Genomic DNA, 57671 nt, shown 5'->3' with positions numbered 1-57671 from the left:
GCCGCACAGCAGCGAATTGGGCCAGAATACCAGGGGCCTTTTGGGTTGCTGGTACCTGTAGCGGATGGTTTGAAGTTGGTATTTAAAGAAGATATAGTACCAGCCAAATCTGACCCTTGGCTGTTTACCCTTGGCCCAATTATTGTTGTGATTCCGGTGTTTCTGTCATTCCTGATCGTCCCCTTTGGGCAGAACATCGTAATTAGCAATGTCGGCATGGGCGTATTCTTGTGGATTGCCTTGTCAAGCATTCAACCCATTGGTTTGTTAATGGCTGGCTACGCATCTAATAATAAATACTCCCTCTTAGGGGGCTTGCGAGCAGCAGCGCAATCTATTAGTTACGAAATTCCTTTGGCGTTAGCGGTGTTAGCGATCGCTATGATGTCTAATAGCCTCGACACCGTTGATATTGTCAATCAACAGTCTGGCTACGGCATTCTGGGCTGGAACATTTGGCGGCAACCAATCGGTTTCATAATCTTTTGGATAGCCGCCCTAGCTGAATGCGAACGATTACCTTTTGACTTACCCGAAGCAGAAGAAGAAATCGTCGCAGGTTATCAGACTGAATACTCAGGTATGAAATTCGGTCTTTTCTACCTGGGTTCATACGTTAACTTGATCCTTTCTTCCTTACTAGTAGCAATTCTTTACCTGGGCGGTTGGGACTTTCCTATTCCCCTCAACCTCATCGCTGGTTGGCTGGGAGTCAGTGAACTAAATCCTGTGTTCCAGATAGTAACTGCTGCTTTGGGGATTACGATGACCGTGTTCAAAGCCTATTTACTAGTGTTTGTCGCTATCCTGTTGCGCTGGACAGTGCCACGGGTACGGATTGACCAACTATTAGATTTAGGATGGAAGTTTTTGTTACCAGTTGGCTTGGTTAATCTCCTATTAACCGCCGCTCTAAAACTAGCCTTTCCCTTCGCCTTCGGCGGGTAAACCAATTTTAGATTTTAGATTTTGGATTGAATCTGAAATCTAAAATCCAAAATCCAAAAGAGAGAATGAAACACAATGCTAAAGTTCCTGAAACAAGTTGGTGATTACGCCAAAGAAACAGTACAAGCTGCGCGTTACATTGGTCAGGGGCTTTCTGTCACCTTCGATCACATGCGGCGGCGTCCGATTACCGTACAGTATCCTTACGAGAAACTGATTCCTGGCGAACGGTTTCGCGGTAGAATTCACTTTGAATTTGATAAGTGCATCGCTTGCGAAGTCTGTGTTCGCGTTTGTCCAATTAACCTGCCTGTAGTAGATTGGGAATTCGACAAAGCTAGCAAAAAGAAAAAACTCAACCACTACAGCATTGACTTTGGAGTTTGTATCTTTTGCGGTAATTGTGTGGAATTTTGCCCGACTAACTGTCTATCCATGACAGAAGAGTATGAGCTTTCCACTTACGATCGCCATGAATTGAACTATGACAGCGTAGCACTAGGTCGTCTGCCCTACAAGGTAACAGATGATCCAATGGTTACACCACTACGCGAACTAGTTTACCTACCCAAAGGCGTCCTCGAACCACATGGACTACCCGCAGATGCACCGCGTCCTGGTGCGCGTCCAGAAGAACTGGTAGAACAAACGGAAAAATAATGTCATTTGTCCTTTGTTATTTAACTAATGACTAATGACCAATGACTAATGACCATCCAAATTTGTGATTTGTAATTTTGGATTGAAACAAAAATCTAAAATCTAAAATCCAAAATCCAAAATTGATTGACTAAGGACAAAAAACAGTGAATCTAGCGGAAGGAGTACAGTTTGTATCGCTTGGCATATTAGGCGTGATGATGATTGGGGCGGCCATTGGTGTGGTGCTGTTTTCCAACATCGTCTATTCTGCCTTTTTGCTGGGGGGTGTGTTCATTAGCATAGCGGGAATCTACCTGTTGCTAAATGCTGATTTTGTTGCAGCGGCACAAATACTGATTTACGTTGGGGCGGTTAACGTGTTGATTTTGTTTGCCATTATGTTGGTGAACAAGCGGGAGAATTTTGTAGCATTTCCTAACTCCTGGGTGCGGAAAGTATTAACAGGTTTAGTCAGTATAGGATTGTTCGGTCTTTTAAGTACGATGGTGCTGGCTACTCCTTGGGCTTACTCAGCTGCTCCTGTGGCGGGTGGCGAAAGTTCTATAGTTTTAATTGGAGAACATTTCTTTACTGACTTTCTACTGCCTTTTGAATTGGCTTCCATTTTACTGCTGATAGCAATGGTAGGAGCGATTATTTTGGCACGCCGCGAGTATTTGCCAGACTTGTTGACACCATCCAAACTGGGGCAAACTGTTTTGACTTTGCAAGAACGCCCCAGAGAACTAGTATCAACAACCAGCGAAACAAAAGAGTAATATTTGCGACCTGAGTCGTAGATAAATAGCCAGATTTTTCAGGAGGGATATTCAGATTCATGCAACTCCAGTACTTTCTATTACTAGCAGCAGCTTTGTTCTGTATCGGCATTTACGGTTTAATTACTAGCCGCAACGCTGTGCGGGTGCTGATGTCAATTGAGTTACTGCTCAACGCTGTTAATCTGAATTTAATGGCATTTTCCAACTTCCTCGACTCAACATTAATTAAGGGTCAGGTTTTCACAGTATTTGTGATTACCGTGGCCGCAGCCGAGGCGGCGGTGGGTTTAGCGATCGTGCTTGCCATTTATCGCAACCGTGATACCGTCGATATGGAGCAGTTTAATCTCCTGAAATGGTAATTGTGCGTGCAACTCAAGCAGGTAATCATTGCTTATAAAGCGCGGGATGCCCGGAGTAAACAATGGGCAGAAATCTGTGCTAAACAACTAGAAAGCCGCGAGTGCCAGGTGTTGATGGGGCCTAGCGGGCCGAAAGACAACCCCTATCCTGTCTTTTTGGCTTCGGCGGCTCAACCAATCGATCTCGCCTTGGTACTCGGTGGCGATGGTACTGTTTTAACTGGTGCCAGACATTTAGCCCCAGCTGGCATCCCGATTCTGGGAGTGAATGTGGGAGGTCATCTGGGGTTTTTAACTGAGTCGGTGGAAGAGTTTCAGGATACTGAGAAAGTTTGGGATCGACTGTTTGAGGATCGCTATGCTATCCAACGACGGATGATGTTACAAGCTGCTGTGTATGAGGGTCACGGGGCTAATTTAGAACCAGTTAGTGAGCATTATCTGGCTCTGAATGAGTTTTGTGTCAAACCCGCCTCCGCAGATCGGATGATTACTTCAATTCTGGAAATGGAAATTGACGGTGAGGTAGTCGATCAGTACGTCGGGGACGGGTTGATTATTTCCACCCCTACAGGTTCCACTGGTTACACCGTTTCTGCTAATGGGCCAATTATGCATGATGGTATGGAGGCGCTTACCATCACTCCTATTTGTGCAATGAGCCTTTCTAGTCGCCCCCTTGTTTTACCCCCTGGTTCTGTGGTGAGTATTTGGCCTTTGGGGGATTATGATTTGAGTACCAAGCTGTGGACAGATGGGGTTTTGGGGACTTCAATTTGGCCAGGACACCGCGTTGATGTGCGGATGGCAGATTGTCGGGCTAAATTTATTATTTTGCGCGAGAACAATTCCTACTATCAAACGCTGCGGGAGAAGTTGCTTTGGGCTGGTACAAGGGTTCACTACAGCAATAATCACCGTAATTAAGTATTTTAGAGTGCATTTACCGCAGATTGCGATGGCGTAGGCGATCGCATATCGCAATTAGATCACCGCAAGCATCGCAACCAAAATCATCCCAAGCCCCTGGATTCATCCGGGGGCTTTCTGCCCTAATTTGGACTTTGTTTTCTGACATGTATTTATAGCGTACATCAAAGGAAGATTTTGTATCTTATTGCCAGATTTTTTCGGAATTAATGTCGATAATAAAAGCACTCTACCTCTAATCCAAGAGCGTAAAAAAGTTGTCTAGAGGTTTTTTTATCAAAAACCGTCTCAATCACACTTCGACACATTAATGCATAATGTGAGCTATTTATATAGTACCTAAATCCTAGTAGAATATTTTCGCAAATCTAAGTAGGAAGATAGATGGAAGGTTCTGGACGCAACATCAATTACCCACTTAATCCTCCTGCCGCTCTTGAAGATTTTCCCGTCCTTCAAACTGAAAAATATACCCTACGGCTGGCGTCAACCAAAGAAGAATTAGAATCAATTTTTCGGTTGCGCTTTGAAGTTTTTAATCTTGAACTAGGCTTGGGATTTTCTGCTTCTAACTTTACCCGAATGGATATAGATAAGTTTGATGCGGTTTGCCATCATTTAATCCTAATCTCCAAAAAAACGGGTAAAACCATTGGAACTTATCGGATGCAAACCTATACAATGGCTTCTCAAAGATTAGGCTTTGATGCTGCCGATATATTTAATCTTAATGCGATTCCAAATTCTGTGCTTCAGGCATCAGTTGAAGTTGGGCGTACATGTATAGCTAAAGAATATCGCAATAGTCAGGCACTTTTACTACTCTGGGAAGGATTGGCAAATTATCTCATTTGGAGTCAAAACCAATATTTCTTTGGTTGTGCATCATTACTAACACAATGTCCTTGGCAAGCTGCTTGTGCTTATGATTATTTTCGGCAAAATGGTTTGATGCATCCAAGTATTTTGGTTAATCCAAATTCACAATTTTGTCTAGAACTGCCTCCAAATTGTCCAGATTTATGTAATATTGAGATTCCTAAAATTTTGCAGGCATACTTAAACATTGGAGCTAAAATATGCAGTCTTCCCGCTATTGATCGGCAGTTTAAGACTATTGATTTTTTAACTATATCTAATGTTGCAGAGTTTGCCAGATGGCGTTATCCAAATCCTTTCAAAAAACCCTTACCATTGAGCGTTTGTCACGATTAATGCCACTGCTGCGGTGTTATCCAACGGATGTGAGAAAAAATATCCTTGTCCACATTCACAGTTCAACTTTCTCAGAAATGCTAGCTGCTCTTTTGTCTCCACCCCTTCGGCGGTTACATCCATACCTAATTTGTGTGCCAGTGTGATAATTGTCTCAATAATTTCTAAATTCTTGCCATTAGCATCTATCGGGCTGACAAAGGAACGGTCAATTTTCAACACACTAATGGGAAAGTTATGGATACGGCTTAAGGAAGAATAGCCTGTACCGAAATCATCATTCGCGCCCCTTCTACAGACTGTCCTGGATTGTAGGCAAAGAACAATCCTTCGTTTGCCATTAAGTAATGCTCTTTTCACAGGGTAGAGAATTGAGAATTATAACCGACAAAGCGATCGCTCAATGCACGGTAGCTGTAGATTTGGCTTACCACAGATGTGGCCACACTTAGTGTATTTTACACTCCATTGACATCTCGGTTTTAAAACCAAGTTCAGTTTTGCGAGATTTGATACAACCTTGTCCAATTCTTTTCGTAATTAATAAAGAAGAGGTGTTGATTGTCAATCTTCCCAATCAAATAAAAATACGGTTGGCGATGTTTAACAAATAGGCTTTGCTTAAAGTCTTAGCGATGTCTAAGACGGAGCTAGGTACGACACCTTATCTAGTACGCTTAATTAGATGATTTGAGAAAACTTTTTAGGAAACCTACTTATGCGCCATCTCAAATTTACTCCGAGTTGGTTGCGATTTTTAATTATTTTCTTACTGACGATGGGTATATTGTTTCGCTTTTTTAACCTTGACAACAAAGTTTACTGCCATGATGAAACTTATACTTCATTGCGGATTTCTGGTTACAGAACAACTGAAGTAAAACAAGAAATTTTTAATAATCGTGTCATTACTAGAGAAAGCTTTGCCCAGTTTCAAGGTGCAAATCAACAAAAAAGCTTAAATGACACAATCATGAATTTGGCAAAAGAAGATCCTTATCATCCACCGCTTTATTACATAATAGCCAGATTATGGATGCAAACCTTTGGTAATTCGGTGACGGCGATTAGAAGTTTATCTGCCTGCATCAGTTTGCTGGTTTTTCCTTGTGTTTATTGGCTATGCCGAGAATTATTTAATGTGCCATTATCGGTTCCAGGTGTAGCGATCGCACTTATCGCAATTTCTCCAATTCAACTAGTTTATGCCCAAGAAGCACAAGAATATATTCTCTGGTTAGTGACCATATTACTATCTAGCGCGTCTCTGCTGCGAGTAATGCGGCTGGAATCACAAGATAAAGATGAGCCAGTAAAAGAACAAAAAAGACCAGATTTATTCGCTATCTGGAGCATTTATGCAGTAACTTTAGCTATCAGTCTCTATACATGTCTTTGGAGTGCATTTGTAGCACTTGCTCATGGAATTTATGTAATTATCGCTGCCAAATTTAAGTTGACTGAAACTGTCAGAACTTATCTGTTAGTATCACTGGTAAGTTTTTTAGCTTTCATGCCTTGGATAACAATTGTGATGGGTGACTTTTTTCAATTTTTGATTTCAGCAGATAAAACAATAATCCAGCCACCTTTGATACCTACATTTCCATTTTTAATGATGCAGTTAAGCCGAATTTTTTTTGATATAGACCTTAAGCTAGATAATCCTATAAACTATTTAATTACATCAATATTTTTAATTTTGATAGGATATTCAATTTGTTTTCTTTGTCTAACAACTAACTATAAAGTCTGGTTTTTCCTCATCACATTGATTGTAGTCCCAGCACTACCCTTAATATTGTCAAGTGCAGGTAGCATTCAATTATCTACTGAACCATATTTTATACCATCTTATTTAGGAATCCAAGTAACTGTTGCTTACCTATTAGCTACGCAAATATATAATGGAAGCAGATCACGCCGGAGCATTTGGCAGATAATCATAGCATTAGTGATTATTTGTGGACTGATTTCTTCTAAGGTGAGTTCCCAGGCAGAAACTTGGTGGAATAAGGGTATGAGTTATGGCAATCCACAAGTTGCCCAAATCATCAATCAGACGAGTAGTCCACTTTTGGTTAGTGATGCTTTGGGCAATAATTATGGAAATGTTTTTTCTCTAAGCTATCTTTTGGAACCAAAAGTGCGATTTTTGTTGGTGAACAAACAACAAATTCCTAAAATACCTGATGGGTTTGCTGATGTATTTTTACTCAATCCTTCAGAGAATTGGCGCGAAACAATCGAAGAAAATTATAAATTAAAGACAGATATTGTTTACAGTGATCAATATTATTCGGTCTGGAAATTGGCCAAATCTCCTAAATTGCGCCGACGTAATATCTTAATTAAGAATAAATTAGTTAGCAGTTTATAGTGTTGGCTATTTCATTCTCATCTAGCCCGCCTCAGAATAAATTCACCAGTCTAATAACCCAAGTTGCTGGTTATCGACTGATATGCACTTGTTATCACTCAATTCATGCGATCGCGTACAACAAAGTTGGTGCCTAGCGCCAACGTGCCGATGCCATTGTTGCCAGCATTCAGCTACTTAAATGCCTATTAGTTGTATAAATTACTTATTCAATAAAAGCTTGTTGAAGAGTAAAAGAAAAAATGAATGCTTGTAGCTTAAGTAAAAACCCTTGATAAGTGACTGCATGTATTGATTTTGGAAAAACACAAGTGATACTACTAAACACAGTTTCGATATAATGCCGAGTATGTTGTTTAATATATTGATTCCAAGGCTGGTCTTGACGCTTGGAGTTCTTTTTCCTCATGACTTTTAAAGAAATGTGACTTGTTTGTTCCAAGTCATCCTCAATCGTGTAGTCGGTGTAAGCTGAATCACCATAAATTTCACTACCAGGTGGTAGATTCAAGGGTAAGGCATTTAAAGCACGTACATCGTTGGCACTACCAGGCATAAACACAAATTCGACAGGAATACCATTTTTGGTTGTTAATAACTGAACTCGAACCCCGTAAAAATATCGTTTTTTCGATGCGATGTAACCTCTATACTGCGCCGACTGTATTATTTTTACATTAAAGATACGGATGTTATCGCAGATGGGCACTGGGAACGAGTCTAAAAGATATTCAGTGGAATCACTAATTTCCTTCAGTGCCATTCCCACTTGATGAAACAAGTCGTTGATTAACATTGAGACACTGTGTAATCTCCGGTTAAATCGTGACTTTTCTAACATATTAGATATCAACTTATGTTCTTTCATATAGGTACAAGCCTTACTATGATTACCATTAAAGAACATCGCCGATGTTATTGCCGTTGTAATAATTTCTGCGTCATTCATCTCTCGACGACAATCTTCATTATGCCCAATCGCCTTTAACAGGTCGTCTATGATAGCATATATGGAAATTATTTCGTTTAGCATTTAGCCCTCCTAATTTTCTCTTCTTGGAGGGCATTTTATTGCTTTACTGTCCCAAAGCGATCGCCCATAAGAGTAACTAGCAACTTGGGTTAATAGCGAAAGTCGTCTAAAGACGACTGAGAAAATGCAAGATTGTCTATAAGCGATCGCTAATTATTTTAAGTTGCTCTTGAGTATTAATTGGCTCTCGCGGTGCTGGTAATTCAGTATTAGGCCAGCTAGGTAAATCATTACAGGGGCATAACAACGCCGGCATCCCGACGTTTCGCGCAGCTACTGGCATACTGCAACGACTGCAAGGTAGCATTTCCCAGGCTGGTGTCAACAGTTCAGCAATGGTTTCATGTGTACCTTCTAGGTAACAATCACCCGATTCTGGTGAGAGAATTTTTTGCCAGCACTCTTCAAATTCTTCACTATAGCGATCGCCATTTAGCACCGATTGGGGCAAAAAGCTTGCCTTACCGTTGCTCGTAATCACTTTCTTACCTAACTGAAACCAGTAGGCAAGGTATCCTCTAACTTCTTGTTTGGTTGCCATATTACAATTTTAGATTTTAAATTTTAGATTTTGGATTAATTTGAATTAATAGTTAAGAATCTTGACTCCTCACTTCTCCTCTATTTGGCAATGGGTAACCAAGCCTGCTGAGATTGAGAACATGACCACCTGTAACTAAATAAACAGTATTGCTAAGTACACCTAGCTGGCGGACTAAAGAACCCAGGCGATCGCGGAACGCCCTCCCAAGGGGATAAGCTGGTATTACACCCCAACCTACCTCTTCTGCTACAAACACCAGATCAGCAGCCACCAGATCCACTGTCTCTAACAACTCTGCAACGATGTTTTCCCAGCTAAATTCGTCCTCTTCTAAAAGATTCGCAACCCAAGTTCCTAAAGAATCAACTAAAAGACAGGTATAAGGTTTGGCATCAGCGAGGGTAGCAGACAGTTCCACAGGTACAGATAAAGTTAGCCAGTCTTGGGGACGACGTTGTTGATGTTCTAAAATGCGTTGATGCCATTCTTCGTCATCTGGGTTATCAGTGGCTGTTGCTACGTAAACAACTGCTTTTCCTGACTGCATAGCCAGAGTTTCCGCCCATTCACTTTTACCAGATCGTGCTGGCCCTGTTACTAAAATGATTTTACCCAAAGTTGTTTCCTGAATATTTTAACAATATGCCTACGGTTGCAATTTATCACCACAGTTTTTTACTTTATCGGCAAAATTTTTAGTTTCAAATAACTTTTAAGAGATAAAATTAGCACCAGCATCATTGATGTGACAATTGGCAAAAGCCGAAAATCCCAACAACCCCATTCTTAATTATCCAACACCATCGGGGACAGCAAACCTTAGGATGTCTTTATGAACGCAGGCTTAAAACGCATAGAAGCAACTCTACATGATTTAGGGAATCGCGGCACTGCCTCTGCCGCCGAAGCTGGTGATTCAACCACAAAACGGCCTTTCTCCTTTAGAATCAGTGTCGGAGCCAACGAATCCACAGAAAGTACACAAACTCCATCCTCTCAGGAAGAACAAACAGTTGACACTAAGAGAGATTATCCTGCTGAACAAGATTTCTTTCCTCACCATGAGTCTGTGCAGACCTTTCAAGCACAAGAGGATGGTAGCAAAACACCCAGCCTACCCAAGTTGAAAACTCCGAGCTTTAGTAGCCATCGCCACGGAGCAAATCCAGGATTGGCGATGAATTTATTGCAAGAAATTCAAGAAACTGTCGCCGGGTGGCAAATAGAACTACAAAATATTTTGAAGCAAATTCAGGATATTTACTTAGAAGGGCCAATTGTCAATGGCTGGTTAGAATCTAATCCCAAGGAACCAGAAGCAGGAGGAACTGCAACACTGCGCCATGCAGAAGTTGACCGCCTGATGAACTACGTAGAAGAAATTTGCGCCACTGGTGGGAAAGTATCTTATCAATCATCTATTACTGGCTACCGTCTCTGTGGTATAGACGATACTGGTAAAGTCTGGTCACGCCCATGTCCAGCAGATCAGATTCCCAATGTTAGCATGGCGATCGCGCGTTACCAAAAGTTACGTCAACTGTTAGGACGCAAGCAATCTTTGGAAACCCGCCTGAGTCAACTGGCCCAAACACTTGTTGTTTTACACGGTCATATTCAACAAACGTAAAGTTTTAAAGATTATTTCCGAAGAAACTCGGTTGGTGGGTCGGTAATTTTTAGTTTAGATTAACTCTCAGCAGGTGTGCCTTGGATTTCAGATTTTTATCTAAAATCCCAAATCTAAAATCCAAAATAAAAGCTATGCCAGACACCCAAATCTCTGCCATTATCTGTACCCACAATCGAGATACCTATTTAGGGGCTGCAATTGATAGTCTTCTAGCGCAGGATTTTGCTGCTGACTTTGAAATTGTGGTAGTTGATAATGGATCTAGCGATCGCACTCGTGAGGTGGTAGAACAAAGGGCCCACAATCCGCGCCTGAAGTATGTATTTGAACCTACCATTGGTTTATCTGTCGCCCGCAACACGGGTGCAAAAGTAGCTAGTGGTGATATTCTTGCTTATCTGGATGACGATGCCGTTGCTAGCAAGGGCTGGCTACAGGTTTTATATTTTGCCTATTACAATAATTCTAAACTGGCGATCGCAGGTGGCAAAGTCACTCTCATTTGGCCTCCAGGAATTCAACAACCACGGTGGCTATCTCCAGGATTAGCTGCAAATCTCGGTGCATACGATTTGGGTGACAATATCATCTACATCGAGCAACCTGGCTTAACACCCAGAGGCTTGAATTACTCCATCCGCCGCAGTTTCCTAGAAGAAATTGGCGGTTTTGATCCTCATCTTGGTCGAGTAGGAAAAAATTTATTATCAAATGAAGAACTGCAAATGACCGAATTTGCCCTACAGCGTAATTGGCAAGTTGCTTATCTTCCTGAAGCGCTGGTTGCTCACAATGTTGCTCCAGAACGCCTCCAACCCTCCTGGTTTTTAAACCGGGGCTGGTGGCAAGGTATCAGTGAATGCTATCGAGAACAACTCGCTGGTAAAGCTGGAATTGCTCAATTACAGCGAGGTAGCGAACGCTTTCTGCGCGGCTTGTATAAGGCATTGCAATATTTTTCTGACCCAGCAGAACGGTTTGACAAACTTGTATATGCTTACGGTCAGATTGGTTACTTAAATGCTGCTATTCAAGGTCTTTTATCCACATCAAATAAGAAATAAAGAAGAATTCAGAATTCTGAATGCTTTACTCCTAACTCCTGTACAGACGCGATTAATCGCGTCTCTACTCCTAACTCCTAACTCCTAAATATATGTCATCTAAAATACCAGTTTCTGTATTAATTCCGGCAAAAAACGAACAAGCAAACTTACCTGCTTGCCTTGCTAGCCTCAGCAGAGCAGATGAAATATTTGTAGTAGATTCTCAAAGTACTGATAAAAGCATTGAAATTGCTAACAGTCACGGCGTAAATGTCGTACAATTCAACTTCAATGGACGCTGGCCCAAAAAGAAAAATTGGTCTTTAGATAATCTACCTTTTCGTAACGAATGGGTATTAATTGTAGATTGCGATGAGCGCATTCCCCCTGAACTTTGGGAAGAAATTGATCAAGCAATTCAAAACAAAGAATATACAGGTTATTATCTCAACCGCCGCGTATTTTTCTTAGGAAAATGGATTCGTTATGGCGGAAAATATCCTGATTGGAATCTGCGTTTATTTCAACACAAAAAAGGTCGCTACGAAAACCTACATACAGAAGATATTCCCAATACTGGTGATAACGAAGTTCACGAACATGTGATTTTACAGGGCAAAGTTGGGTATCTCAAAAATGATATGCTCCACGAAGACTTCCGCGACCTTTATCACTGGTTAGAACGACACAACCGCTATTCTAACTGGGAAGCCAGCGTTTATTTTAATATTCTCACAGGTAAAGATGATAGCGGCACTATCGGCGCGAATCTATTTGGTGATGCAGTGCAACGCAAGCGCTTTTTGAAAAAAGTCTGGGTACACCTGCCATTTAAACCCATTTTACGATTTGTTTTATTTTATATTATTCAACGCGGTTTTTTGGATGGCAAAGCCGGATATATCTATGCACGCTTGCTGAGTCAATATGAATATCAAATTGGTGTTAAACTCTACGAATTACGCAACTGTGGTGGTCACTTAAATACTGCAACTACCGCCAATGGAGCAGGCGAACAGGAGAACAGGGGAGCAGAGGGAGAGCTATTGACCATTGATTCCTAACTAATGACCAATGACTAATGACTAATGACTAATGACTAATGACCCTTTCGTAGATTTACGCAAATATGACCAATCTTGGTTTGATCGGGGGCGTCCAGGTTGGTATATTTTATTATGGTGGCTTGTGCAAGCGATCGCCTTTCCCCTGACTCCTCAACCGTTAAATATTCTGCGTTGTGCTTTGCTAAGACTATTTGGCGCTCGTATTGGTAAAGGCGTATTAATTCGACCCACCGCCCGCTTCACCTACCCTTGGAAAGTTACCATTGGCAACCACAGTTGGATTGGCGATAACGTAGTTTTATACAGCCTCGATCAGATCCGCATCGGTGAACACTGTGTAATTTCACAAAAAAGCTACCTATGTACTGGTAGCCATGACATCCAAGACCCTGCCTTTGGGTTGAAAACAGCGAGTATCACCATTGACAATGGTGCATGGGTAGCAGCAGATTGTTTCATTGCCCCAGGAGTGCAAATCGGCGCTAATGCTGTGATTGGCGCTCGTAGTAGTGTTTTTACTAATATGCCTGCTGGGCAGGTTTGTTGGGGAAGCCCCTGTCGTCCTAAAACAGTCCGAATAAAACTTGATCCCTCTACAAACCCTTGATTTGAGTGCGTAAATGAGCAATCGTACAGAAAGTTCCGCACTTGGCTGAAAACTTTACTAAATATACTTTCTATTAATAAATGCTAGGTTAACTAAGTATCGTTTTTACCGTATTGATAGTTTATCTGACAGTATGATTTTTTTGAGCTATTTGCAGTCTACAACAATAAGTGGCTTTTTTGGCTTTTTGGCAAAAAACTGTCCTGAGTATTAATCAATAATTAATTTATGAAAACAAAATAAATCGTGATTTATAGCTTGAAATAACTCTAAAAAAGTTTAATTAATTCATAACCAAAACTTAATAGTAATCTAACTCACACTTGTTGAATTTTATGATTAACTATAGAGCGTAGGTAGAATTGCAGTTTTAAATTTCTTACCAAGAAGACTGTAGTTCCCTGTTATAGCAACTAATGCTAATACTGGCATTTGTAGGGCAGTTTAGATATTGAGAACGTTTTTAGAGCTTTAGAAATTTCAATAAGTAGAGAATTGCCATGACTCTTTACGGCTCTTAACGTCTTATTACATAGTTTCAAGTTTTGCCTTGAATTTGCTATAGCTCTACATTTTTAAGCGTTTTGTGCAAACTTTTGATTTATCAATAACCTTTATTCATGCCAGTTTTTTGAGGTTAAATCAGGTTATTTATAATCACCAGTTTGACACTTGATTTGAATTTGATATGTTGTTGAACCGGAAATTAATTTTAAGGAGTAAGACATGGGTTTATATCCCGTTCGCTTGAATAATTTGACAAATTCAATTTCTGTACTTGCCATCACAATTGGTTTAGTAGTAGGCCAATCCGCTACTCAGAAATCTCTAGCTCAGAACATAGGTAATGGTGTAGGTGCAAGCACTGTAAATACTTTGTTTACAGGTATAAAAACAGTCGCTCCGAGCATCACATTGACATATTCCCCAGTTGGTAGTGGCGCAGGGTTAACAGCTTTTTTTACTCAAACCCCACCAACTGGTACTCCTGGCCCAATCACTTTTGCAGCTAGTGACGACCCCGTAGCAGGAACAGAAACAGTTACTGGCGGTCGTGGTTATGTCCAAGTGCCTGTGATCGGTGTTGGAATCACGTTAGCTTATAACGCTAGTGGTCTTACTGTACCAGCAGGTGGAATTAAACTTTCACGAGCTAGTTACTGTGGTATTTTGAACGGTAGCATCACAAATTGGAACGATGCGAGCATTAGTGCAGATAACGGCCGCCAAATAGCACTCAATCTACCCATCAAAGTTGTACGTCGTAGTGACTCAAGTGGTAGCACTTTTGTTGTAAGCAGTCATCTCAATACTGCATGTAAGCCTGCTGCGACTCCAGGTATTCCAGCAGCTAATGTATGGAATAGAGGAGTGGGTACAACTGTTAGCTGGCCAAGCACTTTCATTGGTGCAACTGGTGGCGGAGGTGTAGCCAGTGCGATCGCAAGTACTCCTGGTGCAATTGGTTATGTGGATAGTGCTACCCGTTTAGCTAGAAATCTACCAGCCGCACTCTTACGTAACAAGGCAGGTAATTACATTGCTCCCTCAACAGACGCAATTACAGACGCTCTTTTAGGTGGGACTCTCGTAAAATATGGTACAAATCCCGCTAACAGGCTGATTAGAATCGATAATTTGAACGATCCAACCCGTCCAAATGCCTATCCCATTTCTACAGCAACTTATTTGCTGTTTTATGACATATACTCAGATGCTGCCATAATAAATGGTATCAAAACCTTGAGCAGCTTGGCTTTAGGATCAGCTGCGGATACTTTCGTTGCATCTCTAGGATATGCTCCTCTTCCCCCTTCCATTAAAACTGTGTCTACAGGTGTTGTGAATACTTGCGTAAATACTGTTTTAGGCCCTTCTCCCTGCAATTAGGTTATAAATTGACCTAGCAGCCAGTCGGACAATAGCTGTTAATTCTCTTTTAGGACTTACGCACACTCTACGAATTCTCGGCGCTCTTGGCGTCTTGGCGGTTCGAGAAATTAAGCTTTTTAGCAATTTTTGCGTAAGTCCTATCTTTGCAGACTTTAACAGCTATCGCTAGCCTTGCTGAATTTAAGTAGGACTTACCCACTCAAGCCTGAAAACCTAGATCCCTCCTAATAAAAAGGGAAGAACTCTAAAGCCCCATTTTGGTACTCTTAAGCTGTTCCACATCTAGTTTGCATATCTAAATTTAATCAAAGTCTTGTGGGGTGGGCATCTTGCCCGCCATAATTATGCAAGTTAAATGCATTTCAGCTTAGTAGTGTTTTTACTAATATGCCTTCTGGACAAGTTTGTTGGGGAAGTCCCTGTCCTCCAAAGATGGCTCGGATAAAACTTGATCTCCCGAAAAACCCGTAATTTTAATTTTATAGATAAACATAAAATCAAAGTTTCCTTAAGCAAGACGGTAAGCAGCAATGATAGTATATTTTCATGGCTGCTCTAATCCTTGCTATTGATGAACAAACTATTGGATGAAACGCTGTCAATCAAAATTGCTGAAAGTATAAACAGCAGAGCTAGCACTCCGTTTGATAATGCTTATAAAGCAGCATTATCCACTGAGGGAGCAAAATATATTCAGGGATTTTTAGCTTTTGCAGGGAAACCATACAGACCGATTGAACACGGTTGGATTGAGGTAGGTGACGCTTCCGATGTCCGTATTGTCGATCCCACATTACCGCACCTAAACAAAAATCCCCAAGAACTCTGGTATTTTGCAGCACAAAGGCTGACCGTTAAAAAACTGAAAGCCATCATTGAAGAATCGAAAGAAGATTATCCAGAAGATGATCCATTGCCAATTTATGGCGATCCACCTTATGAATATTACGGTGATGTGATGTTGGGTGGTCAAGACTATTTGGCAGCATATCAAGCCGCAGAGGCTAAATGCCGAGAAATCAGCGAACTCAACCCTGAGAGTAACTAAGAAGAGTGGATTAAATAATTCGTACTTCATAATTCGTAATTACGAATTATTTAATTCGATTTTCCATCGCTGCCAAAGTATTCCCTATAGCTGCAAATTTTGTCTCCACGCACATCAAAAGAAACTGCTACCCGATTTTTGTAAGGCTGTCCGAACAAAAGCCCCTCATCCTGAAACTCAAAGACAGCCGTCGTTTCATTACTAGTAATACGGTCTAGACTAGTCAGGTTCAAACCAGGACTGAATGATTCAGAAACGTACTGGAAAAATTCTCTAGCTCGCTCTTTTCCCACATTCAAACCGTGGAATTTTCCCATTGGGAACCAAAGGGTAAAATCTTCTGTGAGCATATCTAACAATGGTTCCCACTCTCCTGTTGCCATACCATGCGTTAGATTTTCAAATGCCCGTTGAGCAACTTTTAAAGTATTTTCTGAATCTTGTGTCATTTTCACCCCTAACCGGATATAAACTAATAACCCAAGTTGCTGGTTATCGACTGATATGCACTTGTTATCACTCAATTCATGCGATCGCGTACAACAAAGTTGGTGCCTAGCGCCAACGTGCCGATGCCATTGTTGCCAGCATTCAGCTACTTAAATGCCTATTAGTTGTATAAATTACTTATTCAATAAAAGCTTGTTGAAGAGTAAAAGAAAAAATGAATGCTTGTAGCTTAAGTAAAAACCCTTGATAAGTGACTGCATGTATTGATTTTGGAAAAACACAAGTGATACTACTAAACACAGTTTCGATATAATGCCGAGTATGTTGTTTAATATATTGATTCCAAGGCTGGTCTTGACGCTTGGAGTTCTTTTTCCTCATGACTTTTAAAGAAATGTGACTTGTTTGTTCCAAGTCATCCTCAATCGTGTAGTCGGTGTAAGCTGAATCACCATAAATTTCACTACCAGGTGGTAGATTCAAGGGTAAGGCATTTAAAGCACGTACATCGTTGGCACTACCAGGCATAAACACAAATTCGACAGGAATACCATTTTTGGTTGTTAATAACTGAACTCGAACCCCGTAAAAATATCGTTTTTTCGATGCGATGTAACCTCTATACTGCGCCGACTGTATTATTTTTACATTAAAGATACGGATGTTATCGCAGATGGGCACTGGGAACGAGTCTAAAAGATATTCAGTGGAATCACTAATTTCCTTCAGTGCCATTCCCACTTGATGAAACAAGTCGTTGATTAACATTGAGACACTGTGTAATCTCCGGTTAAATCGTGACTTTTCTAACATATTAGATATCAACTTATGTTCTTTCATATAGGTACAAGCCTTACTATGATTACCATTAAAGAACATCGCCGATGTTATTGCCGTTGTAATAATTTCTGCGTCATTCATCTCTCGACGACAATCTTCATTATGCCCAATCGCCTTTAACAGGTCGTCTATGATAGCATATATGGAAATTATTTCGTTTAGCATTTAGCCCTCCTAATTTTCTCTTCTTGGAGGGCATTTTATTGCTTTACTGTCCCAAAGCGATCGCCCATAAGAGTAACTAGCAACTTGGGTTAATACCAATTTAATGTGAAGCTGCACTAAATAAGTAACTCTCTATTCTTGGCGTTCTTGGCGTTCTTGGCGGTTCGTTTAATATTCTATGCATCTTCATAGAGAATTGGTATAACTTTAAACAACTCCTACCTTTTGCCAAGCATTCTGTACAGCTTTTTGCTCATTACTGTCATTACCGTAGACTTCGCCTGCAACTTGAATGGTAACGTCAGCAGCTTTTTTAAAATCTGCTTTAGCATTCAAGCGATCGCGTAAAGCAATATACCAGATTTTGCCAACTGTTTCCCAAGCATAACCACCAATCTCAACAGCCGCTAGATAAAAGGCATGGTTAGGAATTCCTGAGTTGATATGCACACCGCCGTTATCATCAGTACCAGTATATTTATCTTTTATATGGGCTGGTTGCGGATCTTTACCCAATATTGGGTCATTGTATGCTGTTCCTGGTGCTTTTAGCGATCGCAGGGCAACACCTTTGATAGTCGATAGCAAAAGACCTTCGCCGATGAGCCAATCTGCTTCTTGTGCAGTCTGATTTTTGGACTTTTGTTTCACTAAGGAACCGAAGACATCAGAAAACGATTCATTCAGTGCCCCAGGTTCGCCATAATACTGTAAACCCGCTTCATATTGGGTTATACCATGAACTAGTTCATGCCCAATAACATCGATTGATTTCGTAAAGCATTGAAACATTTCTCCATCGCCATCACCATAAACCATTTGGTCACCATTCCAAAAGGCGTTGTCATATTTAGCGCCATAATGCACGGTGGAGTCTAAACGTAGTCCTTTGTCATCAATGGAATTGCGATCGAACATTTCATGAAACAAGTCATAAGTAGCACCAGCAGCATCGTAGGCTTCATTCACTGCTTCATCACTGCTGGGAGGATCTCCCTCACCACGCACTAGTGTACCAGGAAGTTGCTGGCCATATTTTGCATCGTAGATAGTGCGCCGCTTTTCACCTGGAGAAGGTGCAAAGGAGACATTACCTATAACATCTCTCCGTCCACGAAGCTGTGCTGAAATATTTAATGTATGAAAAGCCCAACTACGCTGCTGGGGGTTGCCATTTACAACCACATTTTCCAAGATATGGGGCGGGATAATACAACAAATAGGGCATCTATTAAGTGGATGCTCAGACTTGAACCCGGCTGATTTTTTTTTATTTCGAGCCATCCAAGATATTCTCCTTTTCAAACAGGTATATGGTACATCGGTGGGAGGAACATTTAGTATTAAAATATATGGACTAAAATATACTTTTTCAAAAACAACGTACAATGTTATTGAGAGGCTTTCTAAATTCGTCATAGTGAGGGTAATTCTGTGGGATTGGGGTTTGAATGACATGAAAAAAAAGCCAAAGAAAACCTCAAGAAGCATGGAATTAGCTTTGAGGAAGCAAAAACTGTATTCAATGACCCGTTTTCGATTACTATAGGAATCCGGTTTGATTTCTGAAAATATACGTAGGATGTGTTAGCGACAGCGTAACGCATAAAACTCGTGTTCATAGTGCGTTACGAACTCCGTTCTAACACACTCTACAATACTTAATCTTTGTATTGATCTAAAATCCATTCTAAAGCACAACGGTTGCCAAGGCGATATTCCCAAGCAATTTTGGGGACACCTTCTAAAGTTGTGACATCATCTAAAATAATGGTTCCATTGGCTGCATTGGCTTTAATTCACGCGCAATATTATTTTCTCGATGAAACTGAGATTCATTGAAGATGCTGATAAAGATATCTTCAAGCATTTAAAACAGTCGGTAAGTCTTCTTTAAAGGTTAAGCGATCGCTCTCGCATTTATGCTTAAATAAACTAAAGTAATTAGTTCAGCAATCAGAAGTCTTTTCACTAACCTCCATCTTCCATCAGTTGCCAGCTTGACATCAAATGCACTAAGCTAGCTCTTGCGCAAAGGGCTTGGCGCTGACTCTGTTTGGTTAGGCAAAAGATGGATTTTAGTCAGACTTTAATTGCAAAAAGTGATGCCATTCTTGATCAATGGGTAGAAGCGGTTTACCAAGATGAACAAATTGAAGCTACTAATGAACTTACTTTCAAAGCTGTACGGGATAGCTTACCGCGCGTTTTGAAAGCATTAGCAACAGTACTTTCTGAATCTGAAACGAGCGATTTGCAAACAGTAGTAGATGCAAGTTTAGAACACGGTACACTCCGCGCTCAACAGGGATTTGAACCAGCAGAAATTGCGCGAGAGTATCGTTTACTGCGGTTTGTAATTTTTTCCTTTTTAGAAGAAGATTTATTACAAGGATCTGCACAAGAGGTACTAAGGGCTGTTCGCCTGATTGATACAGTAATTGATGAAGCGATCGCGCGTTGCTTTAACAGTTATACTCAAGGACGATTACAAGAGCTTAAACAACTCCAAAGTCAATTGCGGTTGACTAACCAAGAACTAACTCGTTTGGTTCGCGCTAATAAAGATAGCATCTCTCATTTAGCTCATGAACTGAAAACCCCCCTCACCTCAATTATTGGTTACGCAGACTTATTTCTGCGTCAGCAGCGTCAGCAATCAGAACTCAAAGACAGCTATGCAAATCTTGAAAGTATCGAGCGAGTTCTTAAGAGTGGTAGACTGCTTGTCCGGTTAATCAACGATACTTTGGAAATTTCGCGCTATGATGCCGGACAGATGAAATTGCAGCCTACTCTAACCGATGTGCTTAGTTTAATCAACTTTGTTTTAGAGATGATTGAGCCATTAGCGCGTACTAAAGAATTATCCTTGGTTGTTGAATGCGATCGCGCTCCAAGTCAAGTTATCACAGATCCGCTTCGGCTTCAGCAAATTTTGACAAATCTGCTGAGTAACGCAATTCGCTACACAGAATCTGGTTCAATTCATTTGGAGTGTTGGACGGTATCTCAACAGCAGTGGGCTATCTCTGTTACTGATAGTGGTATTGGTATTTCTTTAGATGCTCAAACACAAATCTTCAATCCTTATTTTCGGGAAGTAACTGCTCCCCAAGTGCAAAGTTCTGATGGTACAGGATTAGGTTTAGCAATAGTCTCTCGATTGGTTCAGTTAATGGATGGTGAAATTAAAGTAGATTCACAGCTAGGAAAAGGATCTACATTTACAGTAATTTTGCCATTAGAAACCATCGCCTATGATCGGGGCTAATTATTCCAAGGAAATTTGAAAGTGAAATGATAACTTAAATTGGTGCGTTACACTGCGTTAACGCACCCTACCAATTGGGACACCTACTCGTCAATTTGACCAATGCGGCGAATATTCAAAATATCGCTCATTTTCTTAATTTGGACAAACACTTGCTCTAATTGCGAGCGATCGCGTATATCTATTCCTAAGTCTATCAATGCAGGTTGACCAGCACAGGTTTTCACCTGAGCATGGCGGACATTAATTCCTTGGTCACTCAAGCGTGACAAAATATCCTTTAGCACCCCTACGCGGTCAAGGGCTTCAATTTGAACATCTACAGGATATGTGTGCGGACGACCACTATTTTCGGCGGCTGGGTTCCATCTAACTGGTACTAAGCGCTCATACTCCACAGTTTCCAGATTATTGCAGCCTTGGCGATGAATCGAAATCCCCCTACCTCGCGTCACCACACCAATAATTGGTTCGCCAGGAATCGGGGTACAACACCCAGCTAAATAATACACCAGCCCCTCTACCCCAATAATTGGCGAATCACTGGCGCGGGAAATAGTTGTAGGTGCATCCCGCAAAGCTTTTGATGTAGTTGGTTCTTTGGGGATGAATGGCGACACGGTGGAAATTGGTTGTTGTGCCTTCGCCACTTCTCGCCAACGATTTAGTACTAAGTTTAATGTCACTTCTCCGTAACCTAAACCAGCGAGTAAATCGTCCACACTGTGGTAGTTACACTTTTGGGCGACAGTCTCCATTGCATCTGACTTTAGCAGGCTATCAAAACCAGTTTTACCGAGTTCCTTTTCTAACAATTCCCGCCCACGGGCGACATTTTCTTCCCGGCGCGATCGCTTGTACCATTGTTTTATTCGATATTTTGCCGCCGAACTTCTGACAAAGTTCAACCAATCCAAACTCGGATGGCAGTTCTTTTGGGTGAGAACTTCTACAATATCGCCATTGTGTAGCCGCGTTGACAAAGATACCATTCGCCCATTCACCCGCGCCCCTGAACAATGGTTTCCTACTTCGGTATGAATACGATATGCAAAATCTACAGTGGTGGAACCTGGGCTTAAAGGAACAACATCCCCCTTAGGGGTGAAGACATAGACATCATCTTCAAATAGATTATCTTTGATGCTATCAAGATATTCTTGGGCATCCTTGAGATCAGTTTGCCATTCGAGCAGTTGTCGCAGCCAAGTAAACTTGTCATCTGTGCCTGTTAAATGGCTAATACCAGAACCTCCTGTTTCTTTGTACTTCCAATGGGCGGCAATCCCATATTCGGCGATATGATGCATTTCGATTGTCCGAATTTGCACCTCTAAAGGCCGGCCAGTTAGTCCAATCACCCCAGTATGTAACGACTGGTAACGGTTAGGCTTTGGCAGCCCAATGTAGTCTTTAAATCTCCCAGGAATTGGGCGAAAAGCATCATGAACCACCGCCAACGCCCGATAGCATTCCTCATTAGTTTGAACAATAATTCGCAGCGCCGCCAAATCGTAAATTTCATGAAATTCCTTTTGTTGGCGGTGCATTTTTTGGTAAATGCTATAAAGGTGCTTGGGACGACCGCTAATATCCTGAAAGCGGATTCCAGCTTGCTGCAAACGCTCTTGCAACATTTTCGTAGCTTTAGCCAATTTCTCTTCTCGCGCCGTCCGTTTCTCGGAAACAAGCTCCTGCATTTGACGGAAAGCTTCCGGTTCCAAATATTTAAAAGCCAAATCTTCCAGTTCCCATTTAATTCGCCAAATTCCCAAGCGATTGGCTAAAGGCGCGAATATATCTCGCGTTTCTTGGGCACTGCGGCGGCGGCTAGCCTCTGACATGTATTGTAAAGTTCGCATATTATGCAAACGATCTGCCAATTTCACCACAATTACCCGAATATCTTGCGCCATTGCCAAAAACATCCGCCGGAAGTTTTCGGCTTGGCTTTCGGTTTTGCTGGTGAAATTGATTTTAGAAAGCTTGGTGACACCTTCAACCAATTGCCGCACTTCTGCGCCAAAGCGTTCTTCTATTTCTTGACTTGTTACTTCTGTATCTTCAACGACATCATGAAGAAATCCAGCTGCTATCATAGCAGCACTGCCTCCCAAGTCATGCAGCAAGTCAGCTACAGCAACAGGATGAGCGATGTATGGTTCTCCCGATTTGCGGTATTGACCTTGATGCAGTTGGTAAGCAAATTCAAATGCGCGACCAATTAAGACTGCATCACTATGCCTTCGTTCATCTTCCGGTGCGCCGCTAGTTGCGGATGACTCCTTCAAACATTTCTTTAACCATTCCGGAATGGTTATATCAATTGATGAATTTATAGCTAGACTGCTCATACAATTGGGTTTGGATAGGATCGGTAGATTAAGTGAATGATAAATAAAACTGGCAGCATCATAGAAGATGCTGTTGCCCAAAGAGGGGTAGAAAAAACAGTGTAAGAATTATTCTCGAATTGCCGACGGTAGTCATCCAGTTTGAGTTTCAAGGATCATAAAGAAAGAAAATCCATTGATGGCAAACAAAGCCTCAAATGCTGATTTGAGGCTTTTGGTGCTGAGAAGTCTTTAAGAAAGTTTATTGTAGAAGAAAAATTACTTGACATTAATACTATCTTAACTAGCACTGGATGTCTTTAAACCGTGAGAAATATTTGGCACTCGTAACCTTACTAGAGCAATTACGCTCCGATGCCACAACTACCCCAATGATTCCCTCCGAACTGCGGCAGCGTGTAGCCTCGTTGCAGCAATTCTTTGGACAGGAAATTGTACCTTTGGCTGATGAGAACTGGCGAGTGCAGTCTTATCAGACAGAAATGAGCAAGCAACTGCGCTTGTTGGCAGTAGATGTGATGTTTTTGCAAGGAGCGCGGCAAGCATCTACTGCACAAACGAGACTTCAAACGATTAGCGATCGCTTGACAACCCTCATTCAATACTGTAATGCCATCTTGCAACCAGAAGCGGAAGGAGAAAAATAACAATTGTTCACCTTTTTCTCTAATTTCTCCATCATCTCATTTATGAACTGTAGTGGAAAGTTATTTTGGTAACAAGTTGGGAATGGGGAATGGGGAATGGGGAATGGGGAATGAGGAATGAGGAATGGGGAATTAAGAGTTAGGAATAAAAATTTTTCTCCCACTCCCTACTCCCTACTCCCCACTCCCTTCATAAGAAGATTTATTGTGCGGCGCATATATGCTTCTACTGGCTCGGTTGTGGGTTTGAATATCAGTGCATAATATAGTGACCCACTCACAAGGTCAATAATTAAGTCTACGTCTGCATCCTGGTGAATTTCGTCTCTAGACTTGGCACGCTCAAGTACTTTAGAAAAGGCTTCACGCCGGAGTTTAGTATATTTTGTCCAGTAAACCTCTGCAAACTGAGGATTGCTAGACGCTGTACTAATTATCAAAGCGAGTGTCTGACGACCAAGGGGACTATCTATTTTTTTGGCAGCATTATTGATCAAAATATCCATGTCTCCCCAAAACCTGCCAGTATCGGGGATCACTAAATCATCTCTCAAACTTTCTATTGCGTCTGCAACTAGTTCTTCTTTGGAAGTGTAACGCCGATAGATGGTCGTTTTACCAACTCCAGCACGAGAAGCGATCGCTTCTATACTCATGCTTTCATATCCTACCTCTGCAAGCAAATCCAAAGTCGCTTGCACAATAGCCTGATTGGCGTGGATGCTGCGTGGTCGTCCAGAGGGGCTGTTGATTTCCTTACTCATAAAATATCATCCCCAAGCAATATCTTCTTGGCCATTTGCTTCTAGCTTTGGGCATAGAACATAGCCTATAGGAAACAAATAAGCCCCATAACCCAATTCTCATGCATGAAAACAGCAGCAGTAACCATCCATCCTTAGCATAGATATTTTTGCCACTTCTCATTAAATTCTCCCTTGACCGTTTTAATATGATACGCTACCGTAGCGTATGTATACAAAATTTAATTTTACCTTTGGCGTCAGTGTCCCAACCAAGGCATTGCTTGATATTTCTCAAACATTATTTATATAACAATGGCTACCAGTATTAAAAGTTCTAGTTTTGACGAATTTGGCTATGTCCACGGGCCATTGAAGTGGGCGATCGCTTTTACGGCTTCCCTTGGTGCAATCTTAGAAGTAATTGATACTAGTATCGTTAACGTAGCTCTCACCGATATCCAAGCGACTTTGGGTGCAACTGTCAGCGAAGTGGGTTGGGTAGTTAGCGGATATGCGATCGCTAACGTGGTATTAATTCCCTTATCTGCATGGTTGGGAGATTACTTTGGGCGTAAAACCTACTTTATCTTCTCACTGATTGGTTTTACGATTTCCTCCGTTTTATGTGGGCTGTCCTTCAATCTACCGATGTTGATTGTTGCCCGAATTCTCCAAGGTTTATGCGGTGGAGGGTTGTTAGCAAAAGCCCAGGCGATTTTATTCGAGACTTTTCCCCCGGCCGAACAAGGTTTAGCCCAAGCAGTTTTTGGTGTAGGTGTAATTGCTGGCCCGGCAATTGGCCCAACCTTGGGAGGATTCTTAGTAGATGGTTTAGGCTGGCGCTGGATTTTCTTTGTTAACATTCCCTTTGGGATCATTGCAGTAGCCATGTCTTTAGCGTTTTTGCCAAAGAATAAAGACAGGAAGGAGGCTCAAAACCAAGCTGTTGATTGGTGGGGAATTGGATTTTTAATCGTGGCTGTGGGTAGCTTACAAACTGTATTAGAGGAAGGGGAGCAAGATGACTGGTTTTCCTCTAGTTTTATTGTCACTCTGGCGATTGTCGGTATTATCGGTTTAGGGTTGTTTATTTGGCGAGAACTGAAAACAGATCATCCGGCTGTAGATTTGAGAGTTTTACGTCACCGTTCTTTAGCTGCGGGAAGCGTTCTCTCAGCAGTGGTGGGTATGGGGCTTTATGGCGCACTTTTTGCTGTGCCAATATTTGCTCAGAGCGTGCTGCAATTTACGGCAACACAAACAGGATTATTATTAGCACCTGGGGCTTTAGCGTCTGCGATCGTTATGGTTTTATTAGGCAAACTGTCTAGTATAGTTGATGCTCGATTTTTAATTGCAATGGGCGCTGTCGGATCATCTGGAGTTATGTTTCAATTGGCGACAATTACTCCACAAAGCGGAACAGACGATTTATTTTGGCCATTGGTATGGCGCGGAGCTTTTACTGTGTTGATGTTTCTCCCTTTGAGTTTGGCAGTTTTAGGGCCGCTACCCAAAAAAGATGTTTCTGCCGGTTCTGGTTTTTACAACCTGACTCGACAATTAGGCGGCAGTATCGGCATTGCCCTACTTACTACTCTGCTTGACCAAAGACAGGCTTTTCATCGAGCCATCCTGTTAACTCAACTTAGCCCCTATGACCCAGAAACCAATCAGCGTCTCGACTTGCTCAATGGGGCACTCCAAAGCCAAGGTATGGATGCGGCAACAGCGCAACAACAAGCACTAGCTTTATTAAGTCAAACAGTAGATATCCAAGCTGCTGTTTTATCTTACGCAGATTGCTTTCGAGTCGTAGGGGTAGGGTTCCTTTGCTCATTACCTCTGTTATTATTCCTGGGTAAAGGCGGTGCAGGAGCGAAAGCGCCAATCGGTCACTAGTACCGCAAGGCGGAAATCAACCCCTACGGGGATGTCAAAAGCCAAAAGTTACGCATAATTTATTCCGAGCTTCTTGCGCCATTTGAAATGGTGAACCAGCGCTGCGAGAGGGAAACCCTTCCGCAGGCGACTGGTGAACCCGAAGGGTATGTTTATTTCCACGCGTGCTGTATTATGGGTAAATAGCGATCGCACCCCAATTTTAAATTCTTTTTGATTCAACTTGGTACTTGTCGTGGTAGCACACAGGGTCAGATATGCCGACTTCTTCTCAGTACCAAATATTTATTCTATTAAATCTTTTATAAATTTTTTATTAAAGTTGTTGACATAACTTAAGGTTGCTGAATGTAGATTAATCATAGTAAAATCCGTAGCGTTTTGACTACCAAATAGTTTTTTGAATGGTGATATTGCGATTGTCAATTTTACCAAATTTCGGATTTTAAATTTTGGATAAAAAAATTGAAGATTCAAAATCTAAAATTCAATGACAGAGCCAGTGGCTTGATTGCTGGGGTCAATCTAAAATCCGAAATCTAAAATCCAAAATTGCCTTACTTGATTAGGTTTGCAAATTATTTGTAAATATCAGCTTTTCAGGCGCTTTTCAAACAATACAAAGTAAATTGAAGGAGACCTTATTAATGGCTTTGACACAAGGCGATATTGCTTTTATCTCTTTCAATGCCGATGAAGATGGTTGGTCTATTGTCACCTTTGTAGACATAGATCCGAATACAACTATTTATTTTAGTGACGGCACAGCTGCGAGTCCGACCGCTATTGGTAGCAGTGAATCCTCGTTTGTATGGAATACGGGATCTCAGAAAATTGTCGGTGGTACTGTAGTTCGCTTTAGTGCAATTGATAGCACTAGTCGCGCATCATCTATTGGTACATTTACAGTTGTTAACTCAAGCGACTTGGGACTCAATACAACTGATGAGACTGTTTATGCCTTTCTGGGAAATAGTGCCACTGCCCCAACCACAATTCTAACTGCTGTCTCAACTGAGGCGAATAATAACAGTCTGACTACTGTTGGACTAACTGATGGAGTTAATGCGATCAAACTCACCAGTAGCACTGACTATGGTCAGTATACTGGTTCCCGTACTGGACAAACCAGTTTTATAGGCTATAAGGCGCTTGTTAACAACAGTGCTAATTGGACAATTGATACCGGAGGTGACGGAGCTGCGATAGTTCCTAACACCACGAACTTAGCCATCACCAGTGGAAATCCCATAGTCAACCTATCTCTCAACACTAACTCAGGAACTGAAGCAGGAACAACCCAAATTATTGTCACCGCTACTGCATCCAGTGCCGTATCTAGTAATCAAACAGTCAATTTAGGTGTAACAGGAACAGGCATCACCACCAGTGATTACAACCTTAGCAACAGTATCATCACCATTCCTAGCGGACAAACCGCAGGTTCTGTCATCTTCAGCGTTATAGATGATGCTGTGGTTGAAGGCACAGAAACCGCGACATTGACCATCAGTAATCCTTCCTCAGGTATTACACTAGGCACTACTTCCCAAAACATCACCATCGCTGATAATGATATTGCTGCCTTTCCAACCGTTAACTTATCCCTCAGCACTACTGCTGGCTTGGAAGCAAACACAACTGCTATCATTGTCACCGCTACTGCATCCAGTGCCGTATCTAGTAATCAAACAGTCAATTTAGGTGTAACAGGAACAGGCATCACCACCAGTGATTACAACCTTAGCAACAGTATCATCACCATTCCTAGCGGACAAACCGCAGGTTCTGTCATCTTCAGCGTTGTAGATGATGCTGTGGTTGAAGGCACAGAAACCGCGACATTGACCATCAGTAATCCTTCCTCAGGTATTACACTAGGCACTACTTCCCAAAACATCACCATCGCTGATAATGATATTGCTGCCTTTCCAACCGTTAACTTATCCCTCAGCACTACTGCTGGCTTGGAAGCAAACACAACTGCTATCATTGTTACCGCTACTGCATCCAGTGCCGTATCTAGTAATCAAACAGTCAATTTAGGTGTAACAGGAACAGGCATCACCACCAGTGATTACAACCTTAGCAACAATATCATCACCATTCCTAGCGGACAAACCACAGGTTCTGTCATCTTCAGCGTTGTAGATGATGCTGTGGTTGAAGGCACAGAAACCGCGACATTGACCATCAGTAATCCTTCCTCAGGTATTACACTAGGCACTACTTCTCAAAACATCACCATTGCTGATAATGATATTGCTGCCTTTCCAATTATCACGGTTTCTAGTAACAATAGCCAACCCGTTACTACAATCTTTGATAATAGTGGCGGAACTACCCCGATAACGGTACTTGATAACAACACTATCAGTAATTTAATATCGACTCCCACAATAGTACAGAATAATACTATTAGTTCTAACACTGGGCAATCGACGATCCCTACCAACAACGTCGAAAACTTTAACCTAGTTAACGATCTAACCAAGTTTAACAACTCCATCGTAGTCAATTCCCTAACTGGGAGCAATCTCGTGGTCGGCACTGACGCCAATGAAAATATCAATGGTAGCGCAGGCAATGACTACCTTGATGGCAAGGGAAACAATGACACCATCCGTGGAGGCGATGGCAATGACACAATTTTAGGCGGACTTGGCAGTGACAGCCTTTTTGGAGGCAAGGGCAATGACCGCCTCATTGGTTGGGGGGGTGGTTCAGGCGAAATTGATCTACTCAACGGTAATCAAGGTGCAGATACTTACGTCTTGGGTGATGCCAGTTCAGTTTTCTATGCCAGTTCCGGTAACGGTGACTATGCCGATATTGCCAGCTTTAAGGCTAAGGATCAAATTGAACTCAAGGGACTTGCTAATAATTACTCACTAGGGTCTGCATCAGCGGTGTCTGACAACGAGTCTGCTGTCGGCATCTTTACCAGCAATGGAACAGAATTAATTGCTGTTGTTAAAGATGGGTTAAGGCTCAATACAAATTTGGCAACTGATACTGGCTTTGTATTTGTTTAACCTGTTTGCGTTCCCATCCTTCTGTAGGGTGGGGATGTAAGCGAGTCAAAAACGAAACGTCCTCAAAGTATTTTTCAGAGTAGCTGGAACAATCTTGAGGACAGTTGAGTTTTTGACACATATTATTAAGTCCTGGTTAAATTCCAACGAGCGAGGTCACGTTAAAAGCAAAAGCCCCACTCAGTTTTGAGCAGGGCTATGTAAAGTTTTATTGCTAAAATTAGAAATGTTTATCTTAGAAAAAGTTCATTATTGTAATAACGCTAACGCTGGTCAACATCATTAAAGCGCCCATGATTATAGATTCACCTAAGCGATTGGGGGATTTTGAAGTGTTCATTTAAGTAAAATCCTTTTTATTAATTGTTCCTTAACCATATCAGAATCAGTATAAATATCTATAAAAGCATTGTAAAACTTAAATTACCGCAAAGTTTCTTAGTAAATACTTAATTTATACTTACGTATTCGTTTTGACTGAATCCTAAAAATAAGACAATGCCCCATTCCCCATGCCAATAATGTAGTAATTTCCGAACAGAATAATTACCTTATCTCCGAGCGGAATATGGCCCTTTGTGGAGTAAAATAAATTTTAGTCAAGGTAAAAATATTTGAACAGAAGATTATCATGACAGTATCCACGGCATCTAGAAACCAAGCGATCGCTTTTGACTTAGAAAAATTAAATCAGCAATTTGAAACTGCCACTCCCAAAGAAATACTGGCATGGTCTATAGAGAATATCCCAACCGGACTGGTGCAAACAAGCGCCTTTAACGTGGATGATATGATAATTACCCATATTCTTTACACTGAACTGAAGCATCCAGTTCCTGTGATCTTTCTCGATACCTTGCACCACTTCCCTGAAAGCCTAGAATTAGTAGCCAAAGCCAAACAAATCTACAACCTAGATTTGCAAACTTTCAAAACTCCAGACGTAGACACCCGCGAAGCCTTTGAAGCCAAATATGGCGACAAACTCTGGGACAAAGATATTGCCAAATTCCACCACATTACAAAAATTGAACCACTGCTACGGGGTCTAGACGAACTTAACAGCGTCGCTTGGATTACTGGCCGCCGCCGTGACCAAGCAGTAACCCGTGCGAATATGCCTATATTTGAATTCGACGGTAAAGGTCGGCTGAAAGTAAATCCTATCGCTACCTGGACACGCAAAGACAGCTGGATTTACGTGGCTGAACACGGAGTCATCTATAATCCCCTCCACGACAAAGGTTATCCCAGCATCGGCGACGAACCAATTACCACCAAAGTAGGCGAAGGCGAAGACGAACGCGCCGGACGCTGGCGGGGAAGTGATAAAACAGAATGCGGAATTCATATTTAGTCATTGGTCAGTAGAGACGCGATTAATCGCGTCTGTACAATGGTGATTAGTCATTAGTATTAAACAAAGGGCAAATGACTAAGGACTAAGGAAAAATATGATTAAAATCCTCCATCTCTCCGACATCCACATGGGAAGCGGCTTCTCTCATGGAAGAATTAATCCCACGACTGGATTAAATACACGATTGGAGGATTTTGTCAATACTTTATCTATATGTATTGACCGAGCGCTGACAGATGTTGTTGATATGGTGATATTTGGTGGCGATGCTTTCCCGGATGCTACACCACCGCCTTATGTACAACAAGCTTTTGCCAGCCAATTTCGCCGTCTCATGGATGCCAATATTCCAACAGTGCTGTTGGTAGGCAACCACGACCAACACTCCCAAGGGCAGGGAGGGGCGAGTTTAAATATTTACCGCACTTTGGGAGTGCCAGGATTTGTTGTCGGTGACACAGTAACTACTCACGGCATCGAAACCCGTAATGGCAAAGTGCAAGTAATCACCCTTCCTTGGCTCACCCGTTCAACTCTGATGACTCGCCAAGAGACTGAAGGTTCGTCTTTGGCAGAAGTCAACCAACTGTTAACGGAACGTCTACGAGTTGTTCTAGAAGGGGAAATTCGCCGTCTTGACCCCGATGTGCCAACTGTCCTTTTGGCTCACTTGATGTCTGACAATGCGACCTTGGGCGCAGAACGCTTTTTGGCAGTAGGTAAAGGCTTTACTCTGCCCTTATCTTTGCTGACGCGACCTTGTTTTGATTATGTAGCCTTGGGACACGTCCACCGCCACCAAAATCTGAATAAATCCAACAACCCACCGGTGATTTATCCAGGGAGCATTGAGCGGGTAGATTTTAGTGAAGAAAAAGAAGACAAAGGCTATGTGATGATAGAACTGGAGCGGGGGAAGGCTGAATGGGAATTTTGTCCGTTAACAGTTCGGACTTTTCGCACCATTGAGGTGGATGTCTCAAAAGCAGATGATCCGCAAGCGGTGTTAATGAAAGCGATCGCTAAGTATGATATTCAAGATGCTGTAGTGCGGCTAATTTACAAACTCCGCTCTGAGCAGATGGATTTAATTGACAGTTCTTCTCTACATACTGCTTTAAGTCCCGCTCACACCTACACCATTCAAGCAGAATTAGTGAGTCAATTAGCTCGTCCTCGCATTCCTGAATTGACTGCAAGTAGCAGCATCGACCCAATGGAAGCCTTGAAAACTTACTTGAACAACCGCGAAGACCTCAAAGACATAGCAGCATCAATGCTGGATGCAGCACATAAGTTGCTAGCAGATGATGTAGAAGTTTGGCTAGAAGCAGCAACTAATGAATAGGATAGATGCCAATTATATATTCATGTTTAACTGAGTCATCCCGATAAAATAAAGTAAAAATTTAAAGTGCCACAGCATATCTCACTTTTTCCATTTTGTGAAAAGTATGACGCAAACACTCCAAGCAAAAGAGATCAATTTACGTTACTTAATCGATAATTTTGGTATTCAGTTAGTTTTCGATGACCAATTTTTCCGCGAATGGCAAGAAGATTTATTAGAAATTAGTGATTTAGATAAACAACTTTTAGATAAAGTAAAAACAGGTTATTTTAATCTTCTTAATTACCCACCTTTACTAGAAGATGTTGTGAGAATGGCAATTATAGACCCAATACTTTTTATTGGGGATTTTTATTTAGTACCCTTATATATCAAAGCTGAGGAACCAATAGAGATTACTGATGAAGATGAAGAAATTATCATCAAAGGCAAAATAGATACATTAGTTCTAAAAGACCAATTCTGGGTAATGGTTATTGAGTCGAAACAAGCAGAATATTCCATTGAAAGAGGACTTGCACAAATTTTAGCTTATATGTTAGGTAATCCTCATCCAAATCAGCCTAGTTTTGGGATGATTAGCAGCGGTGGAGAATTTATTTTTGTCAAATTAGTTAAAGGAAATCCAACTTATTATGCTTTATCAAAGGGGTTTTTAATCCGAAACCCTGGAAATGAATTGTATGACGTACTACGAATCCTGAAACGCTTGGCTCAGTTGGTGAGTGTTTAAAGCTTATCGCTTGATTATATATTCTTCTAGAGGAGCGATATCTGACACCAGCCGATAGGCATCTACGCTACATCAGTTAGCATTAAGTAATGAGAAAATGTCTAATATTTTAATAGCATAACAGGACTTACGCAAAAAAGCAGTGAAAGCCTTGATTTACCGTAGGGGCAATTCATGAATTGCCCCTACATTTCGTACCTGATGCGTAAGTCCTGTTTAATTTCAGTGCGTTTCAACGCAGTTTAGCTATTAGCCCGCAATTTATTGCAGGGCGGGAAAGCAACGCAAAACCAGGATTTTCGGAATGGGGGGTTTAACCCGAAAGTAAATTGACCAATAGTATCCTTTTAGGAGAGAGATTTAGAGAGGTTTTCCAGATGACCTGAATTTTCATCTTCTAAATGGCGTTCTCCAACAAGATGCTAAAACCCTTTGATGGATTGTCCGATATCGGTTAGGATAATCCATCAATTAGAGGAAAAACTTCAAGTACGCTTAATCGCGCTGCAACAAGAAAATCACCCAAATATAAATCTGGACATATTTTCTAGGAGTTTGCTACTCTACTATCAATTGTTGTTTTTCTTCTAGCCAGAGGAAATTTTGGACTCAGTATATAAAGTTATCGAGCCTTGAATAAGCTATTTTTTACACGTAAATCTTTTCATTTTATGGTTTTTGCCCTACCGCTAATCAGCTGGTTGGGATACAAAGAAGTACAAAGCCAAATTGTACAACCGCAAGCAGTTGTAGTGTTGGGTGGTTCAACGAGACGTTTAGAGCGAGAGAAGTTTACGGCAGAATTTGTTCGCCAGCATCCAAATATACCAATTTGGATTACTGGGGGCAGTCCAGCTAGATTCACCCAACAAGTGTTTACCAAAGCTGGTGTTGATCCCAAACGTTTACACTTGGACTATGAAGCTGTAGATACTGTTACTAATTTTACTACGTTGGTAGATGATTTGCAATCTCGCGGCATCAAGAGCGTTTATTTGATTACTTCAGATTTCCACATGCGCCGGGCTTGTGTTATCGGCGAAATTATTTTGGGAAGTCGAGGTATTTATTTAAAACCAGTGCCCGTTCCTTCAGAAAAACCCCCTGAATCTATCGAAAAATCTGTTCGTGATGGAGCTAGAGCCATACTTTGGTTAGCAACTGGTTACACTGGTGTGAATGTAGTTAAAAATAAACGGTAAATCAAACCAATTTTGGATTTTGGATTTTGGAATTGAAAATCTTCAGATTCAGAAAGTTTATTGATTTGAAACGATACAAACTATTCCAAGTTGGTATCATTTATGAGATATGAGAATTTGCCTGATCTTGACCTAAGCGAATATAAGAAAACTAATGCCAATAATATTGACATTAACTCAGTAATAATAGACACTAAGCTGTTACGCATTTAATTTTTACATTTAGCTGATGACTGAGAACCCGTTAACAGTCAACAGTCAACAGTCAACAGTTAACGACATCAAAAGTGTATATCATATATAGTTTAGACGCGCATCAGCTTATCATTGTCCAATTGCCAAAAACTAGCGCATCACCAACCCTCAAAGAAGACAATATAAAAACCAATTAACAATTTTGCTCATTTGGTTTCCTGGTAAATACTTTGCGTCCATCAAAGTTTTGAGCGGCGGCTTGAGTAACTCGAATTTATCTGTGTAATTCAGGGAAAAAAACGCCCCAACTTATCTCACAATTTGATACCCTAGCTTAAACAGATTTGAGAAAAATTAAAGCGTGGAAATTCAACTTGGGCGGGGAAAAACAGCTCGCAGAGCTTACGGAATAGATGAAATTGCTCTAGTCCCTGGTAACAGAACACTAGACCCCAGTTTGGCAGATACTAAGTGGCGTATTGGTAATATTGAGCGAGAAATCCCGATAATTGCTAGTGCAATGGATGGTGTAGTAGATGTTCGCATGGCTGTACGTTTGTCACAGTTAGGAGCATTGGGTGTCCTGAATTTAGAGGGTATTCACACTCGCTATGCTGACCCAGACCCAATATTAGATCGGATTGCCTCTGTGGGGAAAGATGAATTTGTTGCCCTGATGCAAGAACTCTATGCCGAACCAATAAAGCCAGAATTAATTGAACAACGGATTCAGGAAATTAAACAACAAGGTGGCATTGCTGCCGTAAGTGCGACTCCAGCCGGTGCAAGTAAATACGGTGAGGCGGTAGCAAAGGCTGGGGCAGATTTATTTTTTGTACAGGCTACGGTAGTTTCTACTGCACATCTGTCACCAGAGTCTTTAGTACCACTTGATTTAGCAGAATTTTGTCGTTCCATGCCCATCCCCGTAGTGTTGGGGAATTGTGTAACTTACGAAGTCACTTTGAATTTGTTGAAAGCTGGGGCGGCTGGGGTACTGGTAGGAATTGGGCCTGGTGCTGCTTGTACGTCCCGTGGGGTGTTGGGGGTGGGTGTACCACAGGCGACTGCGATCGCAGATTGTGCCGCAGCACGAGATGATTACTACAAGGAAACTGGTAACTATATTCCCATCATCGCTGATGGTGGTTTAATCACCGGTGGCGATATTTGTAAATGCATCGCCTGTGGTGCCGATGGTGTGATGATTGGTTCTCCCTTTGCTAGAGCCGCAGAAGCTCCAGGACGAGGTTATCATTGGGGCATGGCAACTCCCAGCCCAGTGTTGCCCCGTGGCACCCGGATTCGCGTTGCTACCACCGGTAGCCTAGAGCAAATACTCGTTGGCCCAGCAGGGCTAGATGATGGCACTCACAATCTTTTAGGAGCCTTAAAGACAAGTATGGGCACATTAGGAGCTAAAAATATTAAAGAAATGCAGCAAGTGGAAGTTGTGATTGCGCCTTCCTTGTTAACCGAGGGTAAAGTTTACCAAAAAGCTCAACAATTAGGTATGGGGAAATAGAATTGGGGCATGGGGCACGGAGCATCGGGAATGGAGATGAGGGAGTTATGGGAGAATTCCCAATGCCCAATGCCCAATTCCCAATTCCCAATGCCCAATGCCCAAATTCTTCAATAAATTTTTCCAGCCCCCTAAACAATTGCTGGAAAAATCCGATATGTCGCCTACAATAGAAATAGCGGAGACGAATGTTTCCGTTCACTCCTCACACCACACTCCGCCCGGACTACTGTTCGGGCGGTTCCTTATGTTTATAAATAAAATAAGAGAGCTTCTTTGCAAATGTACATCCTCGCACTTCCAAGCTGAGGTTTTTGCTATGGTAGAATTTTCACCAAGTTCAGATATTATTGACGAAGGTTTTAGGCATGTCAACAGCCGCACAACAAGTTACCGATTCTAGTTTCAAGCAAGAAGTACTCGACAGCGATGTACCCGTTTTAGTTGACTTTTGGGCACCCTGGTGCGGACCATGCCGTATGGTAGCTCCTGTTGTCGATGAAATCTCCGATCAGTACGAAGGTCAAATTAAGGTCGTCAAAGTCAACACGGATGAAAATCCTCAAGTTGCTAGTCAGTACGGCATCCGCAGTATTCCCACATTAATGATTTTTAAAGATGGACAGAAAGTGGATATGGTAGTCGGCGCTGTGCCTAAAACTACATTAGCTTCCACTCTCGAAAAGTATCTTTGAAACTCAATTGGCAATAAACTCATCTTGAGTTATCCATCTTGTTCTCAGTTTAGGTTAATTTTTATAAATAAGTTTGAGAGGCGCGAATTCCTCGTCTCTCAAACTTATTTACATTTGTATACAGTTTCAGAATATTTTTAGGAGTTTTCTAGCTCAAAAACAACTCCTTAATTCCCGTACTACCAATTTCCACCGCTAGCGCCGCCAACAAAAAACCCAAAAGTTGAGTTACAATCACTCCACCTTCTGCACCAATCCACTGGTCAATCACGTTTGCTAAACGCAAAATTAACCAAGTGACAAACATCGCTCCTAAGATACCTACCACGACAGCAATATGCGGACTCTGTGATTTCGACATCAGCAACATCACCGTTGTCAAAGTCCCTGGCCCCGCTAGCAGTGGTAAAGCTAGTGGAGTAATTGCGACATCGCGTCCTTCTTCAATAATCGGCTGATCTAATTCTCCTCGCAGCATTTGCAAAGCAATTAACAGCAACAATAGTCCTCCTGCTACTCGCAAAGAGCCGATACTGATTTCCAAGTAATTTAAAATTATTTGCCCTGCAAAGGCAAATAGCAAAAGAACTACGATCGCAATGACAATTGCTTTGTCTATAACTTTGTTTCTTTGGTCTGGCATCATGCCTTTAGTCAAAACTAAAACAATCGGTATATTGCCCACAGCATCCGCCAAGACAAACACAGCGATAAATGTTTGAATGAGAATAGGAATATCCACAGTAGACAGTTTTTATCAAGGTTTGATCACAACCTAATCTTTATCTTGCTTAGTTTGCTATAACCCAGAGGAAGATTAAGATCAGCATAAAACAAGTCTGGTAAAGAAAATCTTGGCTGAGGCATTTCTAATTAAGTTCCACAGATGTTGAAGTAACGATATATTTTGATAATCACTTTTCCATAAATCAACTGTTCGTTGTTGAATCTATGAAGTCTTATTTAGCCGCCGCTATTCAATTGACCAGTGTGCCCGATTTACAAAAAAATTTGGCACAGGCAGAAGAATTAATAGAGCTTGCCGTGCGTCAAGGTGCTGAATTGGTAGGTTTGCCAGAAAACTTTTCCTATATGGGAGAAGAAAAAGACAAACTCGCGCAAGGTGATGCGATCGCTCTTGAAAGCGAAAAGTTTCTCAAAAAAATGGCTCAACGCTTTCAAATTACGATCTTGGGCGGCAGCTTTCCAGTTCCGGTAGACAATACAGGCAAAGTTTATAACACCACTCTACTTATCGACCCAAACGGTCAAGAACTTGCCCGCTACTACAAAGTACACCTATTTGATGTTAACGTCCCGGACGGCAACACCTATCGGGAATCCAGCACGGTTGTGGCTGGTACGCAACTACCACCTGTCCATTTTTCAGAAAAGCTTGGTAATTTAGGGCTTTCCATTTGTTATGATGTCCGCTTCCCTGAACTGTACCGTCATCTGGCAGATAAGGGAGCTGATGTTATCTTTATTCCCGCCGCCTTTACCGCCTTTACTGGCAAAGACCACTGGCAAGTATTACTACAAGCCAGAGCCATCGAAAATACCGCCTACGTCATTGCTCCTGCTCAAACAGGCAATAACTACGCTCGTCGTCTAACCCACGGCCACGCCGTTATTATCGACCCTTGGGGCGTAATTTTAGCCGATGCCGGAGAAAAACCGGGAATTGCGATCGCAGAAATCAAGCCCACTAGGCTCGAACAAGTCCGTCGTCAAATGCCATCTTTACAACATCGGGTGTTCTAGGGAGTGGGGAGTAGAGAGCAGGGGGAGCAGGGGAAGCAGGGGGAGCAGGGGGAGAATAACTATTGATTGATTATTGACCAATGCCCAATGCCCAATGCCCCATGCCCCATGCCCAATGCCCAATGCCCCATGCCCAATGCCCAATGCCCAATGCCCAATGCCCAATGCCCCATTCCCCATTCCCCGGCCTTATGAATAAAACAAAAAACCGGGTATTTACCCGGTTTCTGACAACATTAAAATCATCAGTTTTTTAGGAGGATAGCAAGACTATGCTCCTATTTATTTGTTGTCAAAATTAAACTTTAGCAGCTGACTTGGTAACAACGTTGAGTTCACCCTTAGCATACTTAGCAGCAAAATCTTCCAAAGAAATTTGTTTAATCTTGCTTGCGTTGCCAGCAGTACCAAATTGCTGATAGCGTTCAGCACAAACCTTCTGCATATATGTAATAGAAGGCTTGAGGAAGTGACGGGGGTCAAATTCCTCTGGTTTTTTAGCTAAAGCTTCACGGACAGCAGCAGTAATAGCCAAACGGTTGTCGGTGTCAATGTTTACTTTACGTACACCGCTCTTAATACCTTTTTGGATTTCTTCTACAGGTACACCGTAGGTTTCAGGAATTGCACCACCATATTGGTTAATCAGTGCAAGCAAATCTTCAGGTACAGAAGAAGAACCGTGCATTACCAAGTGGGTGTTAGGCAAACGGCGGTGAATTTCTTCAATGCGGCTGATTGCCAAAATTTCCCCAGTCGGCTTGCGGGTAAACTTGTAAGCACCGTGGCTGGTGCCAATGGCAACAGCCAAAGCATCTACTTGAGTTGCTTCTACGAAGTCAACAGCTTCATCGGGGTCGGTGAGCAGTTGTGAGTGGTCGAGTGTACCTTCAAAGCCGTGACCATCTTCAGCTTCACCAGCACCAGTTTCTAGAGAACCCAAACAACCGAGTTCACCTTCAACGCTGACACCCAAAGCATGAGCTACATTTACAACTTCGCGGGTAACATTAACGTTGTACTCGAAGCTAGCGGGGGTCTTAGCATCAGCTTCTAAAGAACCATCCATCATCACACTGGTGAAGTTGTTCTTAATTGCTGAGTAGCAGGTAGCAGGCGCATTACCATGATCTTGGTGCATGACAATGGGAATATGAGGATAGGTTTCTACGGCTGCCAAAATCAGGTGGCGTAGAAAGTTTTCTCCTGCATAATTACGAGCGCCGCGTGAAGCTTGCAAAATTACGGGGCTATCTGTCTCGACAGCAGCCTTCAGGATTGCCTGAATCTGCTCCAAATTGTTAACGTTGAAAGCTGGGATGCCGTAACCGTTTTCAGCTGCGTGATCCAACAGCAGCCGCAGTGGTACAAGCGCCATAGATAGTCCTCCTAATGTGGTTGTCAGCTAGTCGGTCTGAGAGAAGCGTAATTATTACGCTAAATCTTAAGAGTTTTTTCAACTTATAGGAAATTATAACTAGTGTCGTGTATCTATGTTGAAAAAGTTTACGCCATCGTTACTATAACTATGTTCTATACTCCTGTACTATGAACCATAGTTGCTCTGTATTGCTGTAGATTTAGTTACCCTACAGTTAGTAGCTCTGGTAGCCCAGTATCCAAAATGGTCATCTCAAAGCGATCGCACTCCTAACTATTTTGGCAAATCTACAAGCGATCGCATCAGGCAAAAGGCTCTAGTCTCTGGACAAATCCTGCGTGTTCAGGAGATTGCAAGCCTGTTTGTAAAACAGTCAACACAGACTGCATATTCCCCGCTAATAACTCTGCAACCCCTAACCACAACCCTGGAAAAATTTGACTTCGCAGAATTCCGTTACTATCAGTAGCCAACTCTACATACTCACCCTGTTCCAAATAGAACCAGGTCAATTTCTGATCGAGTACTTGCCAAACGATATATTCTTTGACTCCATTGCGACGATAGGCTTGTTTTTTAGCATGAAGGTCGATGGCGACACTACTAGCAGCAATTTCGACAATTAACTCTGGTGCGCCTTCAATATAATCATCGTCACTCAGCCTTGCTTGACCACCCGCTTCGGGATTGATTAGAAGTACAGCATCTGGTTGAGGTTCGTTATCTAAGTCTAGGCGCACAGTGGGTTCTACTGCTGACGCTACACCTGGTGTAGCCGCTTCGTAAGTAAATAACCAACCAACAATCCAACCATGCGGTTGACCGTGACTTCTAAAACGTAAAGCAGCAGGCATGATGTAAACAATTCCCTCAATCAATTCGGCTTTTTTCAAGTTAGGCATGGCGTTGTAGCGACGCTCAAATTCATAAAGGCTGAGTTTGTCGCCATTTTCCAAAAGGGGAATTGTCCAATGCTGTGGAAGTGTTTTTACCATGACAATGGTCTTTGGGATTAGTCTATGCCTATCCTACCGAATTGCAGAAATTTATTGAATGCTGCGATCGCCTTGTTTTAATCTAAATAATATTACGTTAATTTTATGGGTCGCCCGGGATTCGAACCCGGAACTAATCGGTTAAAAGCCGAGTACTCTACCGTTGAGTTAGCGACCCTTTCGCTGCATTTCGCAACTTTGCCATCATAGCACAGACATCTGTAGATTTGTAAAGAGGTTTAGAAAAAATTTGCCATTAACCTTATAGATGCTGTATGGCTAGCTCCTGGTGCTAACACAGTCAGGTTATCACCAGTATTGAGAGAGTTACGGGTGGCACTCCACGGTTCTAGACAGTAGAATTCTTTGCCTTTGACTGTCCAAAATACTAGGTAGGTAGAGAAATCATCGTAATCCAAAGTGAGTTTTAACTTACGACTATTATCTATCGCAGTGGCCGATTGACTCGTTAACTGTCCAAAAGCAAAATCAATTTCATCACGGCTAAAGTCAAAATTACCGTCAAAAGAGTGAATTTCCTTAGTTTGATTGTCTTGATACTGCTTAGAGGGAATTTCCAGCTCTAACTGAGTTTTATCACCACACAGAAAGTAGGGATGGAAACCAGCCGAAAAGGGCATTGGTGTAGATGACAAGTTTTTATACTGCTGGTGGACTTCTAGGGTATTACCTTGAAGTTCGTAGCTGAAAGCCAGCTGAAAATCAAAAGGATAAACTGCTTTGGTTTGTTCGTTGCTATCAAGAACGACAGTGAGACTAGCTTTATCTCCAGTTTCTTGTTCTGTTACTTTCCACGGCAATTCACGGGCAAAACCGTGTTGTTTGAGAGTATATTGTTGCCCGTTGTGAGTGTAAGTATTATCTGGTAAATTGCCACAAATAGGAAACAAAATTGGATTCCCACCTCTGACACTCAACTCAGGATGAGTAAAACGTTCAGTGTCCAGGTAAAAAATTTCTTGCCCTTGAATGCGCCAACGAGTGATGATACCACCGCGTTCTGGTACGACTTCTAATTGAGAACCTGCGCCTTCATCAGAAAGAATGTAGGTCTTGTACTGTTGCTGTTGAACTGCAATGCTAAACACAAATTTTAGTCCTGGGTATAAGGATAGTTAGGAGTTAGGAGTTGTGAATTATGAGTTAACAATTCCTAACTCCTAACTCTTAACTCCTAACTTTGTTACTCGTCTTCTGCAAACACGAAACGATATAACTCGCTGGGGTCTGGTTCGGGGCTGCTTTCGGCGAATTTAACAGCTTCGTCGATTACATCCTGAATTTTACGATCAATTGCTTTGATTTCTCCCTCATCCGCCAGGTTTTGCTCCAGCAAATAAGCTGCTAACTTCTTAATTGGGTCACGGGCGAACCAAAATTCTTTCTCTGCTTTGCTTCGCATTTCATCAGGGTCTGCCAAGGAATGACCCCGGAAGCGGTAGGTAAGCGCCTCAATTAATGTTGGGCCTTCACCTGCACGGGCACGGGCTACAGCTTCTTGAGCCACGGCTCTGACTGCTAGTACATCCATGCCATCCACTTCCACACCCACCATGTTAAATACACTGGCTTTTTTATAAATCTCTGGCTGGGAAGTAGCTCGTTCGTGAGACATCCCAATAGCCCACTTATTATTTTCGACTACGAAAATAATTGGCAGTTTCCATAAAGCTGCCATATTTAGCGTCTCGAAAAATTGACCGTTGTTAGCTGCACCGTCGCCAAAAAAGCAAGCTGTCACTTGGTCAGCATTTTTATCTCCCAGCACTTCGCGGCGGTATTTGGTTTGAAAAGCCGCTCCAGCTGCTACAGGAATTCCCTCAGCCACAAAAGCGTAGCCACCTAGCAAGCGATGTTCAGCAGAAAACATGTGCATGGAACCACCGCGCCCTTTGCTGCAACCTGTGGCTTTGCCAAATAATTCTGCCATTACCTCTCTTGCTGGTACTCCGGCACTCAGAGCATGAACGTGGTCGCGGTAAGTACTACAAACATAATCTTCACCCGGTCGCATTGACTGCACAACACCACTGCAAACAGCTTCTTGACCATTGTATAAATGGACAAAACCAAACATCTTGCCCCTGTAGTACATTTCAGCGCACTTGTCTTCAAACAAGCGCCCTAATACCATATCCTCATACAACCGTAACCCTTCTTCTTTAGTAATGTGCGTAGTAGCAGGATTAAAAGTGGGTAAAGTACGCTCTTGAATCATTATTTTTGAGTATCCCTGTTGTACAACTTAAACTTACGGTCTTAAATAAGTTGGTCTGATAACACCTCAGCTTTTAACAGGCTAGCGTTTGCAAGACTCAACAATCAAACTTTATTTATGCACCAAAAAAGGGTCTTAGGGAATAGCTGAATTTTTAATTTTTTGATTTTTAAGTTTTCAGCCCATGTCCCGTAAGGATTCGACTCTAAGGGCAACATCTGCTGCTTTGGATTTTTCTCTCACCGAAACAGCACTCCTAAATATTCCCCTTCATAGACTAGCAATCAAGATAGACTGCTTTCTGCATATCCATTAACAATTTAAAAAAAACTAGGGTGGCAAAAATCTATATACCCAAATAGGTAATTGTAATTAAAGGTAAATTATGATATGATTTTTTTCTCTAGTTATCAGGGTCAAACTTCACAATAGTGGTATTTTATTGACCTCCTAGTGGGAAAGTCCCGAAAAAATCAATCATCAATAGATTCTTGCAACCACAACAATTATGCCGTGATTAAAAGCGGTAGTTGTGGTTTGTGCTATCGAAGGCTGATAATAGTCGTGTTAAACAAAAATACTAAGAATTAAGACAAACAATTGAGGCTTTCTAGGCGAAAGCAAAAAATTAGTACTAGAATGTGACTCAAAATTTTGGGGAGGTACAAAACAAGTTGTTGCAATATACACTTGTAGAGTAAATTCTATACGGCATTGTTATGGCACGGTTTTACAGGCCTGGAACGCTCTAGGTGAATTATGTTGATCACGGTGCAGGGGAAGTAGGCTGTGCGAATTCCGCTAGATTACTACCGAATTTTAGGACTACCGTTGGCGGCAAGTGATGAACAATTGCGGCAGGCATACAGCGATCGCATTGTACAATTGCCTCGACGTGAGTATTCTCAGGCAGCAATTTCTTCTCGTAAACAACTCATAGAAGAAGCTTACGTGGTTTTATCAGATCCAAAACAACGCAGTACCTACGATCATCTCTATCTTGCCCACGCCTATGACCCTGATAACCTAGCTGCTGCCGCAGTAGCAAAGGAAAATCGTCCAGAAAGCACCAAAAGGGGTAGCGACACTCAGAGTCTAGGTATTGAAATTAGCCAAGACGAATTAGTTGGCGCTTTGTTAATTTTGCAAGAGTTGGGCGAATACGAGCTTGTATTGAAACTGGGTCGTCCCTACCTGGTAAATAAAAATGGTGCTAAAAGTGTAATAAAAAGTAATAATTTAGTAGACGAAGAAATATACCAAAGCGCTGAACATCCAGATGTTGTTCTTACTGTTGCCCTTGCTTGTCTCGAATTAGGTCGTGAACAGTGGCAGCAAGGTCACTATGAAAATGCCGCCATATCCTTAGAAACTGGTCAAGAACTCCTAGTACGTGAAGGATTGTTCTCCAGTGTACAGGCAGAAATTCAGGCGGATCTTTACAAATTGCGACCATATCGAATTTTGGAGTTGTTGGCACTACCTCAAGAAAAAACTGCCGAACGACGCCAAGGCTTGGAATTATTGCAAAACCTTTTAGAAGATCGTGGTGGCATTGATGGCACGAATAATGATGAATCTGGTTTAAATATAGATGACTTTCTGCGATTTATCCAGCAGTTACGCAACCACTTAACAGTTGCAGAACAGCACAAGTTATTTGAAGCCCAAAGCAAACGTCCTTCTGCTGTTGCCACTTACTTAGCTGTTTATGCCTTGATAGCACGGGGATTTGCTCAACGGCAACCGGCTTTAATTCGTCAAGCAAGGCAAATGCTGATCCGTTTGGGCAAGCGCCAAGATGTACATTTAGAACAGTCGCTGTGTGCATTACTCTTAGGACAAACTGAAGAAGCAACTCGTGTTTTAGAACTTAGTCAGGAGTACGAAGCTCTAGCTTTTATTCGGGAAAAATCTCAAGACTCTCCAGATTTATTACCGGGGCTGTGTCTATATGCAGAACAGTGGTTGCAATACGAAGTTTTTCCCCATTTTAGAGATTTAGCAAACCAGCAAGCTTTCCTAAAAGATTACTTTGCAAACCAACAGGTGCAAGCTTATTTAGAAGCACTGCCAACTGATGCAGAAACAACTAATGAATGGGCTGTAATTAATCCTCAATATTTTCCTCAGCGCAAGACAAATAATCCTTCTTTCCACAACAATTCAACTAGGACTTCAGAGCAATTTAATCACAGCAGAATACCTGACCCAGATTTGCCAAAAACACCAATAAAAGAAACGTCCGAATATGCAAACTTCTCACCACAGATGTGGAATTCATCTGGAAGTGTGAAATCAGAGATTCCTACTGCGGAACGGATGAGCAGAGGCACTAATCAACATTTGAACGGTTCAGTTAAAAGTGCTGCACCCGGTCATAACCAAAAGCGTAGGCGAAGAAAACCTAATCAATCTACTATCCGAGAGCGTATACCAGATAATCGTCCTTATTCTCGTCGTCCTCGGCGGCGGCGAGCTTTTGCTAATACCATCGAAGGGAAAACACGGCTGGTATGGAGAGTGTTTATTTCTTTGGTGAGTCTATTAGTTCTCTGGGTGGTAGCTACAACAACTTTTGGATGGTTAAAAAATCTGTTTTTCCCTACACCACCTATACGTGGTTCAGAATTATTTGTGGAAATAAATAAACCACCAATATCTATTCCTGATCCAAATAATAAAATAGAATCACTAGAAGGGCCTCTAACAAATGCAACGGCAGAGGAAGTCATTCGGGCTTGGTTATTAACCAAAGCTGAAGCTTTCGGGCCGAATCATGAGATTAATAGTTTAGAGCAGATTTTAACTGGTTCAGCTTTGTCTCAATCGCGGCAGACTGGTGAACAGTATAGGTTAGAAAACCAATACTACAAGTATGACCATAGTCTGAAGATAGAATCTGTAGAGAAAAGTGATTTATTTGCAAATCGTGCCGTAGTGAAAGCTACGGTTAAGGAAGCGAAACAGTTATATGAAAATGGCCAGTACCAAAAGTCTTCTAACGATAATTTGCGAGTTCGGTATGATTTGATTCGAGAACGAGGTAAATGGCGTATTGAGAGTATATCTGCTGTCAATCAGATAATTTAGATAAGTTTGAATTTTTAGCTAATCTCTACGACTTACCCCAGCGCTAAACGGTTCTATTGTAAGGCTTTAACAATTAATTCAGTAATTTGACAATTAAACAATATAACAAGACAAATTTCTATAGGTTTGGAAAGCCAATTTCTATAAATTGTCGTCCAATTATGATGATTTAACTAAATTATATGGGAATACTTATAAATGGAAACCTAAATATTTATCAAAGAGCATTATGTTTGGAAAGATTACAGCAGCCTTTCAGGAGTCTAGACAACTTATCAAAAGAAGCCTAGAAAAATACATTATCTTTAGCTCAGGTACTAAACAGTTGACTTTGACAAAAAGAATGGTGGTTCTTCTTTGTCAACAAGCTGAATCTAGAGTTGAGCAATTAAAAAGCTTAGAACCACACTCTGAGGAAGGACTTGTTGCAACAATAGAGTACAAGAAAATTCAAGTGCAATTACATTTTACTCCTGAGAAAATAACTCTTCATGAAGATTGCCTTGAAGGGGAACTTCGCTTATTGAAACCCCCTCAGTTTGAGGCAGAATCGATAGTTTACCGTTACCTGATTGCAGGTTGGACAACATTTTTGGGAGGTAAACTTCCCAATGGAGCTTTACCAAAAGAGGTTAGAATTGAAAATAATAAAGTTTACTATACTCTTCCTCGAAATCAATTGCAGCTTTTAGATGACCTTTTCCATAGTCTTGAAAATGGTTCTGCTTTGATGACTAACCTTAAAGAAGGAGATTTAACTATTGAAACTTCAGTAGCTTTGAGTTGGAATAATTTCAAGCTTCAAAATCTGCTTCAACTTCTGAATCTCAAATAGTTTCCAATACAGATAACAAACTCTTCAACATCAAATAAGCAGAAGTCCCTCCCGGATCTGGATGTCCGATACTCCGTTCCCCCAGGTAGCTAGCCCGTCCCTTTTTCGCTTGCATTGGTATAGTTTCCTGCAACCCCCTTTGGGCTGCTGCTACAGCCTGTTGCATAGCTTCTAGCGTTACCTTACTTTCTCCTACAGCTTGCCCAAAAGCTTCTACAGCCGGAGATAACACATCCACCATTGTTTTGTCTCCTAATTGCGCTTTGCCACGTTGCAGTACGCCGTCTAAGCCTGCTTGGAGTAATCTTAAAACATCTTGATCTGTTAATTCTTGCTTACCAACTACTGCTGTACTGGCTCGTAAAAACCAAGTGCCATAAAGAGGGCCACTCGCACCACCAATAGAAGAAATTAAGGTCATACTCACAGCTTTAAGAATACTGCTGATGTCCTTGTCTGTAAGAGTTGGTAATTGAGTACTTACCTTTTTGAAGCCGCGATCCATATTGATCCCATGATCCGCATCTCCGATCGCAGCATCTAATTCTGTCAAATATGCTTTATTCTGCTCTATCTCGGTTGCATAAGCCTGCAACCATTGTAATATCTGCGCTTGAGTTACCATAATAATTCGTAATTAGTTAAATTCCCCAGCGCCAACTTGCTGTTTTTACTGGTGCATCCCATAGGTGGATCATCTCATCATCTAATTTAAGCAGGGTAATGGAGCAACCTTGCATTTCTAGAGATGTAATGTAAGGGCCGATTAAGTTTCGCACAATTTGCAATCCTTGCTGTTCGCAGATTTGGGCGAGTTTGCGGTAAACAATATATAGTTCAGAAATCGGGGTTCCACCCATACTATTGACAAAAGCTAATAAGCGATCGCCTTTAGCAAATGGTAGATTTGTTAGTTCTACATCTACCCATTCTCCTTTGTCTTCATCCCACTCGCGCAGTGTGCGGCTGTATGGTGCGTCTTCAAGGAGCGATCGCGTTAAAATTTCAGTGATCTCGTCTACTGATTTGATATCTGTGCGTTCTATTCCTGGTTCACCGTGGATACCGATACCTAATTCGATTTGGCGATCGCTCAATTCAAATGTTGGTGTTCCATTAGCCGGGACTGTACAAGATGTTAGAGCAATTCCCATACTCCGCCCATTCAGATTTACTCGGCGACATAAATTTGCTATTTGTGGCAAATCGTACCCAGCCTCAGCCGCCGCACCACAAATTTTTTCCGCTAGTATTGTTGTTCCTACACCCCGCCGTCCTTGGGTATAAAGACTATCTTTCACTGCTACATCGTCATCAATCAAAATATTTAGCGATCGAATGCCTTCACTGCGGGCTAACTCCGTTGCCATTTCAAAGTTCATCACATCGCCACTGTAATTTTTGACGATATAAAGGATACCAGAGCCACCATCTACAAGCTTTGCTGCTTCTAGCATTTGGTCAGGAGTCGGTGAAGTGAAAACCTCACCAGGGCAAGCTGCATCAAGCATTCCTTTGCCCACGAAGCCAGCGTGCATGGGTTCATGTCCACTGCCACCACCAGAAATAATTGCTACTTTACCCGGAATAGGTGCATTGGCTCGATAGACAAAAGCGGGATCATAATTTACTTTAATTAAATCGGAATGAGCCGCCGCCATACCTTCTAGACTTTCCCGCACAAAGTCTTCTGGCTTGTTGATCAGCTTTTTCATAATCCGTGTCTGTGTAAAAGGGTGCTAAAACCCAGGTTATAGCGGTTCTGGTTTGTATGCAATCAATATATAGCGGTTCTCAGTTGAGTGCAGTACAGATTTAACCCCCAACGCGTACCCATTTGTTATTTCGGAGTACCCATTTGTTATTTCGGAGTACCCATTTGTCATTTCGGAGTACCCATTTGTTATTTCGGAGTACTCATTTGTTATTTCGGAGTACCCATTTGTTATTTCGGAGTACTCATTTGTTATTTCGGGGTACTCATTTGTTATTTCGGGGTACTCATTTGTTATTTCGGGGTACTCATTTGTTGTTTCGGGGTACTCATTTGTTGTTTCGGGGTACTCATTTGTTGTTTCGGGGTGTCCATAGCGCACCCTATTAGGACTTACGCAAAAATTGCTAAAAAGCTTAATTTCTCGAACCGCCAAGACGCCAAGAGCGCCGAGAATTCGTAGAGTGTGCGTAAGTCCTACCTATGAAACTACTAGAAATCCAAAGATTCCATTAACTCAATACACTTGTGCATCTGCTGGCGCATAGTTTCCCTATCAGCATGAAATCTTCGCCCATGACCTGGTAGCACCCACTCAAAAGAGTAATTAGCCAAGTTACGCATTGATTTAGTCTGTTCTGACCAAGAATACCAGCAGGCATTGTGGAATGCAGCTAGTTGGTGGTAGCTTTCTGACCAAGCAAAATGATCGCCAGTGAAGAGAAACTGATTTTTATAAAGTAAAACTGTGTGTCCTTTAGTGTGACCGGGAACTGGAATAATTAATAAATCTGGTGTCAAGGTAAATGGTTCAGAACCAGTTAGCTGTATTTCCACATTACGAGTATTCGCAGTAATATCATCAACATGAAGGATGCGATCGCACTGAAAATGCTCGGCAAACTTTTGATGATCTGCCACATCATCTTTATGAGTTAAGTACATATAACGAATTGGCCCCATTTCTTCTAAACGCTTGACTAAAGGCGGCGTAAACCGGGGAGAATCCACTAGAATGTTACCTTCTGGAAGTTGAATTAAATAGCTAGCAGCACCATAAGATTTTTCCGAATGATAGCCACAGTGGTAAACATTTTCTGCTACTAATATTGGAAAAGTTTCTTGAACAGCTTTGATATCTTTTGGCTTTTCAACTGTGCCAATGGAACTGGTAGGACAAGCTAAAAGTGCTTGCAGTGCGGCTAATCTTTCCGCCTCATCGGTTGGTTGATGATAAACAGCCGATTGATCATCAACATCATAAAATACTTCAGGAGCCATCCAGCGACAGGTATCACAATCAATACAGGTATTATCTACATAAAAATCGCCGTTGACATTTTGGGGACGACGCTGATTTAAATGAGCCATATTAATTAATCCTTTTGCTTCCAGTAACTTACTGGGGAGCGATAAACCTTATATCGCTACGCTAGCAAAAGTAACTTGAGACTGTAGCCGCCACTAGAAGTAAATCTGCTCAAAAATATAAAGACTCGTGAAACCCAGTAAGCATAAATTGGGAAAACTGAACATAGACACTCTCTGCTGATATATTCTCAAATATGCTTTACTGTTCTAATTCTAGTTGTGCAAATCCCTTTAACCCTGATGACAATAAGTTTTGCATTAAGTGTGGACAAATACTCACACCATTATTTAGAAACCGTTTCCGAGTAATACGACTTTTGGGTGAGGGTGGATTTAGCAGAACTTACGAAGCTAGGGATGTAGATAAGATAGACGAACCTTGCGTTAAGTAGCTGAATGCTGGCAACAATGGCATCGGCACGTTGGCGCTAGGCACCAACTTTGTTGTACGCGATCACATGAATTGAGTGATAATAAGTGCATATCAGTCGATAACCAGCAACTTGGGTTAATATTCTATTTAGTAAACTTGGACTGATGTCTCCCTGATGCGGATTGGGAATTGTCAGCTTTAATTCACCTTTTACCATGTATTGATGCTTACCACCTGGGTAAGGGCCATCAAAACCTGCATCTTTCAGATAACGAATCAGATCCCGCCGATTAACCGATCCAAAGGGTGGCATTAGGCAACCTCTTTGGTGAAATTCAGGTCAAAACTATCAAGTATCGGTAGAGTATGACCTAAACGCAATCCTAAAATAATCCATCCTTCAAGAGCATCTTGCAAATCCTCCCGGCAAGCTTCTAGTGTTTCAGCATTTGCCCACACTCCTTGACACTCTCGAATTTCACCATAGAAAGTCCCATCTTCAAGCAACTCATAAGTTGCTTTGTGCATTGCTGTACGAATGTAATTTGTCAACATTGCCAAGATATCAGCAAGATTAATGAACTTTGGCTAAAGTATAGCAACGGGCGTTTTGGCTTTAGTGTTCAAAGAAAAACCAAAGGATTAGCTATGAAATGGCGCGTGATTCTTGAATCAGACCTAGAGACAGGCGATTGGGCTGTATGGTGTCCAGAATTACCTGGCTGTACTTCAGCAGGAGAAACTGAAGAAGAAGCTTTGGAAAATATTAAAGAAGCAATTCAATTGTATTTACAGCCGGAATCAATTGAGTTAGCCCCTGGTGCGATCGCACGAGAGGTTATTGTCTCATGAGCGACCGTATTCGGCGCATGACCTCTAGAGAAGTTGAAACTATCCTGAGACAATATGGATTTCAATTGATTTCTCAAAAAGGTAGCCACCGCAAATGGAGAAGTGAAGACCTGGGACTACAAGTAATTGTCCCTGAACATCGAGGGCGCACTTTACCTATCGGTACATTACGGAGTATTCTTCAAGGGGCGAAAATTCCTGAATCTGAATGGAAATGTTGATATGCGATCGCGCCCCTTTACCAAACGCGATCGCTAAATTTTCCATCCCCTATCCAATAAAATGCAGATGATTACTCACCGCACTAATTAAATTATGGGTAACGGGAAGACTATCAACTACCATCCCCAGACACAACAGCATCATGTAGGAGATGGAAAAGAGAAACAATTCTTTAGCTACAGCCCGATCCTCTGGATTTTGCAACAAACGCCAAGATTTGTGGATAAATAATCCTCCCAGAATTAGGGCGATCGCAGCATAAAGAATTCCACTCGCGCCCAAGGGATAAACCAATAACACGGTTGCAAATACTGTTACCAGCGTATAGTACCAAATCTGCTTCACGGTTGCCGTATCACCTTCAATCACAGGTAGCATTGGTATCCCTACCTTTGCGTAATCGTCCCGAATCATCAGAGCTAAAGCCCAGAAATGGGGTGGTGTCCACAAAAAGACGATGGCAAAAATTAACCATGCTGACCAGCTTAATGTGCCTGTGACAGCAGCCCAACCCACTAAAGCTGGAATTGCCCCAGCAGCTCCACCGATAACGATATTCTGGGTGCTGTGGCGTTTTAGCCAGTGGGTATAAACCAAAATATAAAAGACGATACCAGAGAAGGCTAGCAGCGCGGCTAACAGATTGGCAAATACTGCTAGGAGTGTAAAGGAAATCGTCGCCAGTGCGATCGCAAAAATTAGAGCATCACGCGGCTGAACCTTACCGGATGGCATCGGACGATGGCGCGTCCGCTCCATGTCATAATCAATATCCCGGTCATAGACACAGTTAATCGTCTGGGCGCTTGCAGCAGCCAAAGTGCCACCAGTGAGAGTTACTAGCAACAGCAATGGGTCTACTTCTCCCTTAGCAGCAATCCACATACTCCCAGCCGTAGTAATCAAAAGCAACGGAATAATCCGAGGCTTCGTTAGCTGGTAGTAACTTTGAATTACTTGTAAAAATGTTCCGTGGTGGCGAGAGACATTAGTCTCAATCATTTTGGCTCTGGTTCCTTATTTTTCAACAACTTATATGCAGCCCCCGCTCAAGCTGGCTCTTTTAGGCAAACGAAAACACAGATTTTCTGCACCTGCATGGGTCGCAATACTCGCCGTTGCGACCATAATTTAGTGCTGAGTTAGGAGTTAGGAGTTGGGAATTCTTCCTCATCTCCCTCATCTCCCTGATCTCCCTGATCTCCCCCATTCCCTACTCAGCACTTAACACTCGTGAATCAGCACTCACTGAGTCACGCAGTGCAAGAACTGTGAAAACCACCAAAGTACCCAGCAAAGTAGCTCCTATAGCTTGGTGAGAGACTGTGAGAGGCTCGACTTGGAGGTGTAATTTAAAAGTGGCGAATCCCAACAAGATTTGTAAGGTTAACAACCCACCAGCTATATTTGCCAGTCGCCGTAAGGCTGGATGTAGTGCTGGTGTCCGCCAACAGATAAATACCATTGCCAAAGTTGCCACTGTTGGCGGCACTAAACCAGCAATATGGCTGTACATTACAGTACAAAGTTGAGAACCGCCGAGGCATTGGTGTAGTGCCCAGCGAGAGCCTACCAAAGCACCTAGCAAACTTTGTAGGTAAACCAGAACAGCAGCAGTTAAACCGACCCAAGGTAACTTACCAACAGTTCCATTTCCCTGATAGGGCGTGAGCGCCGTGCCAATAATCAGCAGGGTGCTAAAAAATAACAGCGCCGTTCCTAAATGGGCGGTAACAATATCAAACCGCAACAGTTCGGTGACGGTGAGTCCACCCAAGATGCCTTGGAAGACAATTAAAAACAGGGCAAATGTTGATGCCCAAGGCAGCCATTTGGGTAAGAAACGACGATGCCACCAGGACAAACCAAAAAGTGCGATCGCGCTTACACCAATTAAAGCTGCATCCAATCTGTGAAACCACTCCAAAAACACTTGGAGATTCATTTGCTTGGCTGGTACCAGTTCGCCATAGCATAAGGGCCAGTCTGGGCAAGCAAGTCCAGCATTCATCACGCGAGTGGCGCTGCCTATTGCCATCAAAATTAAGGTGGCTATGCATATTTTCCACACCAAGCGACGAATCATTTCCTTGGGTTTTTGCTGCTCAACTGCCGCTTCATTTTGTTGTTGTAGGACAAATTCGCTCATGAAGGATACCTTCTGCCCGCTCTTGGTGGATCTCTTAAAATTTTCAATTTTCTTTTAGTGTCCCATCTCCACCCTAGCGTATAGGCTAAGGGTTTATAGATTAGCACTCACTTATACTTTGAATCACTCCAGAAAGGTTTTGCCTGAAGCTTTAGGTATTTTTCAAGATGTGAAAAATTGATTAATCACAATTAATTTAAACATTCTAAATTTTTCCTTAAGTTTTTCCACTGATTTTAGGAGAAGGCAGGAGGAAATAATTATGAATGAAAACTTTAGTTTTGGGTATAAAACCCAGTCGTTAAATCCCATACTTTTAAATGCATCTAGGTTACTCCTAGCTTCTGCCTTCTGCCTCCTGATAGTCACCTTGTACCCAAAATTAGTAAAATAGTTAAAAAAATTAATAAAAATTTCAGACCTTTGTACTCCATGCCTTCTGGCCTAGACTACCTTAGTAAGTGAGCAGCTTTAAGATAACGTAGTAAATTCAATTAAGTAAGCCGTGAAGATTCCAAGTTCAATCTGGACATTACTGATTGGCATCGTGCTAACGCTAGTCAGCCTTTGGTACGGTCAAAATCACGGTCTGTTGCCAGCAGCAGCCACGGATGAAGCCGAATTAGTTGATGGTCTGTTTAACGCGATGATGATCATTTCTACAGGTATATTCCTGCTCGTAGAAGGTATTTTAATTTACTCTGCATTTAAATACCGTCGGCGTGCAGGTGACAATGAAGACGGCCCACCAGTTGAGGGCAATATACCTTTAGAAATTCTCTGGACGGCGATCCCAGCAATTATCGTTATCGGTATTTCTGTTTACAGCTTTGATGTCTACAACGAAATCGGTGGCTTTGATCCCCATGCTATTCATGAAGCGCCGATGATGAATCAGGAGTCAATGGCAATGCCTGGAAGTGCGTTCGCGCAGCGTGCGGGAACCGCTCTCGCGGCAACTTTAAGCGATACTCCTCCCAGCACCGAACCCAACCTCAATCAAGAAAAATCTGATGAGGCAATGCAAGACCCAGCTACCGCAGAAGTTCGTAATGCTGACCAAATTCCTCAAAAGCGGAATGCTCCAGGTGTCGGTAGTGTTGCTCCCACAATTGGGGGAACTCCTGATAAAGCAGGTAAACCAGCAGGATTACAAGTCAACGTCACAGGTCTACAATATGCCTGGCTTTTCACTTATCCTGAAACTGGTATAACTACAGGTGAAATGCACGTCCCCATCGGGCGAGAAGTGCAAATCAATATGACAGCCAATGATGTCATCCATGCCTTCTGGGTGCCAGAGTTCCGCCTAAAACAAGATGCGATCCCTGGTAGACAAAGCGAGATTCGCTTTACACCCAAAAAAGCAGGCGATTATGCCCTGATCTGCGCTGAACTTTGTGGCCCATATCATGGTGCGATGAGAGCATCAGTAGTCGTTGAGACAGAAGAAGCCTTTGAAAAATGGCAGCAAGAGCAGCTAGTTGCCAGCAAAGAAACGCTAAATCAAGCGGTTGCTCTTAACAGTGCTGATCTATCCCCAAATAAATTTCTCGCTCCTTACACCAAGAACATGGGAATTCAGCCAGAAATCCTCCATCAAGTTCACCATTAGTCATTGGTCATTGGTCATTAGTCATTAGTCATTGGTCTAAATAAATGACAAATGACAAAGGACAACTGACAAAGCGCAAAGTCTGAGCGGAGGTTTCCTCCGTTCCCCGAAGGGGTTGCCGCAGGCATCAGAACTTTGTAAGAGAGGACAAATGACAAAAGATAACTAACGACTATGACCCAAGCTCAAGTGCAAGAAACTGCCAACGCCCCTGCTCTTGATGAGGAGCCAGGGATGAGAAAATGGCAAGACTACTTTAGTTTCAACACCGACCATAAGGTGATTGGGATTCAATACCTAGTCACTACATTCATTTTTTACTGTATCGGTGGCGTGATGGCTGACTTGGTTCGTACAGAACTGCGAACTCCAGAAGTCGATTTCGTTACCCCTGAAGTTTACAACAGCTTATTTACGCTGCACGCCACGATCATGATTTTCTTGTGGATCGTGCCAGCCGGTGCGGGTTTTGCTAACTTCCTCATTCCCTTGATGATTGGGGCAAAGGATATGGCATTCCCACGCTTGAATGCTGTTGCCTTTTGGATGATTCCCCCTGCGGGTTTATTGTTAATCGCTAGTTTAGTGGTAGGCGATGCACCGGATGCGGGTTGGACTTCCTACCCTCCCCTGAGCTTGGTAACAGGTCAAGTAGGTGAGGGAATTTGGATTATGAGCGTCCTCCTACTAGGTACGTCATCGATTTTAGGGGCAATCAATTTCCTCGTCACATTGCTCAAGATGCGTATCCCTGGTATGGGGGTTCATCAAATGCCCTTGTTCTGCTGGGCGATGTTTGCTACCTCGGCATTGACTTTGGTATCTACACCAGTGTTAGCAGCAGGTCTAATTCTGCTGGCTTTTGACTTATTAGCAGGAACGACATTTTTTAACCCGACTGGCGGTGGCGATCCAGTTGTGTACCAGCACATGTTCTGGTTTTACTCCCACCCAGCCGTTTACATCATGATTTTGCCCTTCTTTGGCGCAATTTCAGAAATTATCCCGGTGCATTCCCGCAAGCCGATTTTTGGCTATAAAGCGATCGCTTATTCGTCTCTTGCCATTAGCTTTTTGGGGCTAATTGTTTGGGCGCACCACATGTTTACCAGTGGTATTCCCGGTTGGTTGCGGATGTTCTTTATGATCACCACTATGATCATTGCCGTACCCACAGGAATTAAAATTTTCAGCTGGTTAGCAACCATGTGGGGTGGGAAAATCCGACTTAACACTGCCATGCTATTTGCCATCGGCTTTGTTGGCACTTTTGTGATTGGCGGTATTAGTGGCGTGATGTTGGCAGCAGTGCCCTTTGATATTCATGTTCACGACACCTATTTTGTGGTCGCCCACTTGCACTACGTTCTTTTTGGTGGTAGTGTTCTCGGCATTTATGCGGCGATTTACCACTGGTTCCCAAAAATGACGGGACGGATGGTAAACGAATTTTGGGGTAAGGTTCACTTTGCCTTAACAATAGTGGGTCTGAATATGGCCTTCTTACCAATGCACAAGCTGGGATTAATGGGCATGAACCGCCGTATTGCCCAGTACGACCCCAAATTTACCTTTCTCAACGAAATCTGCACTTATGGCGCTTACATACTAGCAGTTTCGACATTCCCCTTCATCATCAATGCGATTTGGAGTTGGTTATACGGCGAGAAAGCTGGTAATAATCCTTGGAGGGCACTTACCTTAGAGTGGATGACAACCTCGCCACCTGCGATCGAGAATTTTGATCAAACTCCAGTACTAGCTACAGGCCCCTACGATTACGGCTTAGAAAAGGCTGACGAAGGTGTACCCTTATCTGATCCCAATCCCGTCTTGTCTGGCGGCCCGAACTCAGTATTAAGAGCAGAACCCGACCCGGCGGTTGCTGCTAATCCCGAAGACCGTAAATAAATAGGGTACTGGGGACTGGGGACTAGGGACTGGTTAATTAATTCTCTTCCCAATTTCCCATGCCCCATGCCCAATGCCCAATGCCCCATTCCCCATTCCCCATTCCCCACTTATAAAAATTCATGCAAAGTCAAACTATTGACCCAGCTAAAACCGAACTAAATCATCACCACGCGGCGGAAGCGTCCGTCGGCCATCACGAAGAACATCCAGACCATCGTATGTTTGGGCTAATTGTCTTTCTGATTGCTGAAGGGATGATTTTTATGGGGTTGTTCGGAGCCTATTTGGCTTTCCGTGCTACCTTACCCGCATGGCCGCCAGCAGGTACTCCAGAATTAGAACTACTGTTACCTGGAGTTAACACTATCAATCTAATTTCTAGTAGTTTTGTCATGCACAATGCTGACACTGCTATCAAAAAGAATGATGCGCGAGGTGCCCAGATATGGTTAGCAATTACGGCTGCAATGGGTGCTATCTTCTTAGTGGGTCAAGTATATGAATATACCCATTTAGAATTTGGTTTAACTACCAATTTATTTGCTAGTGC

The 57671-nt window shown here is 42.2% G+C and carries 55 protein-coding genes, 1 tRNA gene and 3 pseudogenes (2 of these 59 only partly in view); 35 read left to right on the top strand and 24 right to left on the bottom strand.

Annotated elements, in window-relative coordinates; translation table 11 throughout:
• The 5 genes from nuoH to CDC33_RS20770 form a co-directional block, all read left to right on the top strand.
• Nucleotides 1–948: the 3' portion of an NADH-quinone oxidoreductase subunit NuoH gene (gene nuoH / locus CDC33_RS20790; RefSeq protein ID WP_109010386.1), read on the top strand. Its footprint begins 171 nt before the window's first position; the window shows 948 of its 1119 coding nt (coding positions 172–1119); its start codon lies off the left edge, out of view; the stop codon is at nucleotides 946–948.
• 75 nt (nucleotides 949–1023) lie between these two features.
• Nucleotides 1024–1608 (top strand): NAD(P)H-quinone oxidoreductase subunit I, encoded by a 585-nt coding sequence (gene ndhI / locus CDC33_RS20785; RefSeq protein ID WP_109010384.1) that lies wholly within the window; start codon nucleotides 1024–1026, stop codon nucleotides 1606–1608.
• Between the two features lie 146 nt (nucleotides 1609–1754).
• The gene (locus CDC33_RS20780; RefSeq protein WP_109010383.1) at nucleotides 1755–2369 is read left to right on the top strand and encodes an NADH-quinone oxidoreductase subunit J; all 615 of its coding nucleotides are present in this window, start codon (nucleotides 1755–1757) and stop codon (nucleotides 2367–2369) included.
• 59 nt (nucleotides 2370–2428) lie between these two features.
• On the top strand, nucleotides 2429–2734 hold the full coding sequence (nuoK, locus tag CDC33_RS20775) for an NADH-quinone oxidoreductase subunit NuoK (RefSeq protein ID WP_006199065.1): 306 nt from the start codon (nucleotides 2429–2431) through the stop codon (nucleotides 2732–2734).
• A 6-nt stretch (nucleotides 2735–2740) separates the two neighbouring features.
• Entirely contained in the window at nucleotides 2741–3661 is a 921-nt protein-coding gene (locus tag CDC33_RS20770; RefSeq protein ID WP_109010381.1) for an NAD(+) kinase, read from the top strand.
• A gap of 16 nt (nucleotides 3662–3677) precedes the next feature.
• On the opposite strand, the gene CDC33_RS41350 is transcribed toward CDC33_RS20770, so the two are convergent.
• Nucleotides 3678–3812 (bottom strand): hypothetical protein, encoded by a 135-nt coding sequence (locus tag CDC33_RS41350; protein ID WP_280524427.1) that lies wholly within the window; start codon nucleotides 3810–3812, stop codon nucleotides 3678–3680.
• Between the two features lie 236 nt (nucleotides 3813–4048).
• On the opposite strand from CDC33_RS41350, the gene CDC33_RS20765 reads away from it, so the two are divergent.
• Complete coding sequence (locus CDC33_RS20765) at nucleotides 4049–4879, top strand: GNAT family N-acetyltransferase (protein WP_109010380.1); 831 nt, start codon at nucleotides 4049–4051, stop codon at nucleotides 4877–4879.
• On the opposite strand, the gene CDC33_RS40590 is transcribed toward CDC33_RS20765, so the two are convergent.
• On the bottom strand, nucleotides 4853–5101 hold the full coding sequence (locus tag CDC33_RS40590; protein ID WP_244919300.1) for an EAL domain-containing protein: 249 nt from the start codon (nucleotides 5099–5101) through the stop codon (nucleotides 4853–4855). The two genes, CDC33_RS20765 and CDC33_RS40590, sit on opposite strands and share 27 nt — an antisense overlap.
• Before the next feature lie 496 nt (nucleotides 5102–5597).
• Between CDC33_RS40590 and CDC33_RS20755 the strand changes: the two genes are divergently transcribed.
• Nucleotides 5598–7259 (top strand): glycosyltransferase family 39 protein, encoded by a 1662-nt coding sequence (locus CDC33_RS20755; protein WP_109010376.1) that lies wholly within the window; start codon nucleotides 5598–5600, stop codon nucleotides 7257–7259.
• 205 nt (nucleotides 7260–7464) lie between these two features.
• On the opposite strand, the gene CDC33_RS20750 is transcribed toward CDC33_RS20755, so the two are convergent.
• The 3 genes from CDC33_RS20750 to cobU all read right to left on the bottom strand — a co-directional run bounded on the left by CDC33_RS20750 (nucleotide 7465) and on the right by cobU (nucleotide 9452).
• Nucleotides 7465–8292, bottom strand: a complete 828-nt coding sequence (locus tag CDC33_RS20750; RefSeq protein WP_109006873.1) for an IS982 family transposase — start codon at nucleotides 8290–8292, stop codon at nucleotides 7465–7467.
• 136 nt (nucleotides 8293–8428) lie between these two features.
• On the bottom strand, nucleotides 8429–8833 hold the full coding sequence (locus CDC33_RS20745; RefSeq protein WP_109010375.1) for a hypothetical protein: 405 nt from the start codon (nucleotides 8831–8833) through the stop codon (nucleotides 8429–8431).
• Between the two features lie 52 nt (nucleotides 8834–8885).
• Nucleotides 8886–9452 (bottom strand): bifunctional adenosylcobinamide kinase/adenosylcobinamide-phosphate guanylyltransferase, encoded by a 567-nt coding sequence (gene cobU, locus CDC33_RS20740; protein WP_109010373.1) that lies wholly within the window; start codon nucleotides 9450–9452, stop codon nucleotides 8886–8888.
• A gap of 216 nt (nucleotides 9453–9668) precedes the next feature.
• On the opposite strand from cobU, the gene CDC33_RS20735 reads away from it, so the two are divergent.
• From CDC33_RS20735 to CDC33_RS20705, 6 genes are all read left to right on the top strand, one after another.
• Nucleotides 9669–10466, top strand: a complete 798-nt coding sequence (locus CDC33_RS20735) for a hypothetical protein (protein ID WP_109010176.1) — start codon at nucleotides 9669–9671, stop codon at nucleotides 10464–10466.
• A gap of 134 nt (nucleotides 10467–10600) precedes the next feature.
• Nucleotides 10601–11533: a glycosyltransferase family 2 protein gene (locus tag CDC33_RS20730; protein WP_109010174.1), complete on the top strand. Its 933-nt coding sequence runs from the start codon at nucleotides 10601–10603 to the stop codon at nucleotides 11531–11533.
• Nucleotides 11534–11625: 92 nt separating this feature from the next.
• Nucleotides 11626–12579 (top strand): glycosyltransferase family 2 protein, encoded by a 954-nt coding sequence (locus CDC33_RS20725; protein WP_109010173.1) that lies wholly within the window; start codon nucleotides 11626–11628, stop codon nucleotides 12577–12579.
• Nucleotides 12580–12610: 31 nt separating this feature from the next.
• A complete protein-coding gene (gene hpsU, locus CDC33_RS20720; RefSeq protein WP_109010171.1) occupies nucleotides 12611–13189 on the top strand; it encodes a hormogonium polysaccharide biosynthesis acetyltransferase HpsU in 579 nt (192 codons plus the stop codon).
• A gap of 726 nt (nucleotides 13190–13915) precedes the next feature.
• Entirely contained in the window at nucleotides 13916–15079 is a 1164-nt protein-coding gene (locus CDC33_RS20715; protein ID WP_109010170.1) for a substrate-binding domain-containing protein, read from the top strand.
• A gap of 574 nt (nucleotides 15080–15653) precedes the next feature.
• Nucleotides 15654–16130 (top strand): hypothetical protein, encoded by a 477-nt coding sequence (locus CDC33_RS20705; protein ID WP_109010168.1) that lies wholly within the window; start codon nucleotides 15654–15656, stop codon nucleotides 16128–16130.
• 50 nt (nucleotides 16131–16180) lie between these two features.
• Here CDC33_RS20705 and CDC33_RS20700 read toward each other — a convergent pair whose 3' ends face one another.
• From CDC33_RS20700 to CDC33_RS20690, 3 genes are all read right to left on the bottom strand, one after another.
• Nucleotides 16181–16579, bottom strand: a complete 399-nt coding sequence (locus CDC33_RS20700; protein ID WP_109010167.1) for a nuclear transport factor 2 family protein — start codon at nucleotides 16577–16579, stop codon at nucleotides 16181–16183.
• A 178-nt stretch (nucleotides 16580–16757) separates the two neighbouring features.
• Nucleotides 16758–17585, bottom strand: coding sequence for an IS982 family transposase (locus tag CDC33_RS20695; RefSeq protein ID WP_109006873.1), 828 nt, complete (start codon nucleotides 17583–17585; stop codon nucleotides 16758–16760).
• 207 nt (nucleotides 17586–17792) lie between these two features.
• A complete protein-coding gene (locus CDC33_RS20690) occupies nucleotides 17793–18869 on the bottom strand; it encodes a M4 family metallopeptidase (RefSeq protein ID WP_109010165.1) in 1077 nt (358 codons plus the stop codon).
• A 186-nt stretch (nucleotides 18870–19055) separates the two neighbouring features.
• Here CDC33_RS20690 and CDC33_RS40585 point away from each other — a divergent pair.
• Nucleotides 19056–19154: pseudogene (locus tag CDC33_RS40585) on the top strand (BrnT family toxin); the annotation flags it as partial.
• 92 nt (nucleotides 19155–19246) lie between these two features.
• Here the strand turns inward: CDC33_RS40585 and CDC33_RS20680 are convergent.
• The gene (locus CDC33_RS20680) at nucleotides 19247–19384 is read right to left on the bottom strand and encodes a type ISP restriction/modification enzyme (RefSeq protein WP_219930105.1); all 138 of its coding nucleotides are present in this window, start codon (nucleotides 19382–19384) and stop codon (nucleotides 19247–19249) included.
• A 272-nt stretch (nucleotides 19385–19656) separates the two neighbouring features.
• On the opposite strand from CDC33_RS20680, the gene CDC33_RS20675 reads away from it, so the two are divergent.
• Nucleotides 19657–20859 carry a sensor histidine kinase gene (locus CDC33_RS20675; RefSeq protein WP_109010164.1) on the top strand — a complete coding sequence of 401 codons (1203 nt, stop codon included), beginning with the start codon at nucleotides 19657–19659 and terminating at the stop codon, nucleotides 20857–20859.
• Nucleotides 20860–20942: 83 nt separating this feature from the next.
• Here CDC33_RS20675 and CDC33_RS20670 read toward each other — a convergent pair whose 3' ends face one another.
• Nucleotides 20943–23213: a RelA/SpoT family protein gene (locus CDC33_RS20670; RefSeq protein ID WP_109010162.1), complete on the bottom strand. Its 2271-nt coding sequence runs from the start codon at nucleotides 23211–23213 to the stop codon at nucleotides 20943–20945.
• Between the two features lie 293 nt (nucleotides 23214–23506).
• On the opposite strand from CDC33_RS20670, the gene patD reads away from it, so the two are divergent.
• The gene (gene patD / locus CDC33_RS20665) at nucleotides 23507–23860 is read left to right on the top strand and encodes a heterocyst frequency control protein PatD (protein WP_109010160.1); all 354 of its coding nucleotides are present in this window, start codon (nucleotides 23507–23509) and stop codon (nucleotides 23858–23860) included.
• Nucleotides 23861–24027: 167 nt separating this feature from the next.
• Here the strand turns inward: patD and CDC33_RS20660 are convergent, their stop codons facing one another.
• Complete coding sequence (locus tag CDC33_RS20660; RefSeq protein ID WP_109010159.1) at nucleotides 24028–24624, bottom strand: TetR/AcrR family transcriptional regulator; 597 nt, start codon at nucleotides 24622–24624, stop codon at nucleotides 24028–24030.
• 294 nt (nucleotides 24625–24918) lie between these two features.
• On the opposite strand from CDC33_RS20660, the gene CDC33_RS20655 reads away from it, so the two are divergent.
• The 8 genes from CDC33_RS20655 (at nucleotide 24919) to trxA (ending at nucleotide 36604) form a co-directional block, all read left to right on the top strand.
• Complete coding sequence (locus CDC33_RS20655; RefSeq protein ID WP_109010157.1) at nucleotides 24919–26508, top strand: DHA2 family efflux MFS transporter permease subunit; 1590 nt, start codon at nucleotides 24919–24921, stop codon at nucleotides 26506–26508.
• A gap of 647 nt (nucleotides 26509–27155) precedes the next feature.
• Complete coding sequence (locus CDC33_RS20650; RefSeq protein ID WP_109010156.1) at nucleotides 27156–29543, top strand: beta strand repeat-containing protein; 2388 nt, start codon at nucleotides 27156–27158, stop codon at nucleotides 29541–29543.
• 631 nt (nucleotides 29544–30174) lie between these two features.
• Complete coding sequence (gene cysH, locus CDC33_RS20645) at nucleotides 30175–30900, top strand: phosphoadenosine phosphosulfate reductase (RefSeq protein ID WP_109010154.1); 726 nt, start codon at nucleotides 30175–30177, stop codon at nucleotides 30898–30900.
• A gap of 97 nt (nucleotides 30901–30997) precedes the next feature.
• Nucleotides 30998–32251 carry an exonuclease subunit SbcD gene (gene sbcD, locus CDC33_RS20640; RefSeq protein ID WP_109010152.1) on the top strand — a complete coding sequence of 418 codons (1254 nt, stop codon included), beginning with the start codon at nucleotides 30998–31000 and terminating at the stop codon, nucleotides 32249–32251.
• 106 nt (nucleotides 32252–32357) lie between these two features.
• Nucleotides 32358–32987 (top strand): restriction endonuclease subunit R, encoded by a 630-nt coding sequence (locus tag CDC33_RS20635; protein WP_109010150.1) that lies wholly within the window; start codon nucleotides 32358–32360, stop codon nucleotides 32985–32987.
• Nucleotides 32988–33658: 671 nt separating this feature from the next.
• On the top strand, nucleotides 33659–34189 hold the full coding sequence (locus CDC33_RS20630) for a YdcF family protein (RefSeq protein WP_109010148.1): 531 nt from the start codon (nucleotides 33659–33661) through the stop codon (nucleotides 34187–34189).
• A gap of 556 nt (nucleotides 34190–34745) precedes the next feature.
• Nucleotides 34746–35909 (top strand): GuaB3 family IMP dehydrogenase-related protein, encoded by a 1164-nt coding sequence (locus tag CDC33_RS20625; RefSeq protein ID WP_109010147.1) that lies wholly within the window; start codon nucleotides 34746–34748, stop codon nucleotides 35907–35909.
• Nucleotides 35910–36277: 368 nt separating this feature from the next.
• Entirely contained in the window at nucleotides 36278–36604 is a 327-nt protein-coding gene (trxA, locus tag CDC33_RS20620) for a thioredoxin (RefSeq protein ID WP_109010145.1), read from the top strand.
• Nucleotides 36605–36752: 148 nt separating this feature from the next.
• Here trxA and CDC33_RS20615 read toward each other — a convergent pair whose 3' ends face one another.
• The gene (locus tag CDC33_RS20615; RefSeq protein WP_109010144.1) at nucleotides 36753–37346 is read right to left on the bottom strand and encodes a MarC family protein; all 594 of its coding nucleotides are present in this window, start codon (nucleotides 37344–37346) and stop codon (nucleotides 36753–36755) included.
• A gap of 209 nt (nucleotides 37347–37555) precedes the next feature.
• Here CDC33_RS20615 and CDC33_RS20610 point away from each other — a divergent pair, with 209 nt between their 5' ends.
• Nucleotides 37556–38368 carry a carbon-nitrogen hydrolase family protein gene (locus CDC33_RS20610; RefSeq protein ID WP_109010142.1) on the top strand — a complete coding sequence of 271 codons (813 nt, stop codon included), beginning with the start codon at nucleotides 37556–37558 and terminating at the stop codon, nucleotides 38366–38368.
• A gap of 66 nt (nucleotides 38369–38434) precedes the next feature.
• Nucleotides 38435–38563 (top strand): hypothetical protein, encoded by a 129-nt coding sequence (locus CDC33_RS41345; RefSeq protein WP_280524426.1) that lies wholly within the window; start codon nucleotides 38435–38437, stop codon nucleotides 38561–38563.
• A gap of 103 nt (nucleotides 38564–38666) precedes the next feature.
• On the opposite strand, the gene fba is transcribed toward CDC33_RS41345, so the two are convergent.
• From fba to pdhA, 5 genes are all read right to left on the bottom strand, one after another.
• Complete coding sequence (gene fba / locus CDC33_RS20605; RefSeq protein WP_012411833.1) at nucleotides 38667–39746, bottom strand: class II fructose-bisphosphate aldolase; 1080 nt, start codon at nucleotides 39744–39746, stop codon at nucleotides 38667–38669.
• A 305-nt stretch (nucleotides 39747–40051) separates the two neighbouring features.
• On the bottom strand, nucleotides 40052–40744 hold the full coding sequence (locus tag CDC33_RS20600) for a Uma2 family endonuclease (protein WP_109010140.1): 693 nt from the start codon (nucleotides 40742–40744) through the stop codon (nucleotides 40052–40054).
• A 106-nt stretch (nucleotides 40745–40850) separates the two neighbouring features.
• Nucleotides 40851–40922 (bottom strand) — tRNA-Lys (locus tag CDC33_RS20595).
• Nucleotides 40923–40983: 61 nt separating this feature from the next.
• Complete coding sequence (locus CDC33_RS20590; RefSeq protein WP_109010139.1) at nucleotides 40984–41853, bottom strand: aldose epimerase family protein; 870 nt, start codon at nucleotides 41851–41853, stop codon at nucleotides 40984–40986.
• Between the two features lie 95 nt (nucleotides 41854–41948).
• The gene (gene pdhA, locus CDC33_RS20585; protein ID WP_109010137.1) at nucleotides 41949–42983 is read right to left on the bottom strand and encodes a pyruvate dehydrogenase (acetyl-transferring) E1 component subunit alpha; all 1035 of its coding nucleotides are present in this window, start codon (nucleotides 42981–42983) and stop codon (nucleotides 41949–41951) included.
• Between the two features lie 789 nt (nucleotides 42984–43772).
• On the opposite strand from pdhA, the gene CDC33_RS20580 reads away from it, so the two are divergent.
• The gene (locus tag CDC33_RS20580) at nucleotides 43773–46076 is read left to right on the top strand and encodes an IMS domain-containing protein (RefSeq protein ID WP_109010136.1); all 2304 of its coding nucleotides are present in this window, start codon (nucleotides 43773–43775) and stop codon (nucleotides 46074–46076) included.
• Nucleotides 46077–46224: 148 nt separating this feature from the next.
• Nucleotides 46225–46911, top strand: coding sequence for a hypothetical protein (locus CDC33_RS20575; RefSeq protein ID WP_244919299.1), 687 nt, complete (start codon nucleotides 46225–46227; stop codon nucleotides 46909–46911).
• On the opposite strand, the gene dhaL is transcribed toward CDC33_RS20575, so the two are convergent.
• The 3 genes from dhaL to CDC33_RS20555 all read right to left on the bottom strand — a co-directional run bounded on the left by dhaL (nucleotide 46904) and on the right by CDC33_RS20555 (nucleotide 49996).
• Nucleotides 46904–47536 (bottom strand): dihydroxyacetone kinase subunit DhaL, encoded by a 633-nt coding sequence (gene dhaL, locus CDC33_RS20570; RefSeq protein WP_109010133.1) that lies wholly within the window; start codon nucleotides 47534–47536, stop codon nucleotides 46904–46906. The two genes, CDC33_RS20575 and dhaL, sit on opposite strands and share 8 nt — an antisense overlap.
• A gap of 16 nt (nucleotides 47537–47552) precedes the next feature.
• On the bottom strand, nucleotides 47553–48626 hold the full coding sequence (dhaK, locus tag CDC33_RS20565; protein WP_109010131.1) for a dihydroxyacetone kinase subunit DhaK: 1074 nt from the start codon (nucleotides 48624–48626) through the stop codon (nucleotides 47553–47555).
• A 491-nt stretch (nucleotides 48627–49117) separates the two neighbouring features.
• A complete protein-coding gene (locus CDC33_RS20555; protein WP_109010128.1) occupies nucleotides 49118–49996 on the bottom strand; it encodes an MBL fold metallo-hydrolase in 879 nt (292 codons plus the stop codon).
• 194 nt (nucleotides 49997–50190) lie between these two features.
• On the opposite strand from CDC33_RS20555, the pseudogene CDC33_RS40580 reads away from it, so the two are divergent.
• Nucleotides 50191–50382 (top strand): annotated as a pseudogene (locus CDC33_RS40580) (4-Cys prefix domain-containing protein); the annotation flags it as partial.
• 42 nt (nucleotides 50383–50424) lie between these two features.
• Here CDC33_RS40580 and CDC33_RS20545 read toward each other — a convergent pair.
• Nucleotides 50425–50682, bottom strand: a complete 258-nt coding sequence (locus CDC33_RS20545) for a type II toxin-antitoxin system HicA family toxin (RefSeq protein ID WP_109010126.1) — start codon at nucleotides 50680–50682, stop codon at nucleotides 50425–50427.
• Entirely contained in the window at nucleotides 50682–50924 is a 243-nt protein-coding gene (locus CDC33_RS20540; RefSeq protein ID WP_219930118.1) for a type II toxin-antitoxin system HicB family antitoxin, read from the bottom strand. Before CDC33_RS20540 ends, CDC33_RS20545 begins: the two co-directional genes overlap by 1 nt.
• Between CDC33_RS20540 and CDC33_RS41700 the strand changes: the two are divergent.
• From CDC33_RS41700 to CDC33_RS20530, 3 genes and pseudogenes are all read left to right on the top strand, one after another.
• Nucleotides 50892–50966, top strand: a pseudogene (locus CDC33_RS41700) (hypothetical protein); the annotation flags it as partial. The gene CDC33_RS20540 and the pseudogene CDC33_RS41700 sit on opposite strands and share 33 nt — an antisense overlap.
• A 51-nt stretch (nucleotides 50967–51017) precedes the next feature.
• Nucleotides 51018–51221: a type II toxin-antitoxin system HicB family antitoxin gene (locus tag CDC33_RS40575; RefSeq protein WP_146195844.1), complete on the top strand. Its 204-nt coding sequence runs from the start codon at nucleotides 51018–51020 to the stop codon at nucleotides 51219–51221.
• Entirely contained in the window at nucleotides 51218–51442 is a 225-nt protein-coding gene (locus tag CDC33_RS20530; protein WP_109010121.1) for a type II toxin-antitoxin system HicA family toxin, read from the top strand. Before CDC33_RS40575 ends, CDC33_RS20530 begins: the two co-directional genes overlap by 4 nt.
• Nucleotides 51443–51491: 49 nt before the next feature.
• On the opposite strand, the gene CDC33_RS20525 is transcribed toward CDC33_RS20530, so the two are convergent.
• Both CDC33_RS20525 and CDC33_RS20520 read right to left on the bottom strand, forming a co-directional pair.
• A complete protein-coding gene (locus CDC33_RS20525; protein WP_109010120.1) occupies nucleotides 51492–52445 on the bottom strand; it encodes a heme o synthase in 954 nt (317 codons plus the stop codon).
• A 211-nt stretch (nucleotides 52446–52656) separates the two neighbouring features.
• Nucleotides 52657–53592 carry a COX15/CtaA family protein gene (locus CDC33_RS20520; RefSeq protein WP_109010118.1) on the bottom strand — a complete coding sequence of 312 codons (936 nt, stop codon included), beginning with the start codon at nucleotides 53590–53592 and terminating at the stop codon, nucleotides 52657–52659.
• A 505-nt stretch (nucleotides 53593–54097) separates the two neighbouring features.
• Between CDC33_RS20520 and CDC33_RS20515 the strand changes: the two genes are divergently transcribed.
• The 3 genes from CDC33_RS20515 to CDC33_RS20505 form a co-directional block, all read left to right on the top strand.
• Nucleotides 54098–55207 carry a cytochrome c oxidase subunit II gene (locus CDC33_RS20515; RefSeq protein ID WP_109010116.1) on the top strand — a complete coding sequence of 370 codons (1110 nt, stop codon included), beginning with the start codon at nucleotides 54098–54100 and terminating at the stop codon, nucleotides 55205–55207.
• A gap of 174 nt (nucleotides 55208–55381) precedes the next feature.
• Nucleotides 55382–57118, top strand: coding sequence for a cytochrome c oxidase subunit I (ctaD, locus tag CDC33_RS20510; RefSeq protein ID WP_109010114.1), 1737 nt, complete (start codon nucleotides 55382–55384; stop codon nucleotides 57116–57118).
• A gap of 122 nt (nucleotides 57119–57240) precedes the next feature.
• A protein-coding gene (locus tag CDC33_RS20505) for a cytochrome c oxidase subunit 3 (protein WP_100898841.1) crosses the window boundary here: on the top strand, nucleotides 57241–57671 show its 5' portion. The gene runs 196 nt beyond the window's last position; the window shows 431 of its 627 coding nt (coding positions 1–431); its start codon is at nucleotides 57241–57243; the stop codon falls past the right edge of the window.

The organism is Nostoc commune NIES-4072 (assembly GCF_003113895.1).
Lineage (GTDB): Bacteria > Cyanobacteriota > Cyanobacteriia > Cyanobacteriales > Nostocaceae > Nostoc > Nostoc commune.
Note: the sequence above shows the minus strand (reverse complement) of the source record. Positions and strands in the feature narration are given on the sequence as shown.

What these genes read in the sequence shown, in the direction of transcription:
- ndhI (WP_109010384.1), top strand. Translation starts at nt 1,024, where the DNA reads ATGCTAAAGTTCCTGAAACAAGTTGGTGATTACGCCAAAGAAACAGTA.
- nuoK (WP_006199065.1), top strand. Translation starts at nt 2,429, where the DNA reads ATGCAACTCCAGTACTTTCTATTACTAGCAGCAGCTTTGTTCTGTATC.
- CDC33_RS41350 (WP_280524427.1), bottom strand. Translation starts at nt 3,812, where the DNA reads ATGTCAGAAAACAAAGTCCAAATTAGGGCAGAAAGCCCCCGGATGAAT.
- CDC33_RS20765 (WP_109010380.1), top strand. Translation starts at nt 4,049, where the DNA reads ATGGAAGGTTCTGGACGCAACATCAATTACCCACTTAATCCTCCTGCC.
- CDC33_RS20755 (WP_109010376.1), top strand. Translation starts at nt 5,598, where the DNA reads ATGCGCCATCTCAAATTTACTCCGAGTTGGTTGCGATTTTTAATTATT.
- CDC33_RS20750 (WP_109006873.1), bottom strand. Translation starts at nt 8,292, where the DNA reads ATGCTAAACGAAATAATTTCCATATATGCTATCATAGACGACCTGTTA.
- CDC33_RS20745 (WP_109010375.1), bottom strand. Translation starts at nt 8,833, where the DNA reads ATGGCAACCAAACAAGAAGTTAGAGGATACCTTGCCTACTGGTTTCAG.
- CDC33_RS20735 (WP_109010176.1), top strand. Translation starts at nt 9,669, where the DNA reads ATGAACGCAGGCTTAAAACGCATAGAAGCAACTCTACATGATTTAGGG.
- CDC33_RS20730 (WP_109010174.1), top strand. Translation starts at nt 10,601, where the DNA reads ATGCCAGACACCCAAATCTCTGCCATTATCTGTACCCACAATCGAGAT.
- CDC33_RS20725 (WP_109010173.1), top strand. Translation starts at nt 11,626, where the DNA reads ATGTCATCTAAAATACCAGTTTCTGTATTAATTCCGGCAAAAAACGAA.
- hpsU (WP_109010171.1), top strand. Translation starts at nt 12,611, where the DNA reads ATGACTAATGACCCTTTCGTAGATTTACGCAAATATGACCAATCTTGG.
- CDC33_RS20715 (WP_109010170.1), top strand. Translation starts at nt 13,916, where the DNA reads ATGGGTTTATATCCCGTTCGCTTGAATAATTTGACAAATTCAATTTCT.
- CDC33_RS20705 (WP_109010168.1), top strand. Translation starts at nt 15,654, where the DNA reads ATGAACAAACTATTGGATGAAACGCTGTCAATCAAAATTGCTGAAAGT.
- CDC33_RS20700 (WP_109010167.1), bottom strand. Translation starts at nt 16,579, where the DNA reads ATGACACAAGATTCAGAAAATACTTTAAAAGTTGCTCAACGGGCATTT.
- CDC33_RS20695 (WP_109006873.1), bottom strand. Translation starts at nt 17,585, where the DNA reads ATGCTAAACGAAATAATTTCCATATATGCTATCATAGACGACCTGTTA.
- CDC33_RS20690 (WP_109010165.1), bottom strand. Translation starts at nt 18,869, where the DNA reads ATGGCTCGAAATAAAAAAAAATCAGCCGGGTTCAAGTCTGAGCATCCA.
- CDC33_RS20675 (WP_109010164.1), top strand. Translation starts at nt 19,657, where the DNA reads ATGGATTTTAGTCAGACTTTAATTGCAAAAAGTGATGCCATTCTTGAT.
- CDC33_RS20670 (WP_109010162.1), bottom strand. Translation starts at nt 23,213, where the DNA reads ATGAGCAGTCTAGCTATAAATTCATCAATTGATATAACCATTCCGGAA.
- patD (WP_109010160.1), top strand. Translation starts at nt 23,507, where the DNA reads ATGTCTTTAAACCGTGAGAAATATTTGGCACTCGTAACCTTACTAGAG.
- CDC33_RS20660 (WP_109010159.1), bottom strand. Translation starts at nt 24,624, where the DNA reads ATGAGTAAGGAAATCAACAGCCCCTCTGGACGACCACGCAGCATCCAC.
- CDC33_RS20655 (WP_109010157.1), top strand. Translation starts at nt 24,919, where the DNA reads ATGGCTACCAGTATTAAAAGTTCTAGTTTTGACGAATTTGGCTATGTC.
- CDC33_RS20650 (WP_109010156.1), top strand. Translation starts at nt 27,156, where the DNA reads ATGGCTTTGACACAAGGCGATATTGCTTTTATCTCTTTCAATGCCGAT.
- cysH (WP_109010154.1), top strand. Translation starts at nt 30,175, where the DNA reads ATGACAGTATCCACGGCATCTAGAAACCAAGCGATCGCTTTTGACTTA.
- sbcD (WP_109010152.1), top strand. Translation starts at nt 30,998, where the DNA reads ATGATTAAAATCCTCCATCTCTCCGACATCCACATGGGAAGCGGCTTC.
- CDC33_RS20635 (WP_109010150.1), top strand. Translation starts at nt 32,358, where the DNA reads ATGACGCAAACACTCCAAGCAAAAGAGATCAATTTACGTTACTTAATC.
- CDC33_RS20630 (WP_109010148.1), top strand. Translation starts at nt 33,659, where the DNA reads ATGGTTTTTGCCCTACCGCTAATCAGCTGGTTGGGATACAAAGAAGTA.
- trxA (WP_109010145.1), top strand. Translation starts at nt 36,278, where the DNA reads ATGTCAACAGCCGCACAACAAGTTACCGATTCTAGTTTCAAGCAAGAA.
- CDC33_RS20610 (WP_109010142.1), top strand. Translation starts at nt 37,556, where the DNA reads ATGAAGTCTTATTTAGCCGCCGCTATTCAATTGACCAGTGTGCCCGAT.
- fba (WP_012411833.1), bottom strand. Translation starts at nt 39,746, where the DNA reads ATGGCGCTTGTACCACTGCGGCTGCTGTTGGATCACGCAGCTGAAAAC.
- CDC33_RS20600 (WP_109010140.1), bottom strand. Translation starts at nt 40,744, where the DNA reads ATGGTAAAAACACTTCCACAGCATTGGACAATTCCCCTTTTGGAAAAT.
- pdhA (WP_109010137.1), bottom strand. Translation starts at nt 42,983, where the DNA reads ATGATTCAAGAGCGTACTTTACCCACTTTTAATCCTGCTACTACGCAC.
- dhaL (WP_109010133.1), bottom strand. Translation starts at nt 47,536, where the DNA reads ATGGTAACTCAAGCGCAGATATTACAATGGTTGCAGGCTTATGCAACC.
- dhaK (WP_109010131.1), bottom strand. Translation starts at nt 48,626, where the DNA reads ATGAAAAAGCTGATCAACAAGCCAGAAGACTTTGTGCGGGAAAGTCTA.
- CDC33_RS20555 (WP_109010128.1), bottom strand. Translation starts at nt 49,996, where the DNA reads ATGGCTCATTTAAATCAGCGTCGTCCCCAAAATGTCAACGGCGATTTT.
- CDC33_RS20545 (WP_109010126.1), bottom strand. Translation starts at nt 50,682, where the DNA reads ATGCCACCCTTTGGATCGGTTAATCGGCGGGATCTGATTCGTTATCTG.
- CDC33_RS20540 (WP_219930118.1), bottom strand. Translation starts at nt 50,924, where the DNA reads ATGTTGACAAATTACATTCGTACAGCAATGCACAAAGCAACTTATGAG.
- CDC33_RS40575 (WP_146195844.1), top strand. Translation starts at nt 51,018, where the DNA reads ATGAAATGGCGCGTGATTCTTGAATCAGACCTAGAGACAGGCGATTGG.
- CDC33_RS20530 (WP_109010121.1), top strand. Translation starts at nt 51,218, where the DNA reads ATGAGCGACCGTATTCGGCGCATGACCTCTAGAGAAGTTGAAACTATC.
- CDC33_RS20525 (WP_109010120.1), bottom strand. Translation starts at nt 52,445, where the DNA reads ATGATTGAGACTAATGTCTCTCGCCACCACGGAACATTTTTACAAGTA.
- CDC33_RS20520 (WP_109010118.1), bottom strand. Translation starts at nt 53,592, where the DNA reads ATGAGCGAATTTGTCCTACAACAACAAAATGAAGCGGCAGTTGAGCAG.
- ctaD (WP_109010114.1), top strand. Translation starts at nt 55,382, where the DNA reads ATGACCCAAGCTCAAGTGCAAGAAACTGCCAACGCCCCTGCTCTTGAT.